At 38.5% G+C, this 53,489-nt stretch carries 78 protein-coding genes and 1 other annotated feature (1 of these 79 running past the window's edge); of the genes, 9 read left to right on the top strand and 69 right to left on the bottom strand.

Translation table 11 applies throughout. The annotated features are described in order from the left end of the window. Window positions 1-888 carry the 5' portion of a cardiolipin synthase gene (gene cls, locus AB1K80_RS09650; RefSeq protein ID WP_412856403.1) on the bottom strand. It extends 633 nt beyond the left edge of the window, so only the first 888 of its 1,521 coding nucleotides appear in the window; it begins with the start codon at window positions 886-888; the stop codon falls past the left edge of the window. A gap of 86 nt (window positions 889-974) precedes the next feature. After that, on the bottom strand, window positions 975-1,640 hold the full coding sequence (gene mecA / locus AB1K80_RS09645; RefSeq protein WP_412856402.1) for an adaptor protein MecA: 666 nt from the start codon (window positions 1,638-1,640) through the stop codon (window positions 975-977). A gap of 479 nt (window positions 1,641-2,119) precedes the next feature. On the opposite strand from mecA, the gene AB1K80_RS09640 reads away from it, so the two are divergent. Further along, window positions 2,120-2,314, top strand: a complete 195-nt coding sequence (locus AB1K80_RS09640; RefSeq protein WP_412856401.1) for a hypothetical protein — start codon at window positions 2,120-2,122, stop codon at window positions 2,312-2,314. Here the strand turns inward: AB1K80_RS09640 and AB1K80_RS09635 are convergent. The 3 genes from AB1K80_RS09635 to AB1K80_RS09625 all read right to left on the bottom strand — a co-directional run bounded on the left by AB1K80_RS09635 (window position 2,305) and on the right by AB1K80_RS09625 (window position 3,540). Next, window positions 2,305-2,538, bottom strand: a complete 234-nt coding sequence (locus AB1K80_RS09635) for a helix-turn-helix domain-containing protein (RefSeq protein ID WP_412856400.1) — start codon at window positions 2,536-2,538, stop codon at window positions 2,305-2,307. The genes AB1K80_RS09640 and AB1K80_RS09635 overlap by 10 nt on opposite strands. A 248-nt stretch (window positions 2,539-2,786) precedes the next feature. After that, entirely contained in the window at window positions 2,787-2,930 is a 144-nt protein-coding gene (locus AB1K80_RS09630) for a hypothetical protein (RefSeq protein ID WP_412856399.1), read from the bottom strand. 109 nt (window positions 2,931-3,039) lie between these two features. After that, the gene (locus tag AB1K80_RS09625; RefSeq protein WP_412856398.1) at window positions 3,040-3,540 is read right to left on the bottom strand and encodes a hypothetical protein; all 501 of its coding nucleotides are present in this window, start codon (window positions 3,538-3,540) and stop codon (window positions 3,040-3,042) included. An 84-nt stretch (window positions 3,541-3,624) separates the two neighbouring features. On the opposite strand from AB1K80_RS09625, the gene AB1K80_RS09620 reads away from it, so the two are divergent. Further along, window positions 3,625-3,837, top strand: a complete 213-nt coding sequence (locus tag AB1K80_RS09620; protein WP_412856397.1) for a hypothetical protein — start codon at window positions 3,625-3,627, stop codon at window positions 3,835-3,837. Between the two features lie 12 nt (window positions 3,838-3,849). On the opposite strand, the gene AB1K80_RS09615 is transcribed toward AB1K80_RS09620, so the two are convergent. From AB1K80_RS09615 to AB1K80_RS09340, 56 genes are all read right to left on the bottom strand, one after another. Further along, entirely contained in the window at window positions 3,850-4,659 is an 810-nt protein-coding gene (locus AB1K80_RS09615) for an N-acetylmuramoyl-L-alanine amidase (protein WP_412856396.1), read from the bottom strand. 53 nt (window positions 4,660-4,712) lie between these two features. Then, on the bottom strand, window positions 4,713-4,976 hold the full coding sequence (locus AB1K80_RS09610; RefSeq protein WP_412856395.1) for a phage holin: 264 nt from the start codon (window positions 4,974-4,976) through the stop codon (window positions 4,713-4,715). Window positions 4,977-4,994: 18 nt separating this feature from the next. Further along, on the bottom strand, window positions 4,995-5,207 hold the full coding sequence (locus AB1K80_RS09605) for a BhlA/UviB family holin-like peptide (RefSeq protein ID WP_135010326.1): 213 nt from the start codon (window positions 5,205-5,207) through the stop codon (window positions 4,995-4,997). Window positions 5,208-5,264: 57 nt separating this feature from the next. Next, the gene (locus AB1K80_RS09600) at window positions 5,265-5,465 is read right to left on the bottom strand and encodes a hypothetical protein (protein WP_412856394.1); all 201 of its coding nucleotides are present in this window, start codon (window positions 5,463-5,465) and stop codon (window positions 5,265-5,267) included. 1 nt (window position 5,466) lies between these two features. Beyond that, window positions 5,467-8,994, bottom strand: coding sequence for a phage tail spike protein (locus tag AB1K80_RS09595; protein ID WP_412856393.1), 3,528 nt, complete (start codon window positions 8,992-8,994; stop codon window positions 5,467-5,469). 14 nt (window positions 8,995-9,008) lie between these two features. Then, window positions 9,009-9,776, bottom strand: coding sequence for a distal tail protein Dit (locus tag AB1K80_RS09590; protein ID WP_412856392.1), 768 nt, complete (start codon window positions 9,774-9,776; stop codon window positions 9,009-9,011). Beyond that, window positions 9,773-14,443, bottom strand: a complete 4,671-nt coding sequence (locus AB1K80_RS09585; RefSeq protein ID WP_412856391.1) for a hypothetical protein — start codon at window positions 14,441-14,443, stop codon at window positions 9,773-9,775. Before AB1K80_RS09585 ends, AB1K80_RS09590 begins: the two co-directional genes overlap by 4 nt. Window positions 14,444-14,447: 4 nt before the next feature. Next, a complete protein-coding gene (locus AB1K80_RS09580; RefSeq protein ID WP_412856390.1) occupies window positions 14,448-14,756 on the bottom strand; it encodes a hypothetical protein in 309 nt (102 codons plus the stop codon). A gap of 17 nt (window positions 14,757-14,773) precedes the next feature. Further along, complete coding sequence (locus AB1K80_RS09575) at window positions 14,774-15,283, bottom strand: tail assembly chaperone (protein ID WP_412856389.1); 510 nt, start codon at window positions 15,281-15,283, stop codon at window positions 14,774-14,776. A 68-nt stretch (window positions 15,284-15,351) separates the two neighbouring features. Then, complete coding sequence (locus AB1K80_RS09570) at window positions 15,352-15,636, bottom strand: fibronectin type III domain-containing protein (RefSeq protein WP_412856446.1); 285 nt, start codon at window positions 15,634-15,636, stop codon at window positions 15,352-15,354. Then, window positions 15,614-16,138: a phage major tail protein, TP901-1 family gene (locus AB1K80_RS09565; protein WP_412856388.1), complete on the bottom strand. Its 525-nt coding sequence runs from the start codon at window positions 16,136-16,138 to the stop codon at window positions 15,614-15,616. Before AB1K80_RS09565 ends, AB1K80_RS09570 begins: the two co-directional genes overlap by 23 nt. Before the next feature lie 13 nt (window positions 16,139-16,151). After that, window positions 16,152-16,550 carry a DUF3168 domain-containing protein gene (locus AB1K80_RS09560; protein WP_412856387.1) on the bottom strand — a complete coding sequence of 133 codons (399 nt, stop codon included), beginning with the start codon at window positions 16,548-16,550 and terminating at the stop codon, window positions 16,152-16,154. A gap of 15 nt (window positions 16,551-16,565) precedes the next feature. Further along, on the bottom strand, window positions 16,566-16,985 hold the full coding sequence (locus AB1K80_RS09555) for an HK97-gp10 family putative phage morphogenesis protein (RefSeq protein WP_412856386.1): 420 nt from the start codon (window positions 16,983-16,985) through the stop codon (window positions 16,566-16,568). Beyond that, a complete protein-coding gene (locus tag AB1K80_RS09550) occupies window positions 16,978-17,319 on the bottom strand; it encodes a phage head closure protein (RefSeq protein WP_412856385.1) in 342 nt (113 codons plus the stop codon). The genes AB1K80_RS09555 and AB1K80_RS09550 overlap by 8 nt, the downstream gene beginning before the upstream one ends. Beyond that, window positions 17,313-17,609, bottom strand: coding sequence for a phage head-tail connector protein (locus tag AB1K80_RS09545; RefSeq protein ID WP_412856384.1), 297 nt, complete (start codon window positions 17,607-17,609; stop codon window positions 17,313-17,315). The genes AB1K80_RS09550 and AB1K80_RS09545 overlap by 7 nt, the downstream gene beginning before the upstream one ends. Before the next feature lie 4 nt (window positions 17,610-17,613). After that, window positions 17,614-17,805 (bottom strand): hypothetical protein, encoded by a 192-nt coding sequence (locus AB1K80_RS09540; protein WP_412856383.1) that lies wholly within the window; start codon window positions 17,803-17,805, stop codon window positions 17,614-17,616. Continuing rightward, window positions 17,806-18,108 carry a fibronectin type III domain-containing protein gene (locus AB1K80_RS09535; RefSeq protein WP_144498851.1) on the bottom strand — a complete coding sequence of 101 codons (303 nt, stop codon included), beginning with the start codon at window positions 18,106-18,108 and terminating at the stop codon, window positions 17,806-17,808. It lies immediately after the preceding gene. Beyond that, window positions 18,068-19,054 (bottom strand): coat protein, encoded by a 987-nt coding sequence (locus tag AB1K80_RS09530; RefSeq protein ID WP_412856382.1) that lies wholly within the window; start codon window positions 19,052-19,054, stop codon window positions 18,068-18,070. The genes AB1K80_RS09535 and AB1K80_RS09530 overlap by 41 nt, the downstream gene beginning before the upstream one ends. A gap of 12 nt (window positions 19,055-19,066) precedes the next feature. Further along, window positions 19,067-19,732 (bottom strand): phage scaffolding protein, encoded by a 666-nt coding sequence (locus tag AB1K80_RS09525; RefSeq protein WP_412856381.1) that lies wholly within the window; start codon window positions 19,730-19,732, stop codon window positions 19,067-19,069. A 156-nt stretch (window positions 19,733-19,888) separates the two neighbouring features. Beyond that, on the bottom strand, window positions 19,889-20,155 hold the full coding sequence (locus tag AB1K80_RS09520; RefSeq protein WP_412856380.1) for a hypothetical protein: 267 nt from the start codon (window positions 20,153-20,155) through the stop codon (window positions 19,889-19,891). A gap of 3 nt (window positions 20,156-20,158) precedes the next feature. Beyond that, the gene (locus tag AB1K80_RS09515) at window positions 20,159-20,320 is read right to left on the bottom strand and encodes a hypothetical protein (RefSeq protein ID WP_412856379.1); all 162 of its coding nucleotides are present in this window, start codon (window positions 20,318-20,320) and stop codon (window positions 20,159-20,161) included. A gap of 1 nt (window position 20,321) precedes the next feature. Further along, window positions 20,322-21,239 carry a phage minor head protein gene (locus AB1K80_RS09510; RefSeq protein WP_412856378.1) on the bottom strand — a complete coding sequence of 306 codons (918 nt, stop codon included), beginning with the start codon at window positions 21,237-21,239 and terminating at the stop codon, window positions 20,322-20,324. After that, complete coding sequence (locus AB1K80_RS09505) at window positions 21,226-22,680, bottom strand: phage portal protein (RefSeq protein ID WP_412856377.1); 1,455 nt, start codon at window positions 22,678-22,680, stop codon at window positions 21,226-21,228. The genes AB1K80_RS09510 and AB1K80_RS09505 overlap by 14 nt, the downstream gene beginning before the upstream one ends. A gap of 19 nt (window positions 22,681-22,699) precedes the next feature. Further along, window positions 22,700-24,004, bottom strand: a complete 1,305-nt coding sequence (locus AB1K80_RS09500; RefSeq protein WP_412856376.1) for a PBSX family phage terminase large subunit — start codon at window positions 24,002-24,004, stop codon at window positions 22,700-22,702. Beyond that, complete coding sequence (gene terS, locus AB1K80_RS09495) at window positions 23,991-24,719, bottom strand: phage terminase small subunit (RefSeq protein ID WP_412856375.1); 729 nt, start codon at window positions 24,717-24,719, stop codon at window positions 23,991-23,993. The genes AB1K80_RS09500 and terS overlap by 14 nt, the downstream gene beginning before the upstream one ends. Window positions 24,720-24,897: 178 nt before the next feature. Further along, a complete protein-coding gene (locus tag AB1K80_RS09490; protein ID WP_412856374.1) occupies window positions 24,898-25,353 on the bottom strand; it encodes a hypothetical protein in 456 nt (151 codons plus the stop codon). Next, window positions 25,346-25,822: a hypothetical protein gene (locus AB1K80_RS09485; protein WP_412856373.1), complete on the bottom strand. Its 477-nt coding sequence runs from the start codon at window positions 25,820-25,822 to the stop codon at window positions 25,346-25,348. Before AB1K80_RS09485 ends, AB1K80_RS09490 begins: the two co-directional genes overlap by 8 nt. Before the next feature lie 155 nt (window positions 25,823-25,977). Beyond that, complete coding sequence (locus AB1K80_RS09480) at window positions 25,978-26,442, bottom strand: hypothetical protein (protein ID WP_412856372.1); 465 nt, start codon at window positions 26,440-26,442, stop codon at window positions 25,978-25,980. A gap of 15 nt (window positions 26,443-26,457) precedes the next feature. Then, window positions 26,458-26,580 (bottom strand): hypothetical protein, encoded by a 123-nt coding sequence (locus AB1K80_RS09475; protein ID WP_412856371.1) that lies wholly within the window; start codon window positions 26,578-26,580, stop codon window positions 26,458-26,460. A 221-nt stretch (window positions 26,581-26,801) separates the two neighbouring features. Next, window positions 26,802-26,984 (bottom strand): hypothetical protein, encoded by a 183-nt coding sequence (locus AB1K80_RS09470; protein WP_217609040.1) that lies wholly within the window; start codon window positions 26,982-26,984, stop codon window positions 26,802-26,804. After that, on the bottom strand, window positions 26,981-27,133 hold the full coding sequence (locus tag AB1K80_RS09465) for a hypothetical protein (protein ID WP_412856370.1): 153 nt from the start codon (window positions 27,131-27,133) through the stop codon (window positions 26,981-26,983). Before AB1K80_RS09465 ends, AB1K80_RS09470 begins: the two co-directional genes overlap by 4 nt. A gap of 58 nt (window positions 27,134-27,191) precedes the next feature. Next, entirely contained in the window at window positions 27,192-27,464 is a 273-nt protein-coding gene (locus tag AB1K80_RS09460) for a hypothetical protein (protein WP_412856369.1), read from the bottom strand. Continuing rightward, window positions 27,461-28,054, bottom strand: a complete 594-nt coding sequence (locus AB1K80_RS09455) for a hypothetical protein (RefSeq protein ID WP_412856368.1) — start codon at window positions 28,052-28,054, stop codon at window positions 27,461-27,463. Before AB1K80_RS09455 ends, AB1K80_RS09460 begins: the two co-directional genes overlap by 4 nt. Then, window positions 28,047-28,508 carry a hypothetical protein gene (locus tag AB1K80_RS09450; protein WP_412856367.1) on the bottom strand — a complete coding sequence of 154 codons (462 nt, stop codon included), beginning with the start codon at window positions 28,506-28,508 and terminating at the stop codon, window positions 28,047-28,049. Before AB1K80_RS09450 ends, AB1K80_RS09455 begins: the two co-directional genes overlap by 8 nt. Further along, window positions 28,508-28,882, bottom strand: a complete 375-nt coding sequence (locus AB1K80_RS09445) for a hypothetical protein (protein ID WP_412856366.1) — start codon at window positions 28,880-28,882, stop codon at window positions 28,508-28,510. Before AB1K80_RS09445 ends, AB1K80_RS09450 begins: the two co-directional genes overlap by 1 nt. Continuing rightward, entirely contained in the window at window positions 28,882-29,577 is a 696-nt protein-coding gene (locus tag AB1K80_RS09440; RefSeq protein WP_412856365.1) for a dUTP diphosphatase, read from the bottom strand. The genes AB1K80_RS09445 and AB1K80_RS09440 overlap by 1 nt, the downstream gene beginning before the upstream one ends. A gap of 21 nt (window positions 29,578-29,598) precedes the next feature. Then, complete coding sequence (locus tag AB1K80_RS09435; RefSeq protein WP_412856364.1) at window positions 29,599-30,057, bottom strand: hypothetical protein; 459 nt, start codon at window positions 30,055-30,057, stop codon at window positions 29,599-29,601. Window positions 30,058-30,076: 19 nt separating this feature from the next. Continuing rightward, window positions 30,077-30,934 carry a DNA cytosine methyltransferase gene (locus AB1K80_RS09430; protein ID WP_412856363.1) on the bottom strand — a complete coding sequence of 286 codons (858 nt, stop codon included), beginning with the start codon at window positions 30,932-30,934 and terminating at the stop codon, window positions 30,077-30,079. Next, window positions 30,931-31,182: a hypothetical protein gene (locus AB1K80_RS09425; protein WP_412856362.1), complete on the bottom strand. Its 252-nt coding sequence runs from the start codon at window positions 31,180-31,182 to the stop codon at window positions 30,931-30,933. The genes AB1K80_RS09430 and AB1K80_RS09425 overlap by 4 nt, the downstream gene beginning before the upstream one ends. Then, the gene (locus tag AB1K80_RS09420; protein ID WP_412856361.1) at window positions 31,179-31,565 is read right to left on the bottom strand and encodes a hypothetical protein; all 387 of its coding nucleotides are present in this window, start codon (window positions 31,563-31,565) and stop codon (window positions 31,179-31,181) included. The genes AB1K80_RS09425 and AB1K80_RS09420 overlap by 4 nt, the downstream gene beginning before the upstream one ends. Before the next feature lie 17 nt (window positions 31,566-31,582). Next, the gene (locus tag AB1K80_RS09415) at window positions 31,583-31,786 is read right to left on the bottom strand and encodes an XtrA/YqaO family protein (RefSeq protein WP_052320734.1); all 204 of its coding nucleotides are present in this window, start codon (window positions 31,784-31,786) and stop codon (window positions 31,583-31,585) included. 73 nt (window positions 31,787-31,859) lie between these two features. Next, window positions 31,860-32,015: a hypothetical protein gene (locus AB1K80_RS09410; protein ID WP_412856360.1), complete on the bottom strand. Its 156-nt coding sequence runs from the start codon at window positions 32,013-32,015 to the stop codon at window positions 31,860-31,862. 113 nt (window positions 32,016-32,128) lie between these two features. Further along, complete coding sequence (locus AB1K80_RS09405) at window positions 32,129-32,584, bottom strand: DUF1064 domain-containing protein (protein ID WP_412856359.1); 456 nt, start codon at window positions 32,582-32,584, stop codon at window positions 32,129-32,131. 118 nt (window positions 32,585-32,702) lie between these two features. Continuing rightward, window positions 32,703-33,077, bottom strand: a complete 375-nt coding sequence (locus AB1K80_RS09400) for a YopX family protein (RefSeq protein ID WP_412856358.1) — start codon at window positions 33,075-33,077, stop codon at window positions 32,703-32,705. Between the two features lie 93 nt (window positions 33,078-33,170). Next, window positions 33,171-33,353, bottom strand: a complete 183-nt coding sequence (locus AB1K80_RS09395; protein ID WP_412856357.1) for a hypothetical protein — start codon at window positions 33,351-33,353, stop codon at window positions 33,171-33,173. A 1-nt stretch (window position 33,354) separates the two neighbouring features. Next, the gene (locus AB1K80_RS09390) at window positions 33,355-34,284 is read right to left on the bottom strand and encodes a DnaA ATPase domain-containing protein (protein WP_412856356.1); all 930 of its coding nucleotides are present in this window, start codon (window positions 34,282-34,284) and stop codon (window positions 33,355-33,357) included. After that, on the bottom strand, window positions 34,187-34,846 hold the full coding sequence (locus AB1K80_RS09385) for a DnaD domain protein (protein WP_412856355.1): 660 nt from the start codon (window positions 34,844-34,846) through the stop codon (window positions 34,187-34,189). The genes AB1K80_RS09390 and AB1K80_RS09385 overlap by 98 nt, the downstream gene beginning before the upstream one ends. 188 nt (window positions 34,847-35,034) lie before the next feature. After that, on the bottom strand, window positions 35,035-35,832 hold the full coding sequence (locus tag AB1K80_RS09380) for a PD-(D/E)XK nuclease-like domain-containing protein (protein ID WP_412856354.1): 798 nt from the start codon (window positions 35,830-35,832) through the stop codon (window positions 35,035-35,037). After that, window positions 35,804-36,697, bottom strand: a complete 894-nt coding sequence (locus AB1K80_RS09375) for a hypothetical protein (protein WP_412856353.1) — start codon at window positions 36,695-36,697, stop codon at window positions 35,804-35,806. Before AB1K80_RS09375 ends, AB1K80_RS09380 begins: the two co-directional genes overlap by 29 nt. Beyond that, complete coding sequence (locus tag AB1K80_RS09370; protein WP_412856352.1) at window positions 36,697-36,876, bottom strand: hypothetical protein; 180 nt, start codon at window positions 36,874-36,876, stop codon at window positions 36,697-36,699. The genes AB1K80_RS09375 and AB1K80_RS09370 overlap by 1 nt, the downstream gene beginning before the upstream one ends. Then, window positions 36,869-37,084 (bottom strand): hypothetical protein, encoded by a 216-nt coding sequence (locus tag AB1K80_RS09365; protein ID WP_412856351.1) that lies wholly within the window; start codon window positions 37,082-37,084, stop codon window positions 36,869-36,871. The genes AB1K80_RS09370 and AB1K80_RS09365 overlap by 8 nt, the downstream gene beginning before the upstream one ends. A 206-nt stretch (window positions 37,085-37,290) precedes the next feature. Next, complete coding sequence (locus AB1K80_RS09360; RefSeq protein WP_412856350.1) at window positions 37,291-37,569, bottom strand: YqaH family protein; 279 nt, start codon at window positions 37,567-37,569, stop codon at window positions 37,291-37,293. After that, window positions 37,566-38,135, bottom strand: a complete 570-nt coding sequence (locus AB1K80_RS09355; RefSeq protein WP_412856349.1) for a helix-turn-helix domain-containing protein — start codon at window positions 38,133-38,135, stop codon at window positions 37,566-37,568. The genes AB1K80_RS09360 and AB1K80_RS09355 overlap by 4 nt, the downstream gene beginning before the upstream one ends. A gap of 63 nt (window positions 38,136-38,198) precedes the next feature. After that, the gene (locus tag AB1K80_RS09350; RefSeq protein WP_412856348.1) at window positions 38,199-38,891 is read right to left on the bottom strand and encodes a BRO family protein; all 693 of its coding nucleotides are present in this window, start codon (window positions 38,889-38,891) and stop codon (window positions 38,199-38,201) included. Further along, window positions 38,888-39,202, bottom strand: a complete 315-nt coding sequence (locus AB1K80_RS09345) for a hypothetical protein (RefSeq protein WP_412856347.1) — start codon at window positions 39,200-39,202, stop codon at window positions 38,888-38,890. The genes AB1K80_RS09350 and AB1K80_RS09345 overlap by 4 nt, the downstream gene beginning before the upstream one ends. A gap of 11 nt (window positions 39,203-39,213) precedes the next feature. After that, window positions 39,214-39,453 carry a helix-turn-helix domain-containing protein gene (locus AB1K80_RS09340; protein WP_412856346.1) on the bottom strand — a complete coding sequence of 80 codons (240 nt, stop codon included), beginning with the start codon at window positions 39,451-39,453 and terminating at the stop codon, window positions 39,214-39,216. 167 nt (window positions 39,454-39,620) lie between these two features. On the opposite strand from AB1K80_RS09340, the gene AB1K80_RS09335 reads away from it, so the two are divergent. From AB1K80_RS09335 to AB1K80_RS09315, 5 genes are all read left to right on the top strand, one after another. Continuing rightward, window positions 39,621-39,992 (top strand): helix-turn-helix domain-containing protein, encoded by a 372-nt coding sequence (locus AB1K80_RS09335; protein WP_412856345.1) that lies wholly within the window; start codon window positions 39,621-39,623, stop codon window positions 39,990-39,992. A 318-nt stretch (window positions 39,993-40,310) separates the two neighbouring features. Further along, window positions 40,311-40,841, top strand: coding sequence for a hypothetical protein (locus AB1K80_RS09330; protein WP_412856344.1), 531 nt, complete (start codon window positions 40,311-40,313; stop codon window positions 40,839-40,841). A 507-nt stretch (window positions 40,842-41,348) separates the two neighbouring features. Then, window positions 41,349-41,822, top strand: a complete 474-nt coding sequence (locus AB1K80_RS09325; protein WP_412856343.1) for an ImmA/IrrE family metallo-endopeptidase — start codon at window positions 41,349-41,351, stop codon at window positions 41,820-41,822. Between the two features lie 4 nt (window positions 41,823-41,826). Beyond that, a complete protein-coding gene (locus AB1K80_RS09320) occupies window positions 41,827-43,023 on the top strand; it encodes a tyrosine-type recombinase/integrase (protein WP_412856342.1) in 1,197 nt (398 codons plus the stop codon). A gap of 230 nt (window positions 43,024-43,253) precedes the next feature. Further along, on the top strand, window positions 43,254-43,919 hold the full coding sequence (locus AB1K80_RS09315) for a TerC family protein (RefSeq protein ID WP_412856341.1): 666 nt from the start codon (window positions 43,254-43,256) through the stop codon (window positions 43,917-43,919). 38 nt (window positions 43,920-43,957) lie between these two features. Here the strand turns inward: AB1K80_RS09315 and spxA are convergent, their stop codons facing one another. The 8 genes from spxA to AB1K80_RS09275 all read right to left on the bottom strand — a co-directional run bounded on the left by spxA (window position 43,958) and on the right by AB1K80_RS09275 (window position 51,368). Further along, on the bottom strand, window positions 43,958-44,353 hold the full coding sequence (gene spxA / locus AB1K80_RS09310) for a transcriptional regulator SpxA (RefSeq protein WP_412856340.1): 396 nt from the start codon (window positions 44,351-44,353) through the stop codon (window positions 43,958-43,960). A 191-nt stretch (window positions 44,354-44,544) separates the two neighbouring features. Further along, a complete protein-coding gene (locus tag AB1K80_RS09305; protein WP_412856339.1) occupies window positions 44,545-45,123 on the bottom strand; it encodes a GNAT family N-acetyltransferase in 579 nt (192 codons plus the stop codon). A gap of 136 nt (window positions 45,124-45,259) precedes the next feature. Further along, entirely contained in the window at window positions 45,260-45,547 is a 288-nt protein-coding gene (locus tag AB1K80_RS09300) for a hypothetical protein (RefSeq protein WP_412856338.1), read from the bottom strand. 100 nt (window positions 45,548-45,647) lie between these two features. Further along, the gene (locus tag AB1K80_RS09295) at window positions 45,648-46,577 is read right to left on the bottom strand and encodes an ABC transporter ATP-binding protein (RefSeq protein WP_412856337.1); all 930 of its coding nucleotides are present in this window, start codon (window positions 46,575-46,577) and stop codon (window positions 45,648-45,650) included. Further along, complete coding sequence (locus AB1K80_RS09290; protein WP_412856336.1) at window positions 46,567-47,628, bottom strand: ABC transporter ATP-binding protein; 1,062 nt, start codon at window positions 47,626-47,628, stop codon at window positions 46,567-46,569. The genes AB1K80_RS09295 and AB1K80_RS09290 overlap by 11 nt, the downstream gene beginning before the upstream one ends. A gap of 18 nt (window positions 47,629-47,646) precedes the next feature. Then, on the bottom strand, window positions 47,647-48,675 hold the full coding sequence (gene opp3C, locus AB1K80_RS09285) for an oligopeptide ABC transporter permease (protein WP_412856335.1): 1,029 nt from the start codon (window positions 48,673-48,675) through the stop codon (window positions 47,647-47,649). Continuing rightward, window positions 48,675-49,604, bottom strand: a complete 930-nt coding sequence (opp3b, locus tag AB1K80_RS09280) for an oligopeptide ABC transporter permease (protein WP_412856334.1) — start codon at window positions 49,602-49,604, stop codon at window positions 48,675-48,677. Before opp3b ends, opp3C begins: the two co-directional genes overlap by 1 nt. Window positions 49,605-49,712: 108 nt before the next feature. Continuing rightward, on the bottom strand, window positions 49,713-51,368 hold the full coding sequence (locus AB1K80_RS09275) for a peptide ABC transporter substrate-binding protein (protein ID WP_412856333.1): 1,656 nt from the start codon (window positions 51,366-51,368) through the stop codon (window positions 49,713-49,715). A gap of 459 nt (window positions 51,369-51,827) precedes the next feature. On the opposite strand from AB1K80_RS09275, the gene AB1K80_RS09270 reads away from it, so the two are divergent. Continuing rightward, the gene (locus tag AB1K80_RS09270) at window positions 51,828-52,082 is read left to right on the top strand and encodes a DUF3899 domain-containing protein (protein ID WP_412856332.1); all 255 of its coding nucleotides are present in this window, start codon (window positions 51,828-51,830) and stop codon (window positions 52,080-52,082) included. A gap of 44 nt (window positions 52,083-52,126) precedes the next feature. Beyond that, window positions 52,127-52,346: a binding site (T-box leader), on the top strand. 53 nt (window positions 52,347-52,399) lie between these two features. After that, on the top strand, window positions 52,400-53,395 hold the full coding sequence (gene trpS, locus AB1K80_RS09265; RefSeq protein WP_412856331.1) for a tryptophan--tRNA ligase: 996 nt from the start codon (window positions 52,400-52,402) through the stop codon (window positions 53,393-53,395). Window positions 53,396-53,489: the final 94 nt, after the last annotated feature.

Genomic DNA, 53,489 nt, shown 5'->3' with positions numbered 1-53,489 from the left:
AATTTGTTGCAAGTCGCAAACCGCTTCTCCTTTGATCATCAAGTGCGTATCGCGCCAAAAGCCATATTGTCTGCTTCTGCCCATATATTCGTCCCCAATGTTAAGACCACCAACAAAGCCAACCTCTCCATCAATCACAACGATTTTTCTATGATTTCGGAAATTAATTTTATTATTTAACAAAGGTAGTCTCACCGGTAAGAACGGGACGATTTGTACACCGGCATTTTCTAAGTCAGCAATATATTGACGAGACAGCTTTAAACTTCCAACATCGTCATATAAAAAACGGACGATCACACCGCTCTTCGCTTTGTCGATTAAGAGGTCTTTTAATTCTTGACCTAGTTCATCATGTCGGACGATATAATACTCCAAGTGAATGTGATGTGTCGCTTTTTTAATTTCTTCAAATATATGAGAGAACGTTTCTTTTCCATTGGTAAGAACTTTAGAAGACGTACGATACGTAATAGGGGTATGTCCAAGTCTATGGGCCAGCTTAAATAGAAGCTGCTGATGGTCACCCATATGTGTCATTTTTTCAATTGTTTCTCTTTGTATATGTTCATCTTCTTTGACTAACTGTTCGTCTAGGATTGCCTTCTTTTCAAACAACCGACGCTTTTTAATATTACGTCCAAAGAAAATATAGAACATAAAGCCGAATAACGGGAAACTGCCGAGAAGGACAAGCCACGTAATCGTTTGAGATGGATTTCGGTTCTCTAAGAAGATGACAAATCCGATGAATATAATGGATAAGGTGAATAGAACACTAATGGAACTGAGCACACTTACCGCTAGATCACCGGCAAAAATTTGAACAATAAAATAAGCACCTATTGTAATCATAAGAAAGAATAGCACTTTAACTAAATTTCTCATTTCATTTTCTCCTTGCCGATCTCTTTGTGTAGATATGAATTCAGATAAAAAAGCCGATTCCTCTATAGAAATCGACTTTTTATTTTTTACGAGAAGTGCTGTTGAATCGTTTCAAGGGCATTCCCTTCAACAATCAGCTGACCGTATTCTTGCAGTCTGTGAATGCTGACTACTGATTCATGTGCATATTCAAGCAGTATGCTCAGCTGATTCTCCACTTGCACATCTGACAAATCCTCGTGGAAGTCAACATATAGATAATAACGGTTTTCAAACGAATATAAACTTGTGGTAAAATCCTGCATATTTAATTGAGAAAGTGCAATTACATCTTCAAAATCATCCATTTTCAACACGAATTGAAGTTGAAGCTTTTTGTCCTTCTCATTCACTTCATCTTGGTCCTGCTCTTCTTTATGAAAATCATCAAGCAGTGCATCCAGACTTTCTTCGTCTGTGTGATCTTTTTTATCTTCTGGAATTGGCAATTCGAGCTTTTGTCCATCTTTAGAAAGTTGGGCTTTTGTGACGACGATTTCAAGACCTTTATCAAGTGCCTGCACTTGAATCCAAAGTGGTCCCTCAACTGCAAACTCTTCTTCTTCGTGCACTTCGTCCATTACTTCCCAGAACAGCTCTTCACTGCGCTCCCGATTATACCAAATCTCTTCTCGGTCAAAGCCGCGATCTTCAATATCACCATAGGAAATATAAAATTTCACTGTATGTTCGTTTATTCTTTCGATTTCCATTTTGCCAACCTTCCCTTCTATATAAGATGTTGAAGGGACATACAAGCTCCCAATTAACAGTACTTTACTACACTTTACCCGTTCCGTCTATATATTAACCTTTTATAGAATGACGTATTGCTGTGTACTGTCTATTTTATGATATATATTGTTTTCGTGCAATTTTAAGACCTTTCTTTTCCGTAAGAAAACAACTAATTAAATCATCTTTTGAAATCAAATAAGATCATACATTTTCGCATTTGAATGCAACTTTTGTTATTTTCGTGTTATCTTTTCAGAAAAGATAACAAAATAACAAAAAAATAACTGTCTTTCACAAGACAGTCAAAATTGTGAGTAATAATAAGAAGAAGTTAATCATTGAAATATACGAATTTTTTAAATCCCGTTTCCGCGGGCAAACCGTATATTCTAATTATACACCACATTTAGACACCGAACAAACATTCTGATAAAATGTTTTTGGTGGTGATTAAATGACTGATCTCGAAAGAAAAATTTATCGAATCATTTATAATATGAGCCGGTTCCGAAAAAACCCAACAATAGAAGAGCTTAAAATAAAAACAGGCAAAGATGAAACATCTATACGGAAAGCAGTTAAAAATCTAATATCTCGAAAAGAGCTTGAATGGGATAAAGAAAAAAAGGAATGGAGATTTTATGTCTGATCATAAGGGCGGTATTTTTTCCGCCCTTCTTCTAATTCTTTTTTGAGAGCTTGTACATTTTGTAACAAAAACAGTGCAACGGTACCAACCCTTTTTACAGGTTTGAGCTTTCCAGAATTCACAAGAGCACTTAATCGTTGGCGAGTTACACCGAGTATTTCCCCGACTTCTGCTGTCGTTAGAACTTCCTTTTGAATAAACTCAATTTTTTCATTTTCGTTCATGTCGCTTTTCTCTCCACATCATAATTAATCCTTTTAACAAGGTGAAAACAACAGCTACTAATAATACAGTATTCGCTATCTTTCCAGACATACTCTGATTTGTTGAATCAATTACAACAATACCAGTAATTAAAATCATCATAACCGCAAAATCTGCTGTGTCGTAGTGTTTAAAGTAGTTTTTCATACTATGGTGGACGTGATATAATATAAGGAGCAAGGGGATTTCTCCCCTTGTCTTGATTGTATTAGCGCTTTCTGCTTGGTCGGCGGGAGCGCTTTTTCTTTTTCTTGCTACGCTTTTCGTTTTCCTTCGTCCATATGTCGTAAATATGTTTTATGATGGTAACGATACCTGCGGTAGCAAGAATCCAGTTTCTTACCTCGTCCACTTCTGCACCTCCTTTCTATACTTTAATTATAACATATCTGTTTACAATAGTAAATAGGTTTATCAAAAAAAAGCCCCTCAACTGTAAGGGCTTTTCATTATTTGTATTTTTAAAACAAGAAAAAGTTAATTGCATAATAAACACCGTCAGCAATAACTTGCGCTGACCCACCGCCAATTTTCGGCTCTAATGCAGCATACAATTTTTTCTTGATCATGTTTGAAGTTACATCAGGTATGTTTGCAATCTCTTCAATCTTTTTGGCTATGAAATTAGAATTCTTTGTAAAATCCTTCGCAGCTTTTCCATCTGCATTTTTTAAAATAAGACTAACCGCTTTCCCACCATACCTTATACCATCAGCTACCACTTCAGCAGCTATTTTTACTAAGTATCCTCTAAAGCCTTTAGTCTGAATTATAGAATCTTCTATTTCAGATTCATCCGATAAATCCTTTAAAGACTTTATTTTCACTTGAATCTGCTGTGATGCAATAGTCTCATGCTCTTTGTTAGGTGTTGCGGCTCTTGATGCAGTTGGCAACAAGGTTGATACTAATAGTAAAGTTGCTAAAGAAACAATAAGTAATTTAGATATAAACTTATTCATTTTACCACCACCCTTCCCACATGGTATTATATAACAAATTAGACATTATTTGTATAAATAAATTATTAAAAAGGGATGATTATAATGAGAAAAATCTATAATTATATGAATGAAGATCAAAAAAAACATGCAATTAAGTTGCTGCATGAAGATCTAAAGGAATTGAAAAAGGAACAATCACAAGAAGAAGAAAAAGGATATCCTAGGGTAATTAAAGCAGCTATTGAAGAAACAATTGAAAGATACAAAAAAGATATAGAGTTTCTTGAAAATGATTTAAAAAACGAGCAGGCATAATGCCTGCCTTATTTATTTCAACGCTTTTTCTAATTTTGCTTTTGTCTTTGGACCATAAATACCATCAGCCACAAGCCCATGCATCAACTGGAACCGCTTGACCGCATTCGCTGTTTTCGGTCCATAATAACCATCTATGCCATTGTTTTTTGCCCCTTTATCAGGATAATAATACACTGCTGATAGAGCTTCTTGTAAGGCTTTTACGCCTGATCCTTTCGTTAATGGCTTAGTCACTTTGATGATGCCAGATGGTAAACTATATGCTTTTTTAGAGCTACTTGTTTTTGGCGTAGTCGTGCTCTTTACAGGTGTTGCTTTCACAGATTTTGCTGCTGTCTTCTTTACAGTACCAGATAAAACAGCTTTATAATCAAAGACAGGACATGCTTTCCATGAATAGTTCGGGAACTCATTATGACCCCTTGTTCGTTTATAATTAGGCATGTCTTTTTTTAATGCTGTTACTAAATCGCGGAAACTCGTCTCCTGTTCTGCTGTTGGTTTTTCGCTTCTGAAATCACCTACAAGACAAATGCCTATTGCAAAACGGTTGGAATCTCCTACATGATAAGATTTGATACCCAGATCATGATTCCATTCAATAGTTCCATCTTTCAGTATTACAAAATGATAAGCAACACCCGGCCAGCCGTTTGTTCCTACATGATAGTTTGCAAAAGCAGCACTGTTTCCCGATTTTGTTAGACTGTGATGTACCGCAATATCCGTTTTTGCATTTACTCCTACATTTGAATAAATCCCCTTACTCTTCGTTTTTCCCCGAAGATCAACAAGCTTGCTTAATTTTTTAAAGTTCATTTGCGTTCTCTCCATTCGTTTAATGGAATACAAAAAGCCACCCGAAGGCAGCTCTATTTTGTTAATCCTTTTTGTTTCAAGACTTCTTTTTGCTTCTGCCCTTTAGATGTCACATAGTTGTTTTTGAACCATGTAATTAACGTCATAACAGTTGTAAAAAGTGTTGATCCAGCAACATATAATACGTCTGCTAGGTTGTTTACTGAATCTTCATCTAATGGTAATGGTGTCTTTCCAAACATCACTAAAAACTGATTAATCAAAGCAACTAAAAGAAGCACCGTGCGTATAACAGTGCCTTTGTCGAAGTTTTTCATATAAATACCCCATTTCGTTTATTTTTGGTTTCTTTCAATTCGATCTAACTTTTCAATAACAACGTCATACTTCTCACTGAATTTTGCTAACACTTCATTCTGTGCGTCAATTTGCTCGTTTAGCTTGTTCTCACGCTCTTTGGTTGTATTGAGTACATAAAACAACACCCAACAAAAAAGAACCGCAAACGGTCCTTGTGTCATCAAATATTGAGCTATATCCATTTCCACCATACTCACCTACTCCTCACTTTGTCCACCCCCTTAAAGAAGGCAAAATAAAAACGCCTATTCAGCGTCTGTGTTTGTCTCATTTTGTTTTAATTTAAGTAATTCCTCTTTAAGCTTTTTGTTCTGATTATCACTTAGAGTGAATTGTGCTCTAGCTTCTGCAAGTTCCAAATGCGCTTTTGTTAATTGTTCTGATAAAGCCATATGTTTGTATAGAAGCAACTCTTCTTTTTCTGTCAGCTGTTGTTTTTGCTCCAATTTAATGCCCCATTCCTTTTATTTGATTTTCTAAAACATTCACCTTATCTTTCAATTCTTTAACTATCGGAATTAATAAGGCGTACAAACGGTCATACATAACGCCTTCGATTTGTCTTTCTCCGTTCTCGTCTGGATCACTCCAGAAAAGATATTCCTTCAATCCCGCTTCATAAAGATCCTCGGCTATTAGACCCGGCACTCTTTCAAGAAATGGCCTATCTTCATCATCTTCACTACCAGATTCCAATATTTCTGCATACGATTCAGCAACTTGTTTATCAAACCATGTTTTCGGTTTCAATTTCAAAATATTTTCTGCCTTATCGTCAGGATATTCTTCGATGTTTATTTTGTATTTTTCCGATGAAACAACACGGCCCAATGTTCCATATTGAGTAATATAAACATTGGCAGGCTGTGTGTATAACCTCCAGTATATATCTTCTGACCAGACACGCTTTCCCGTGTTATCTTTTCCAAGAAATAATGATCCGTTCCATGCCCCTCCATCCAAAGAAATCCCACCATCTTTTTCAGCTTTTCCTTCTATGGCAACGCGACCATTCGAAGCAGATATATTGATTCCATTTCTACCAAATATATCAGTTCTTATTCGACCATTCACCGTAAGGTATTCCTCTGCAAAAAAACTTATATCCTCTTTTGATGAAAATGAAGAAGATTTTTGTGTTGTAACACTATAAGATCTTAAAGAAGCCACATGTCCCGTTTTCAACCCATTAAATGAAAAATTTGGTTCTCCACGATTTAAATCAACACTAACCTTCAAGACCATTTCATCGTTTTGAGAGAAGATCATATGAGTACCACTACTACCAACGCCTAAATCATTAGGAACCCCTGGATTAGTCTCTATCCTTAACTTATGTGAAATGTTTTCGTTTCTAGGGTTTGCTTCTGCAAATAAATTGATTCCGCCTCTTTTTATATCAACGGTACTAATCGGTTCTTGTGTTTCATTCTCACCAATTCTATTACCATATTCTTGAGAAATTAAGCCGGATTTGATCGTAAGTTTTTCATATCTTTTTACAGTGAAATCATATATAACTTTTCTATATTGATAAATTTGATCTGCTTCAATAAACGATTCATATGCAGTTGATCCCGAAATAGGTTCAATCCTAGCTCCTCTAATAAGCGAACCCTCTATCGTGATACCTTTAATCGTGCCAGCTGTGATTTTGTCCGCAGATAGATTGGCTATTTTGGCATTTGTAATGGCTCCATCTGTAATGTGAGCAGTATCAATAATCGCTGTTCCTAGATGTGCTTTCTGGATTGCTGCGTTTTGAATGGCAGCTGTTCCAATTGCTGCATCATTCACATGGAGTGCTGTCACAGATTTTTCAGTGAGCATTACATCATATGGGCTTGGTGACCATTCTTTTATGGTTTCACCCATTCTGATCTGACATTTCCTAACGACAAATGAACCGGCATCCGTAGCGTTTTCTGTAGAAGCCCCGAAAAGCACAAAATAATTGTTTGCCGTATCGCCTGTATAAGTAAATGTGCAGTCTAATCGCACAAACTCATCTGATGGCAAATTTGAAATATCACTAAATGGCGTATTAACAATATGGCTTTTGTGATTAGTAGGTGTGTTGTAATAACGGAAATTCAAATAATTGAAATTCTTCAAATCTCCTCGTTTAACTTCTATTGAAAAAGTATACGTTTCTCCGTTAACAAGCTTCAATGATTTACGGTAATCCGTCACAACTCCAAAAAGTTTGTTATTCGTTCTTGTCTTTGTGATCGTAACCTCATTGTACTCTTGTTCATTTACTGCTAATGAAGATGAGTTTAGTCCAGCTATATCACTAGACCTAAACAATGAACCTGGTAAGATATTTGAGTTAGCCAAATCCGTATACAGTTTGTCTGCCGTCACTGATAATGAAGCAAGTTTATCAGCTGTTACTGCACCGAACATAATATCATCTGTAAGAATTCTCACGGTTTTCGCTTCATACTCATCTGACCAATCACTGGCCGTTCCATGTGTATTAATGGCTCTCAATCGGTAATACCAAACTTGATCAGCCTCCACGCCGTCTTGATGATGCCATCCACCTGTTTTTCCGCGAAAAATGAGCTGTGCGGCTGTAGGTGTAAATCCCTTATTTTGTGAAGCATATACTTCATATGCGGCTATAAAGGATCTAGTGTCGTAATCCCATGTAAGTGAGATAGTCTTGTACAAACCTTCCGCTTTGATATTTGCTGGCGTTGGTGGCTTCGTATTCAAGAAACTGCTGTCAGTTACGTTGCCCGCTTCTGGTTTCCGCTCCCATGTGCCACGGTTATTATCAATAACTTTTTGCAACTGTTTTACTCGGTCATCGCCCTGTAAAGCTGACAAGAACTGTCCTATCTCAACAACACATGTATTTTCAGGATCGGTAATGTCATATTCCATCGAGATAATACGTTGTGATGTTTCAATAGGTATAGCAAAATTACGGTCTATAGCGATGGTTGTATCTCCTAGATCAACATGCTCGTGCTCATAGCCTTTTATACCCTCAAGAAGCTTTACCGACAACTCATAATTGACTTCTGTTTTTGATGCTACTGCAATTAAATGATTATAAGTAGCTTTCAACAGTTCTTCAGGATCTTCAATGTCTTCATTACTGAAAATATCTTCTCTATGAATTAATACACCATCTTTTAGACGGCCGTATTTTTCCAATAACGTTGGATCGCCTACCCATTCTTGACCCTTTGGTTTGTCTACTGGATCACCAGTTTCTTTTTTCCATTCGACTTCCGAAAAATCAATGAAACGAGAATAGCCACCTGTTTCTTCTCCATCATCATTGGTAGTCTGTAATGATGCTCCATAACCATACAAAGCCGTTTTGGGATAGCTAATCACAGTACGTCTAATACTTTCGGTGTCTTTGTCAATTTCAAACCGCTTGCCACTGTCTTTTCCTCTGCGCGGTAATACTTTGATTGTGCGTTTTGTGATGGTATTACCGTCAAACTCTACAACGTCTTTAAACTCACCGCCCCATTTTTCAAGAACATCACTTAGACATTCAAGTGCATTCATTTTATAAAAGGATGTAGAATTCAAGCCTAGCTCGGCGGTCACTTCTGCGGTCCATCGTGTTCTTTCAAAAACTTGATCAAGAACATATTGCGCTGTTCTATCTTTTGGCCGCTTTTCTTTTATGAACGTTTCTGCAAGTTCCATCATTGCAGCTTCACAGGTTACGAGTGTATTAATCTCGTCACCATCGTCTGAATCATCAAGCTCTTTTATAACAAACGCACGCAATTCACCGTCCTTATCACGAAACACCGCTTGATTCTCTTCGAAAAGATACTTTGCATCTGGATGTGAAGCATCCGCAATAAAAGAAAAAGAAGAACCCAAATTGAGTTCTTCTTTGTATTTAGCATCCCAGAAATTGCATGAGTCCTGTCCGTCACTGGACAGAACAGCCAAAAGTTCATCTTCTGGCGATAAAATGAAAATTTCAGCCATGACGGACCTCCTTTCTATAGATAAGCTTCATTAAATTTGATACTACTTTTATGGCTAAACCTTAATTTAACTGGAATTTTAGGAGGAAAATCATAAAATTCTGATTGTATTTGCAAACCATTCATGATTGCTTTTCCGTTATTCATTATCTTCCGTTTAGCAATGTCAATCACTAAAGTGTCACCTTCAATAAAGTTGTAAACAACTTTAATAGTTTTATTGACACTCTTATCAGAATGTAAAAGAGCCACCTCATATGAAGTGGCTGCTGACGTAAAAATGCATTCGATTTGTGGTTCAATCGCTACCAAACTTGGATTTGTAAAAGTTCTCAATCCGCTTTCAAATTCATAAATCGCCGCTAATCCGTATTTTTTTGGATCAGAACAAAGAAAAGTAAGTGTGGCATGTTGTAAACCTCCCTTTGTTTCACCCTCTGTCAAACTCTCAAATATTGCATTATATGTTCGGTCTGGCTCATCGAAAAAAACAAGGGGCTTTTCATCATCTGTGTGGAGAATATAGTTCAATTCCTCTTGTTTCTTCTTCAATTCTCTTTCACTACTGAATGCAAATAACACTTCTAGGGTTATCACTCTTACAGGTAATCTAGTACCACGAAGAAAACCGCCTGGGCGGTTCCCTATCGTATCTATTTTTACTTCCCGACCTACAACACCCCTTCCGCTTGGTGTCTCTTTAAGGTAGAAATATTGTGATATGTCGGTTCCGTTAAAAGTGATCTTCCATTCATTGGGGACAAGTTGTTGATAATTAATCATGTGATCCTCGTCCTCCTTGCGTTAGCTCTCTTCTGCTCATTTTCAACAGGTTTCGCGACACCTTGACCAACCTTTTTGCTATCCATTTCAATAACAATCACTTGCTCAGGCAGTTCTATGTTTTGAAGCTCTGCACTTAAATCATGTTTAACAGCTCCAACATTACTGCTTGAGAAAGAAGTATCGTAAGCGATGTTTAAATCTTCTTGCTTGATGTACATTGCGTCTGTAACGGCATTCATCGCTTTACTTACAGTGCCAACGCCTTGCTGAATCCCCACAGCAATACCAGCTGGCACCATGACACCCACTTGATCACGCATTAAACGTGATGGAGAGTGAATTTTGAGCTTCTTCTTAATTGTTTTTTCAATGGTGGCTGCAATAGTATTGGCTTCTTTCGCAAGCTCACCTTTCATGCTCTTCATACCTGAAATAATTCCTGCCATCGTGTTATAACCAATTGCATTTCCGCTCTTTTTCAGTGAACCCAACTGCTTAACATTTACAGCTAATTCTGCGATTTTATTCATGTAATCATTTTTCAATTTGTTCAATTCAGAATTTGCGGCGGTTCTCAATTCTGCAATCTTCTTAGTTGTTTCGTTTTTGAGTCCGGCAAGCTCTTTTGTCGCTTGTTCACTTGCCATACTATGCTTTTGTTTCCATAGAGAGATGTATTTATCTAACTCTGGAGCTGACATTGAAGCAATAGCCTTGATCTGATCTGCTGATCCAATACCCATTCCCTTCAACTCATCAACAAATTCTTGCGGTGCATTACCTGAAAGTTTAGATAGATCGGATTGAAAACCTTTCATCTTATCAATTTGCGCTTGAAGGTTATCTAACAGCTTGGACCCGCTGACTTTTTCTGTTGTGACACTATCAAACAATCCCATAGCGTTGTAAATGGAATCAGTACGATCTTTAAGTGCATTCTTATACTCTTCATTTGCCTTCTTGATGTCATCGGTCAATTTATCATTAATACTCTTAAATTTAGATAGATAAGAGTTATTGGCCGATAGAATATCTTTGTTCAGCTTTTCAGCTGCTTTTTTCTCATTTTCTTTCTTTTTTAATGCTTCTCTAGTCAGGTTGTTCTGCGTTGCATAGATTTCCCGTTGAATCTTATTACGCTGATCAGCAGTTAGTTTCTCTTTTTTCTTAATGTTTTCAAGCTGCTTAATGTAAGTCTGACCGCTTATTTTCTTAGTATCGTATTTAACTTCAGCATTTGCGATCTTTTGTGACACTTTCTTTTGATAAGCAAGCTGCGCTTTCGCTTTTTTTCGCTGTGCTTCAAGAGCACTTTTCTTCTGTTGTGATTGCGACTTTTTTTGAGCATTGTAAATTTCCCGCTGAATCTTTGCATTTTGGGTAGATGTTAACTTGTTTTGCTTTTTGATCGCATTCAATTGCTTAATATAGGCTTTTGAACTAATCTTACCTGTATCAAATTTGGTTTCTACAGCTCTGATTTTGTTGTCAACGCCTGTTTTCCTTTTCGCATCCGCTTTGCGTGCAGCAGCAGCTTGAGCACTTAATTTTTTAGCTGCCGTTTTTCTTGCCGCGCTAATTCGTTTATCACCTTTTTTCAATTCTTCCTGCGCTGATTTTTGTGCTGTTTTAGCTGAATTTACAGATGCAGCTTTAACTACATTCATAGATTTATTAATCCCGACAGCCATACCAGTACCCACATGGTATCCGACCTGATCACGCATTACTCTGGACGGTGAGTGAATTCCTAAAACTTTCTTCATCCAACCTGGTAAAGCTTTAGCCATTTCCATTGCTTTGTTTTTAATAGCTCCAGCCATACCGCCAATACCTCGGATTAAACCATTAATGATGTCTTTTCCTATGCTGAAAAGGTTTATTCCTTTGAAGAACCCCATAACCCCATTCCAGATATTGCTGATTGTTGTTTTAACAGCTCGCATCGCATTGCCAATAGCGTTTTTCATGTTGTTAAAAATAGATTTAACAGTGTTGAAAATGCCGCTAACAAGATTTTTCACAGTGTTTTTTATACCATTCCAGATGCTAGACATAAAGCTCTTTATGCCATTAAAAACTGTTGATGTAACCTTTTTAATGTTGTTCCAATTGTTTACAAAGAAGGATTTAATGCCGGATAAAACTCCACTGAAAAATGATTTAATTCCATTCCAGATTGATGATGCTATATTTTTAATGCCATTCCAAACCCCAGAAACAACGGATTTAATCGCGTTCCAGACTGTTGTAAATATTTTTTTATGGGTGTTTAGCATATTTACAAAGAATGATTTAATTCCGTTCCAAACAGTAGTTGCAACCTTTTTAATAGCATTCCAAACTCCAGTAATAAACCCTTTAATGGCTCCCCAAACTGTTTTTATAACCTTTTGATGAGCTGCAAATGTAGTTTTAAAGAAATTCGCAATGCCCGTCCATACTGAAGAAGCTACTTTCTTAATTCCCTCCCATAGACCTTGTAGGAAGCTCATTATTCCATTCCAAGCGTTATTCGTGAAGTTAGAGACTTTGTTCCATAGATCAATGAAAAACTTTGAAATTGGCTCCCAGTATTTAATAACAAGGAATACAGCTGTTCCAATTGCGGCAATTGCCAACAAAATAGGATTCGCCATAAAAACCTTTGAAACAATACCGAACACAGTTCCAATCATTTTAATAGCTGAACCAACTCTAGTGGCAATGGATACTATATCTTGCCATTTCAAAAACAGTGTAGAAAAAGAGACAATTAAAGGAGTTAAAGCGCGAACTACTCCAATAGTTGAAAGGAAACCGGCTATTAACTGACCGATGATTGGATTTGCCTGCATAGCTGTGTTGGTAAATTTCAAAAAACCATTAACCGATTCTAAAATCGTTTTTCCTAATGGGGCCATACCGATCAGTAAATTGATGATAGTCTTGGAGATTTCACCAAGTGTACTCCAAACAGTAGGACCTGTTTCTTTGATATATGCAATGAAGTTTTTAAATCCCTCGGTGTGTTGAACTGTTCCCGCCCATTCTCTGAATCTAGCTGTCATATCAACTAATGAAGTAAGCATGTCTGCTGACATTGGAGCAAATGCCGCAAATAGACGGCGTAAAGCACCTGAAAAATTTGTGATAACCTGTAAAATTTTCGGTCCGTTTTCTCGTGTATAAGCAATAAAGTCTTGGAACTTTTGGGATGAACTTAATCCGGCTGCCCACTTAGCCCATGAAGCTGTTGCTTTTTCCATACTAGCTGCCATGTCATTTCCTAACGGACCAAAAGCAACAATCAGATTCATGACTGTTCTCATGACATTTCCTGCGATATTTCCAAACGTCACAAATGCTTGACCAGCATTATTGTTCATCCATGTAATGAAGTTCTGTAGATCAGGAGCCTTGAATGCATTATCCATGTTTTTAGATAATGTAACCGCTCCATTTGCTACACTCAAGAACATAGGTCTTAAACTATTCAGTACAGTTTTAAACGTAGTCAGTGAATTGGTAAAGGTTTTAAGAATAGGCTTTTGTGTAATACTCGCGATCTCTTGCCAGTTGTCTTTAAAATCTTCTAGGGTAGCAAGAGCTTTCTTCTCTTCTTTTCCAAGCGACTGCTGCAAAACATTTATCTGTTCCATGATTTTGGCGCGTTCTTTAGCATTTGTAGCATCATCAAGTTTTGCTTGTAATTTGTCTAGGTCTTGGCCTGTTTTGATCACACTTCCAATGGATGTTACAGCCAATGCACCAAATGCTACAGCGCCAGTACCAGCAGTAGAAAACGCACTAACAAGCCCCATAAGACCGCCTGTAGCAGATCCAATCATTGGACCAAGAGATCCAAGAACAGCTACAGCACCAGCCAATGCTGGAGCTATGGCAGGTAATAAAGCTAGTAAACCACCACGCAAAGCATTCCCCATAACTGTGGAAATAGAGTTAGTGATTTTTGCCAGTCTATTCATTGCATTTTCAAATTTATCTAATCGTTTTTCAAATCCTCCCCAAATATCCACTATTCTTACAAAAACAGTTTGTGGAAGACTCGCTAATGCTGCTCTTGCCATTGTTACTGAACGTATCAAAGAAGTTGAGCTTGCATTAATGATGGTTGTAACCCTGTTAGGAATACTCGCTAATGCTACTTGAGCAACAGCAACAGATGAATTCAGGCTACTAACATTTCCCCCAATCATTGTTGTCACTCTGGTATTAATTGAAGATAACGCAGCACGGGCAACAGCAACAGCACGTCCTAAAGAAGTAGGATTTCCGGCTATAACCGTTGTTACTCTTTGAGCAATTGACGATAGCCCCGCTTTAGCACGAGCTATTGAACTTGAGAGTGAATTACTATTACCATAAAAAAAGGTATTAATGCGTTGTGGAATCTCTCTCAATTTTTGACGCGCCATACGAACCGATCTAGTTAAAGGATCTGCATCGGCATCTAGGTCAACCCGGTTGCGTTCGTGACGGCGCAAGAAACTATCCACCTGCTGCTCTGCCTCACGTACACGCCTTTGAAAATCAGCGATTTCAGCATCTACTTCGACAGTGTGATGGTCACGCATACGGCGCATCATATCGTTTACTTTGTCCATTTGCTGTTTGAATTTACGTGTTTGCGCCTCGACTACCGCTGTTAATTTTTCGATCAAACCCTCACCCCTCTTCTTTTGGTTTTTTAAGTATGTTCCTTAATTCGATGTTAAGGTCGTTCAGCTTTTTGGCATTCACTTGATTTTTGAACCCATTTCCAGTGACATCACGTTCAAGATCAGCTCTAGCTTTTTGCGCGTCAAACATTTGTGACGGCTTAACTTTTTTGGCATTATTTGCATACCGATGAAACATAGCATTTATTGTCATTCGCTCTATGTCATCAATCTCACGCAGTTTGGCCGCCTTGAGCTTGCGTTTATACTCGTTTGGAGTCCATGACATAATGAGATCGTTGTCATAGACACCCATCCAACGAGCAGCATCTTCTATGACTTGGAGATAGTCGATCCCGTCCGCTCTTTGCGGGCTTGCTTCAGCATTTCCATGTATTCCTTCCCGTTCTCTTCGTCCTCGATCCGCTTCGCTGCCATTTCTGGTGTTTCGTTCGGTGCCGCTTTCTTCGGTTTCGCCATTTTCTCCATCATGGTCCATTGCTGACGGATCTTGCCTTTGAAAAAACCTGCATTCTCAAGCGTCTGGAATGCTTCTTTAATCAAGTGATCCACCGCATCACCTTTTGTATCTTCATCAACGATTTTCATGATCGCTTCTTCAATTTGCTCTGCTGTTGGTTTACCACTTTTTAAATGAGAGAGTGCACAATCCCAGAATGCTGAAAGCATTAAAGCATCTTCATTCAGCAGGCCCATGTAAATGTTCATTGTGCCGCCTGCTTTTTCTTCCTCTTTAGTTGTGTATTTTTCATTAGCAGTACGATCAAACGCAAAATCGCATCTTGCTGTATATTCCTTATTTTCAATTGTTAAAGTAGCCATTTATAAAAACCCCCGATTTGTTTTTTGTAATAGAAAAGAGCCTCCAAATATAAGAGGCCCTTCAAGTGTTATTCTCCTGTTGAAGCCGGTTCTGTCTGTGTAACGATTTCACTCATTGGAGACTCGCCCGCTTCGTTAACTGCTGTCACATTAATGGTCAGTTTCGTATCAGGGTTCATCCCTGTTGCGACATAACTTGTGTCAGTGACGTTTTTATCAAGGCGCTTATCTGCACCTCTATAGACGTTGTATGAAGTCGCCCCTTCTACCGCATCCCACGTTACTGAAATACTGTCAGACGTGGCGGTAAACGATAGATTACGGGGCTGCTTAGGGTGTCTCAACTTTCTTATTAAGCTCGCCGAACTGCTTAAAGCTATCAGCACCAGCAGCAGATCTGATCTGTGCAATAAAAGCTGGATCTAAAGCGTCCAATTCGTCTTTATGTGTTTTCCCTAAGATTGGTAGAGATGTAGATACTTCAATAAAACCATCTTGTGGAGCACTTTTTTCAAGACTCTCAATGATTGCATGACCATATTCAGAATCATGTTTTCCGTTTTTATTTAAGTTGAGATTCACTTTCCATACCTGTACTGCCTCTTCGTTGTCAAAAGCTGCTTCAATTGCTTTTTGACCTGGGTCATCGTCTGCCGCAAAGAAAGTTAGTTCAATAGTTTCGTTTTTTGTTCCATAACCAACGATACGTCCTGACTTTGTGCTCTCGTCCAGCGTGTCCTGCTCTTTTGTGTGAGAACCTTCCGTCTGGAAAGCAACAAATAAGCCTTCTTCTTCTGTTGCATTCATGGGTTGAACAAAATAGATTTCATCCTTACCATTCAATAGGTTTGCCATTCAAACCACCCTCTCAATTGTTAATCGTGTATCTCATTCGCAAGATACCGTGTCTTGTATATCCGTCTATGTCTGTGATGATCTGCATACCTCGCAACTCTTCACGGCATAAAGAAAAGCCCTCTATTTCTAGGGGCCTTTTTGTCAATGCTTGAAGCATAAGGTCAATGACCTGTTGTGCTTCTTTTTTTCCGTTGTAATCTGACCAGCAGTGTAAAACCACATTCACAACTTCGCCGGCAGATGTTTTAGTCTCAAATAAGGCTACATCATCATCACCCATTGAGACATAAGGCTTTTTAACATCCTTGGAAACAGCATCAAAAACGCCTGTTACTCGTTCATTTAACCGCTTATCCATTGATAGCCTTTCGAATATGGCAGCCTGTAATGGCCACAATGTTGAGCGCATTTAAGCAGCTCCTTTCTATTGCAATTCACGGGCAAAATGTCTCATTCCCTCTTCAACTGCCGGATTCCAGAACGGCTGCGCCCTCATACCTCTTGTCATCACCCATCGGCCTAGTTTTTCATCATAATAGACCCATGGTGTTTGACGGCCGCCGCCTTCCTCTGCATAAATACCGGTTCCGTATTCAACATAGATCGCGTAATCGGCTCCAACGGTGATGATGGCTTTTAACCCTTCGTCTCTATAGTCAATTTCAATAGAGTTTTTAAGATTTCCACCATCAATCATTGCTGTTGGTGAGTTAATCACAGCGTGACTGTAAATCAGCTCTGCGGTTTCTGTGACAACTCGCTTTGCTCGATCTATGACTCTGCGCTCAAACTTCTCAATGGTTTTAGTCATTTTTTTCGCCCATCTGCCACTAACTTCAGCCATTGAGCACCTCTGACACTTGGCATTTGAGACACATGATTTCATTTTCTCCGCCTTGATCAATAGGATCTGATTTCAGCGTGAGTATTTTATTTTGGTATTTAATTCTCATGGTCTTTTTGATGACTTCCCTGTATTCAAAATACACGTTGTGATCAACTGGGTTTTGCAGCTGTTGAGCTTGATAAAACTCTCCTGATGAAACACTTGTCACTCTTGCGGATATTGTAAGGTGATCCACGTACTTTTCAGTGTAGCCACCTCCACCGTCCGGCACTTTTTCAAGCACTTGAAAAGTGATTTCATGTGGGAATTCTTCAAATACATAACTCACCAATAAGCCCTCCTATACGGGTACAGGTACTTAGTGACCGTTTCAGGAAAATCAGTGTCATAAGAGTACGACACATCACCCATGCTTCTTCCTGCTAGACCAGCTGGCTTCATGTTAAATTCAACAGCTTTCGCAACAAAGATTTTTACACCCGCTGGCAGGTCATCTGCATCAAACTTGTTCTTGCAAAAGTCAGATGCCCATTCAACAAAAATAGGAACAACCTCAGACAAGTAATCATCGTGCTTATCTGTGGTCATTCCTATCATTCTTTTAATCTGTTGGATGTCCATTGGATCACCCTTTCAATTTTTCAAGCAGTGTTTCACGCTTCATGTTGTAATACCCAGCTATTCCTTTATCTTTCGCTTCCTGCTTTAGCTGCTCAACAGTCATTTCTTCATAAGACAGTTCGTCTTGAACATCCTTTTCAATGTTTGCACGCCTTTTCAATTCTTGTTCCAAGAGCCAAAAGGTTGTTGCCCCCATTTATTCAGTGCCCCCTTCTGCTTCTGTTTTAGTTGCGATTTCTGACATTGCAGATTCGCCGCTTTCATTAACAGAAGTGACATTGATTGTTAACTTAGTATCAGGTGTCAGACCGTCTGTGCTGTATTCAGGCTTGGTTACATTCTTATCAAGACGTTTGTCTGCTCCCCGATAAACATTGTATGAATCCGCCCCAGCTACGGCATCCCAATTGACAGTCACAGATTTACTTGTGCTTGTAAACCGTAGGTTTTGGGGCGCATTAGGGCGTAGGAATAGGCTCTTCCACTGGAAGTGAATCATCAACAATAATAGATTTTTGAAGGTATGTTCCGAAACCTACATCAGCTCTGTTGTTAGGAATGAACTCAATCAAGTTTTGTTTCTGTAAATTTGTATGCGTTACTGAATGCATTGCAATTGAAGTGAATTTCCCTTTAGCATCCCCAAGTAATTGAGCTGCATCAAGAATCACTTCTCCGCTTAATTTAGACTTAGCTGCTGCATCTGGTCCTTCATTGGAAATAATCTTCACAATTCGGACTTTCTTTTTGTCATAAACACGTTCGTAGTTCTTTGCGCTTGCCAATTCTTTGAACGTAGGCATTTCTTTAGCAACATCAGCTTCAGTCCATTTGAAACCACGTGGATGCATAATAAACTTCTTACGATTGATCAGAATGTCCTCACCTTTTAGTGAGTTTCGATCTGTTTCCGTTGGTGTTTTAGGCATTCCTGGAGCATAACCAACAGCACCGCCAGCAAATAGGTAAGTTGTGTACTTTTTCCCGTCACCGCTCGAAATATCTAATACTAGATCACCTTCGTTATTAGTGATGTTGCTACCAAAGACACCATCCAACATAAGGAAGATCATTCTTTGAAACTGTCTATCCCAATAGTAGTTCACACGATCCCCAATTGCTCTCATTGGATCTGATCCTGCAAGCTCTCCTGCTAAATCTTCCGCACTCCAAGCCTTTCCATACTCAAATACCCGGGCGACGTCTTTACCTGATTTGATTTTCTCTGGAGTTAAAGCAAAGTCTGATTGAATAGCTTCTGGATCTCCTTCAAGGTCATTCCAGAAAGGCATATTCACTGTATCTCCGCCATTCGGAACAATTAGGCCCGGTACAGGCTGAATAATTCCACTTCGATATACTGCTGTTTGTTCAACAGTGTTGTTCATTGTGTACTGATTAAAAATTTCCGGGATGATAACATCCTGAACTCTAGTTACTGCCATTTAAATTCTCCTTTATAATCCATAGATTGCAGGATTCCCGCCTGCTTGGATGATTAATTTTTTAGCTTGCTCTGGATCACTGCTTAAAATTTGACCCTGCTCAGTTAGGTTTAAATGGTCCTGACTGAATGGGTTTTTAGCTGTTGGCAAATTAGCCGCTGAATTCCCTGTTCCATGAGGCTGTCTTCCAGCTAAACCTGGGGAATTGTCATTCTCTGTAACAAATAGATAGCTGTCGCTCTCTTTCAGAGCGTTTAACTGCTCATCAAGACCAATGACCTTATCATCAGATAATTTAAGCCCATCAACGTTTAAATTAGCTTTTACAGCCTTGATGTTTTTCGCCTTTGCATCACGCAAAGCACTTTCAAGAGCAAAGTCAAAAGCTTGTTTGTCCAGTTTTTGTTGATATTCCTCAGACGCCTTTTTATTTTCTTCTTGCAGCTGTTCTATTGCGTTTTGAAGCTCTTCATTTCCTTTTGCTTGCTTTTGCAGTGTGCTCAACTGTTGATCTCGCTCGTCAAGCTGGCTTTTCAATTCCTTCTTCTCGTTGTTAACTGCATCGAATCGCTCTTTCGGGAACCATTGACCGTTGCTGACAATATCAATCTTTTGATCTCCAGCTTTTTCAATGACTTGAGAAAACAGGTCATCACCAAGTAATTCTTTTAAACTCATTTCAACCTCTCCTTTGATGTTTTTTTGCGTGTCCACCTCACGCGCAGGATTTTCGCTTAGTTTGGCTCCAAGCCTTTAGAATGAGAAAAAGAGCCTTTTTATGTCATGCTCAGGACAAAATAAAAAAGCTGTCACATATGTAATCAGCTTTAAAGTTCACCTATTTTTTATTGCCGAAAATGTGTTTGATAGTTTAGCAGCAATATTTCCCCATTCATTAAATTGACTAGAATGATTGTCTTTTGCTCTGTACTCTTCTTGTAATGCAACCATTTTTTCAGCAGTCTCCGTATCAAACACTTTATGGGTAAATAGCGATTGCTTCAACTCGCTGACAATCTCGTCATAAGTACCATGATCACCGTATTGAATTACGCTATTTAGCATATCTAAAAGGTATTTAACACGTTCATTCTCTTTCATGAATTATTTCCCCTTTTCGTTATCAAAAATGTTTGGAAGTTTGGCCTCACGAATTTTTGCATCATGTAAATGACCTGAAATACGGATTGTTTGGAGATATGTTGATAGTTTCCCTGTTGCATCAATTGCTTTTTCTCGCCAATTGATTCCATCATCTTTCATCATATTAATCACCCTTTTTTATTGTTTTGTACCACTCTTCATAGGTTTGGTATGGAATAACCTCCCCCGCTCCAGAACCGCCTTTTCTCGCTCTTCTCGTGTCTGGCATTTTGCCATTTACCTTAAAAGCGATAGTGCAACGGCAATTTATATCGTCTTTGGCATTGTTCATGTGACCAGGTGCAGGACCAACACCACCATAAATAGACTTGAACAATCCATTTTTAGCAGTCTTACCGTCTAGCTTTCTATGACCTGCCCGTGTTTTTAGATCAAGCGTTGAATTCCACACCTTTTCTAAATTGGCATGTTTAGAAGCCTTTTCAGCGCTTTCCATTCTTGCTGATACCTGTACCCTATGAACTTCGGTTCTCGCCACGTCACGGGCTTTCTTTCGTGCAAATTCTGTGTTTCTTTCAATACGCTTTGCAATTCTTGCATAATCTTCACCAGCTTGAATGCCTTGAGCAATGGATATTTGAATTTGACGGACATAATCATCACGATGCCGCTTGTAAATAGCCGAAAGGGTTAATTCAGCTATCGGATTTAGAATAGCTTGCTGAATCATTGCCGCTGTAGGTAACGTATATCCCATGTTTACAGCTGCTTCGATCTCATATAGATAAGCTGACCTCATATAGCTTTCTAGAAACTGTTTAGCTGCCAACGCTTCTACAAGGATAATAATCGTTTTGAATGCTTTACCAGATTCCTCTGTGATGCGCTCCATTTCTTTTGAGAAACGATTGTATTTATTTAAATCAGCCATCGAAAGAGTGCCATCTTTGCTGTACTTTGCAAAAAGAGTGGCTATTTGTTGATTAATTTCTTTCAAACGCTTTGCAAAAACGACATCTATTTTCTTGGCATCCACAGTGATCATGTCATCAAGCAGCTTATCAATCTCATTCTGGTTCATCTTCTTCACCGCCCGATTCTGTTTCAATATCAGTTAACGGCGGCATGCTGTTTCTGTAGTCTGCTTCCTCTGCTTCAATACGTTTCAATTCTGCTTCAACATCATCAACCCACGGATGATTTGCAAGACGTGTTTCTCGGCTTAAATCGGTGCTTTGATTAGACATTTGAACCTGTTCAAGCTCGTTTGTCATTCGAGATCGGTTAAACGTCATCTGCAAAAGCGTGTGATCGTATTCTTTTTGACCTGTCATCTTTAAGTATTCAGTGAAAAACCAAAAAAAGACGCTTAAAGCTGGTCGGAATTTCCGTTCTGCTTCATTCGCCTTTAAATCCAATAATGAATATAAATTTTTGATCGCAACGTTAGTAGGTGAATTCCCCACTTTATCAGGATTGTTGTTGACTCCCTGTCCGAAACGGTAGATGTTCTCTTCTAGCCTGTCCAGATGTGAATTTGCGCTATCCATTGGAATTTCAGCGCTCTTCATTTCTAAACCGCCTTCACCAGACACTTCCACAGCTTTATAGTGACGTAGATTCGTTGTAAATTCGCTCAAGTCTTGCCCTGCGAAGTTTTTCAAGACATAGATCAAGTCTTGCATTTCATCAAACGTATTAGCATTATTTGAAATGTTGTTATTGTATTGGTCGATCAAGTCTTTATAGAAGATAAGGTCACTGACACCCTCTTCATTGTTCTTAAACTCGATCATTGGAACCTTACCCCAGCCATACCCTTTCCCTCGTTTGTCGTAGAAATGACTTTCGGGGTTGTTTTCATAATCGAAGTCTAAAACTAAAGATCCGTTGTCTTCAACGTAGTAGTAAATCTGTTCATCTGTGTACAATTCCACTTTGCGGGTGATCTTATCATCAATGGTTTTAACATCATAATAACGAATAGCATAAAGCAGGCTGCGTTTTTTGGTTGAATCGTAAACCGGTATGACTTCTTCTGCCGGAATCCGAAGATAATCAAAGTTACCTTCTTCATCAACGAATGGATGAAGCCACTCCTTACCCTTATTACTGGCGTTCTTGAGCAATTCTTGCATGCAATCGTCAAAATCTTCGTCTATAAATTCGTTCACAACAGAAAGAAACGTCTCGTCCTCTGCATTAAAGGTGATCGGCTTACCAAGAAGATACTGGACCTTTTGTTGTACAAGCAGCTTATGCCAGTTGTGAGATATGCGGTTGTTTGGCTTCTCTGTATCAATTTTTTTGATACCTTGTTCATAGAAATATCTATTGCGCTTTTTGATGTCTGCTTGATTCATATAATACGCGACACCTTCAAGCATTTGGTCACGCTCTCCGGCATGTTTATCAATCATCTTTTGAAGTATGGTTGTATCAGGCAGTTTTTCAGATGTTTCTGCGCTGTCTTCGATGACTTTTATCAACTCTTCTGTGTGTGTTGGTGATGTTGGGTACATGGTCATTCCCCCTTTCTAATCAAGTAAGCACCCTTACGCCAGATTGTTTCATGTCATGCTCAAATGCGTATCGAGTCGCATCAATAGAGTGATTTTCTTTATCCTCAAGGCGTGGTTTAGGGTTGCCGTCTTTATCTGTTTGATAATCAATGTTCTCAAATTCACGGGCTAGATTTGGTGTTCTCAATGGATCAATGACTATTTCATCTAAATCACCAAGCCATTCCTCACCATATTGAACCGAGTCAGGCCCCTTTTTTGCTCCTGAAACCCTTCTAATGCCGTGTTCCATTCTCAACTCGTCAATGCTCTTAGGCTCGGCACTATCAGCTGTTATCTCATTGCTTTCATAGCCTTTTGTTTTAATCCACTTCGCCAATTCTCTATTTGAAATCTTGTGATCATATAATTCATCAATTGCATAAGCCTTGTTTCTTTTCTTGTCATAATGCCATCTGACAAAAGCAAGTGGATCTGGACCATAACCGAAGTCAACACCTTGTCGAATATTATCAAAAGCCATCACCATATCTTGAGTGATGCAGCCTTTCTTGATATGAAGATTATCAAATGGTACAACTCCAGTTCCGATTGCTTCACCAAGATATTCCCATCTATACTTTTTTTCATTTTTGGCTTTAGTGTTCTCTGCCTCCGTGATAAATGCTTTTGATAGATGAGGGTTGTCTAGGTATGTTGAATGATGAATATACGTGTTATCAGCAAGGAATGATGTTTCATACTTCTTGTTAACCCAATTTTGTTTTCTTTTCGGCGGGTTGTAAGTGTAATAGAACGTATAATCGAATTTCCCTGATCTTTTGCGCGGATTATCCGGCTTTATTTTGTGTGTTAGCTCTTCACGTAGAACCGAGTTCATAATGGTGCTTATTTCTTCATCTGACTTAAATTCTGCAAGCTCTTCTATCCACATGACACCTATTGGGAAGTCAGCATCTTTGATTGATTTGAGTTTGTCAGGATCATCAGCACCAGCAAAGTAAATCTTGTTCCCTCTCGGCTTGTATGTGATCTCCAATCGAGAAGGAACAAACTTAAACAAGTGTGAAACGCCTAGAGTAACCGTGGCTTGCTTTATCTGTGCGAAAACAGATTTAACAAGTGTATTCTGTACTTTTCGAAGCACTAGAGCAGAAACAGGGTATTCGATGATGTCCGTTACCACACCAAGACCCACACTGTACGATTTACCAGAAGCACGCCCACCCTTTAGAACATAATGAAGTTGCTCTTTTGCTCTCCTATATCTCCAAAACTCATGAAATGCTGGTGCCAATACTTCCGATATTCTAACCATTGCCATCACCTATATCATCAACAATGTGAACTAGATCAACATCACCCAATTCCAGTTTCTCGACTTCGGCTTTTGTTTTATCAATATTCAAACGCATCTGCTCCAGTTTAAGACGCCTTTCGTCTGTCTCATGGGCTATGTTGTCAAACTGTTTTATCAAGCTTCTTAGCTCTCCCATCGCTCTTGATTGAGCATTTAGAAAAGTAGCATGACGATCCCATGCAAACTGAAATTCGTATTCCTCTTCCTCGACTTCTTTTTCATCAAGGTCACCTTCGAGATAAAGGTACTTTGCTTTTTTCAACTCTTTGATCATTTCGTCTTTGCTTTCAACAAACATGATCTTTTGTGCTCTTACGATTGCTGTAAATTGAATTTGTATTTGTTCCCAAAGTAGATCAGCGGGTGAAAACTCCTGAATGTCTTGCATGATCTCAAACGCTTCAGCTGGCATGTGCTTTGAGTAAAAGCCATGTGTCTTTGCGTTTTGGTTTCTTGCAGGAGCACCGCCGCTATTCCCTACAGCGTTTTTGTTCCCAGGTTGCCCACCTTTTTTTGTGTGCACACTTTTTTCTTTGGGTGCACCCTTTTTCCTTTCCCAACCATGCCGCTTTTTCCATGATTTTATGGTGTTGATCGACACCCCGTATTTCTCGGCAAGGTCCTTGTATTTCATGCCTTTGACGTAATCTTTCTCCGCCTGAATGTGCTTGGATTCCATCTACATTCACCTGCCGCCTCCTTATGATTCGTGTTGTTTTGGGATTTTTATTTCCTCTAAACTGCCGCCGCACTCTAACTTTAAGCCGATACTTTTTATAGAGATTCTTCACCGGAAGCAGTTTACAGGGAACAAAAAAAGCACCCGTAAGGATGCTAAGCTAGTGAATTTTCTTTATTTATACTAGAGTGTTCACCATACTGTATATTGTTGAACCAACATTATAAAGCGTTTTAACCGTTTCAGTATCTCCGTTAAAGTTACTGATCTTATTCATTATCTTTCTATATTTACTTAAAGCTTCTTCTTGGTTGGTACTTTTTAATACTTCTAGCATTTCTACAAGAAGAGCAAAAGTCTCTTCCTGCTTACTGTTATTTTCCCTTACAAGGAATGAAATTTCTTTTAATATTGCTGTATTTTTTTCAATTCCAGCGAGCAGAAGTAGCATTTGTTCCCTATACTCTTTCTCATCTCTCTCTTGTTGTTTTTCTTTTTCTTCCCTCTGTTGATTTTGTAAAACTAGTTGATCCCTAACCTTTTCCATGTGACTTAAATCAGGTTTAGGAAGATCTAAAGCAAATTTGTTTTTCGGAAAAATTGACTGTCCAAATAATTTATTAAAATCACTCACTGATATTCTCCTCTAATTTCTCTTTTCTCGCCTTTACTTGCTCAAATGTTTTTAACATGTAACCTGTAATAATTCTATTCTTCCTGTCTTTATTTAATTGCATTAATACAACTAGAACCGATATGGTAACAAACAAAAAGCCTAACCATTTAATTACATTAACATTTATTACAGCCGTAAGATATGCAACGAATAAAGGAATCACTGCCATTAAATTTCTTCTAACAGGATCTAAACTATTATCCATATGTGTAAATCTAGCAATTGCAAAATCTATGGAATCCATATCTAGACTGCGAAGTAAAGACAAGTTCTTTTGATAATGCTCTTTCTTATTACCATATATGAATATCTTTTTAAAATAAGAAATTAAGTCTTTCTCTTGATATGTGTAGATCACATCTTCTAATTCTTTTAATTGTTCGTTCTTTTGCTTATTATTAGTAGTGGTTTTCTTCTTTTTACTCAATTTCATTCACTCCTCGACATTAATATCGGAAATGAATGATAATGTTGAGGTAAATGCAAAATTTGTCGAACGAATCCCAAGCTCGTAAGAGCAAGAGAAAATATATTAATTTGTGGTGACGCGGGAAATTATGCCTCCCCGTCCTGCCTTCAAGTTTACACTGCGGTTTTAAGTGATTTCAAATGTTGAAGAAAATTGACTTTCTTGACTTCTTTGACGATGTTGCCGATTATTTCAGTTTTGATTTTTCTAATTGTGTCTCTTGAGCATTCAAGATGATCAGATATAGCGGTGTAACTCATACCAGTCATCATGCAGTCATACACGATAAGATGTCTTTCTTCTTGCATATTGTCCCAAGCACTATTAAGGAAAATAACAATAGTTTGGTATTTGAGTAGTCGCTTTTCTCTGCGGTCAAGATGTCTTAGTTCAGCTTGGCTTATTCCTGCTGATCCTTTAGGCATTGCAGCTTCATCACCGTATGTTGCCGTTAGTTTTTGTCCTCCAGTAAATTCAACGCGATTCAGGAGTCTTGTGAGCCTGTCGATCTCTCGTAGCATAAATTCATAGTCTCTAATCCATTCTTCTACCTGCCAAGCAATCATTTGATCTGTCATCTATATTCCCTCCCATTATTTACGCTTGTATGCCCCGCCTTTGGCTCTTTTCAGCCTTTGCATGTTTTGCCCCATGAGTTCACGTATCTCTCTTTCTGTAAGCTCCTGCGGTCGTTTTTTCGGTTTATCTTTTTTCATGGTGCTTCTCCTTTCCGACAAATAAAAAACGGACACCAACCAGCACCCATAAAAGGTGTTGATCAGTGTCCGCAGGCTCTCCGTCTTGGACTTATTTAATTGGCTCTAAAAAAATGTGTTCAAAATCATCGTCATCCTCGTCATAGTTACATTGGATGAAAAAGATACAATCCAGTTTAGAAGATTTTAACAGTGTTTCATCCGTTCTGTTGTCATACACTCTATACTGATTCATTACATATCTTCACCCATTCTTTGAGTTTTTCATAATCGGCTGGGCTGATATTAACATCAGCAACCCCACAATATGCACAATGGACCTCACCCGGATGCTCTAATGTTTCAAGATATGTCCACTCTTCGCAATCCTCGCAATAGTAGCTGTGCAAGTCTTCTGCTGTCATTCCGCTACCTCCGCTTGTGGATACATAGCAGCTTCAACCTTTGCTAAGATCCCTTTTTCGATTTCATTTAGATCGTGCCCGTTCATTTCTGTAAAGAGAATGTTGTCCTTGATGGCCGCTAGTTCTGATCTATCAAATTTGATTTTCATTCCACATTTACCTCCTTGAGATAAGCCGCAAAAATAGTTAGTGTGATTAGTAGTTTTTTCATTTGTCATCCCTCATTTCGCTCATTTCATATATCTCTATTTCTGCACTGTGCGGACTTCTTAGGTCATCATCTGCATGCTCCAACACCTTTAACCCTTCAATCTTTTCAAGAGCATATGACACATCTAGTCCACTCGATGCTGTCTTTTCAACCTCATCAAGAACATCATCTAAGACATCTTTCGGAAAATCTTCTGGAACCTCAATGATCATGCTGCGGTGGTATTTTATTATCTCTTCTATTTCTAGTTTGATTTTTTTAGTTTTCATTGTGCTTCCTCCTTATCTAGCTCATCTTCCCATTTTCGTCCGAAGCGCTTACGGAGTTTATCTTGTAGTTCTATCAGTTCTTGACGAGCTATATCCTTTTGTCTTTTGATATTTTTCATTTTTCGTTCAGCCTCCATAAGCTGCATAGGACTATTACCTCTATACAGCTTGTCAGCATCTCTAGCACCTGCACGCATGAACGCCTCTTTTAGAACATCATCATCTACTGTAAGCTCTTGGCGTTTTGCTCTTTTTACACAATTAGAACCGATGTAAACGCCAATATGATTAGGGATTTCGCCTTTTACCTTTTCGTAAAGCTCCTTTGTGATCACATAATAGTTGTAATGACCGACAAAGCTTTTTTTGGCACTGGATCGAAAATCTGAAAGAGACACTTTGATCTCGAATGCTCTCCATATGCCCTTTGTATCGTAGGTAAGGTAATCAATTCGCTCATAACCTGGTCTGCCATCATTAAAACCAATAGTCACCTCGAACAAACCGAACTCGCTTTTCATGCCCCCGTTTTTATAAGTTTTCAAGTGGATTTGATCTTCGAGTTCTAATGTTAGATCGGTTTTAGCCATTAGCTGCTTCCTCCTTTAGAAGATCAGTATTTTGATAGATATTTCCGATGCGTTGATAGTAATCAAGCTCAATCATTGAGTTTTGAACAAGATAGTCAGGTACAACTTCAAATCCGTCTTCATCAGTGGCTTTTGGGTTTACCGCTTCCGCATAAAAACCTACACATTTTGAAGGTTCGTACTCATTGCCGCTTCCATCCTGTTCATACTTTCCGAATTTCACAACCGCTACATAGTCACCAAGAAAATGGGAAACTTTGATTAAATCACCTACAAAGACATCTTTCTCTTCATCTGCACACAGATCACGAGAGATCAATTCGTATTGTGTTTCATCGAAGCATGGCGACAGCTTTTGTACTGACCGTTCTTCTATTTGGCTGATTGAATATATTTTGATTTCAATGTTTCCAGTTGCACGGTGCTTAAAAACGTATCTGATGACAATATCCATTAGGCCTGTTCCTTCCAGTGAGGGTAATCTTCAAACTCCCCTATATGCTCATCATGTGATGCTGCATACTCCTGCCTTGTCGCGTCCCAGCATCCTTTACACATGCTTGAGATGTCACCCATAAAAGGTGATGGACGTACTTTGTTTGCTGATTCTCCGCAGTAATGGCACAAGCCACCGTTTATATACTCAAGTCCAATCTTTATAAGTTGTTCGTCGGTTAAATTAACTGAACCGATTAAATTTTGATAAAATGCATCATTTGATTCAAAGTATTCCGGCTTGCCTGTATAACCTTTAATCAACCCATCTTTATCTGTTTCTCTTAAATCAATTACAAGTCTGTCGTCAATCAAAAATAATAAGTATGTCATCAGTAACCCTCCTGCTGCCGCTTATGATTGACGGCGTTCTTGTCCATGTATGCTTGTTCTATTTGTTCAGCTGTGAAGCCGAAACCAACGATTCCAATTGCCAAGAACAAACCCCAAGCTACACGGAAGTGTTCTTTTTTCTTTTCTTCCTCCTTGAACATTCGAGAATTCAATAAGCTCCATTGCATTTCCAAGTACAATCCCGAAAGTCCACCTTCAAACCCTTCTTCTTTGAACTCCTCAATCGCCGCTTCTGATACACTTAACTCTTCTTTCCATCCCTTTTTAATCGCAATTGATAAGAAGAAGTGAATGCAGTCCGAGTATTCTTCTAGCAAAGGCTCAACTTCACGATAAGCTGTCACGCCTCCAGCTTTGCAAATAGGGCACTCATCATAATCAGGCTCAAACAAATTTTCAAAGTCTTCTCTGTTCGAATATTCACCGCAATCATCACTTTCGCATCTAAAGTGAATAGCATTTTCCAGTGTTACACCAGCAGTGGTTAATAATCTTTTGGGTTCTTTCTTATTACTCCAATGCTTGAACCAGCGTCCTTCATTCGCAAATTCACCTAGTTCGGTGACGAGTGCTACATATGTGTTAGGCAGCAGGTCTTGACCTTCCAGTCCTTTTTCTCGGATGATTCGATCATCTAACTCCGCTTGCATTTCGAACATTTTTTCAAGATTCATTTTAGTTGGCCCCTTTTCAATTTAATTTAATGAGAATGATGGAACTGCTTCAAATCCAATTTCTTTACGTTGTCTTGACCAGCCGTTTATAAATGGTTTTGAATTTCTGTAAAGGATCTCCCATTTTTCCTTGCAAATATCTCTATGAAACTTCCATACCATTACATCCTCATTGAGTGATCCTTCAATATCGTCACGTTCCCACAAGCCCCAATTGTCCCAAGCATCACTTTCTAGCCAATGTTCTATATCATAATCTGATCCAAAAACGAAGAAAGGACCGTCATCAATCGAATACAATAAAAACAATTCATCGTTCCAGTTATCTTCCTCCATAGATTCTAATACTCTACCAGGATTAATTTTCAATGAGATTTCTCTTGCTTCTGTTCTTTCAGCATCAGTTTTTTTCAGTTCGTCTTTTATAAATTCAACCGCTTCCCTAAGCGTTTCAAATTCCTTTAACACATGTTCACTCATACCGTTTCCTCCTAAGCCGCTAGGCTCTATTTGATATATCCACAATCGCTTTAAAGATTGGGTAAATTTGTTGTGGTACAACGGCGTTTCCTAATCCTTTAATTCTGTCCACCCGATTGGGAACCCCATGAGCCACTCTACCCACGTTGGGTTCAGCTGCCCACCTACTCTCATCCCCTCTAGGCTTGACACTGCATTTCCAATCCTCGCGAACTGTTTCTTCTCTCTTCTTTCCTCCGCCGTCATGTTGTTCCATTTGGTTGCATCGCTCGCTAGTGGTGTCAACCACAGTTTCACCGCAGTTACCAAAGAGATCTGATGGTTTCCTGATTCTGCTCTTTCTTTCGTTAGAGGTCCTCTTTTCCCATCCCAGGCGTTCGGAGTGGGCCACAACGAAGGTCCGCATTCTTTCGTGCGGGGCATCGACGGCGACAGCCGGTACAAGTAACGTTTCGACTTTGTAACCTTCACTTTCCAAGTCAAGTAACGTGCGTTCGAGTTCCATATTTGCGAAGTTAGCAACGTTTTCACCAACAACCCAAGTGGGTCTAAGTTCTTTGATGATCCTAAACATTTCTGGCCAGAGGTCGCGGTCATCTTCCGTGCCTCTTTTCTTCCCGGCAATACTGTAAGGCTGGCAAGGGAATCCTCCTGAAATAATGTCAATTGTTCCATTAGGTTCAATCACTCCTTCATCTTCTAAAAGTTGTCTATTCAAGGTACATACATCATCAAAGACAGGAACATCAGGAAAATTTTGATTCAATAGCTTTTGACAATAAGGTTCTCTCTCACAGAAAGCGACAGTCTCAATGCCCGCCCATTCTGCAGCAAGCGCAATTCCTCCGATTCCTGCAAATAGCTCTATACTTCTCATTGCATCAACCCAGCAACAATAAATATCCCAATGAACACGACTATGATAAAGATTTCAGGCCAGTGTGGCGCACGCTTTGCCATGACCACGTTACCCTCGATCACAAGATCATTGCTTTCCCGTACCAGCATTGGCACATCGTTTTCCGGCACTTCAAGATATACAGCAATGTCCTCAATTGTAATCGCTTGATGTTTGCAAGCTTTAACGGCCTGTGACAGTTCAACGTGTTTTGGTATACTCATCATTTGCCCGCCTCCATTAGCAATGATCGCTGTAAATTTTTCAATTCAATGGTGACATCGGCCAGTTGTTCAGTTGCTCTGTTCGCCTGTGTTTCAGCCTTTTTCCACTCGTTTAAATACTGTTCGTTCTTTTTGTTTGAGATTCTCAATTCTTGCTTTAAGCGCTGAATCTCGTTGTATAGGCCCATTTCTGTTTCAATGGCTGGCACGTCCACTTTTTGAAGAAATTCAGCGGCGAAGTGTCCTGAAAAACCTTCTAGAAAAACAGCAGGTGCGCTTGGATTAAATTCATCATCTGCACATTTCCACACTCTACCTTCGCTCAATATCGCTTCAATGCATGTATGCATAACGACCATGTCGCCTTTTTTGAGTTTCTGATTCATAATCTTTCAACCTCCGATTATTTGATCTTGTATCCTATTTCATGGTCAACTCTTGCAAAGTGACCTTTAGCAGTTTGAATGATTGTTTTTCCATGTTCAGGTGCGTCAGTAATATGGGCGGTTCCTTCGTTGCCGTCAATTACAATTATGCGGACCTTCCCAGGTTCTAAATTCTGATCAATAGTTGTAGCAAAATCTTTTATTTCTGTTGGTTGGTTCATCCGCTCCGCCCCCATGTGATATAATTAAAGTGTCAGATTTAATTAGCACTGGAGCTACGGCTTCGGTGTTTTTTTATGCCCATTTATCCAATTGGTATGATGGTGACGGTTTTAGTTCTTCTCTATACACAATCGGGTGCTTCGCTAGATATGCCTCTAGCTCTTCTTTTGTCATCTTCCACTCGATGACTGGCCCAGCTGTGTATGGATTGTTAGTCTTTCCACTCATGTCTTTTCCCTCCGATCTTCGGTATCTCTTCGCCGCCCATTCGTTTACAATCTGAACCAAAACGACTGGCACAATGCTTATACTTTCTACAACGTGTCATACAGGCCATAATCTTATCTTCCTCTTGCACCCACAACGGACGATCGTCTGCTATTAGCACGTTTAACAGTGGATTTCCCCGCCTTTCTTTTCAGTTTTTTGAGTTTGTCCAGCTCGATGAAACCTAGCGAACGATCAAAGGCGATAACCTTTAGGGGCGTATCAAATTTGTGTTCATACAGCTTACGTTTGATGGCAAATTCCTTTGTTTCCATGCCTTTGATATCAATTACTTCTTTTGATCCATCAAGGTTAGTGATCTCGAAATCTGCAATATATTCAATCTTCCGAAAAGTCTTGTCGTTCTTTTTGAATGCTTCTTGCAATACAAAGCGTGGTTGTAATGAAAAGTCTTTTATCTGCTTGGCTTTCTTGAGCCATTTAAGCTGCTCATAGTATTTGGCTTCGGCTTTACTGTCGAAGGTGATGCCATCTACTACCGTTTTACGTGCGCCGTATTTATTGGACATGGTTTGTTGATCCTCGCTTTCCGTTGCTGGAAGTGCTTTTTCAGTTCGGCAACGAGCTTTTCTTTTTCTGTTTCAGTTAGGTCAGTTCGTTTTAGTAATTTCGTGATGCTAGGATCCATTATTTTTCTGTTAATAGCTCCGGGTTTTCATAAATGTTGCCGATGACTTCGATTCTGTCTTTCCAATAACTTAATCCCGCATAGTTGCTACTTCTAATCTGTTTACCTTGCAATCCAGTATCATGCCAAACGACTAAGTAAATGATTTCAGGATCTCCTTGGTGATAAATATCTCCCTCATAAATCTCAACACCATTACGATCTTTCAATCCGGTGAATTGCCCCACAGAATCCCAATGTACTGGTACAACTCCGCTATAATCAGTGTTAATATACGCAAGTCGATCATCTTGATTTAAGTAGATGCCTCCCTCAAACCATTTAAGATCAGCGTAATCTTCAATAGGACTACCTCTAAACTTGATTTCTCGCATTCCCTTACCTCCCGTCATCCCGCAGCCATTGCAGGACCTTCTTTTCTCTGAATCTAGCAGTAACAGCGATAGTGATTAGTGCTGCTATTGCCTTCATGCTGTCTTCACTTCTAGTGCTTCAGCTTCGGCCAACTTCTCATTTACCAAGTCAATAAACCCTTGAAGACTTCGCTTGCCTGTATTGTTACATGTTGGACATGGGTGAAACCCCGCCATATATGTGTTTTCTCCGTATGTGTTGATGATGACTTTCTTGCCGTTACATGTGTTGCACATTTTAAACCGCTCCTTCTAGCCGATGATTCAGCTTTATATTCTTTTCAATAGTGACCGTGTAATCTTTTGCCATTTCATAGATTCTTGTTGCAAATGCTTCATCAATCTCCAAGAGCTGGTTTAAATCAAGTTCAGATGAAACCATGATCGGCTTGTAATTCAAATAACGGAAGTTGACGATCTCTTGTATCTGTGTGAACTGCCACGGTGTCACTTGAGGGGCACCAGCTTTGGGTTTGAATAGGTCATCAATGAACAAAACATCTACGTTTTTTAAAAGCTCCAACTTGGCTGCTAATTCATCAAAATCTTTTCGTAAATCGGTCATCCCCTCCAGATAAGGGAAATACATAACAGACAATTTAAATCGTTCTATGAATCCATTTGAAATGCTTGTGAGGAGATGTGTTTTCCCTACACCTGACTGACCAAGTAGGGCAATGCTGTTTTGTCTCGTGTCTCTGATCTCCTTAAATTTTTGAGCATATTCAAAGGCACAGTCATACAGTTCTTTAATCTCATCCGACTTATTTTCAAGTAAGAAGTTTTTAAAAGTTAGTTTCCTGAACCCATCTGAAATATTGCTGGCACTCATCAGCTTTATTTGCTTTTTTCGTGCTGCCCTTTCAGCAACACAAGGGCATTGGCGCGAAAAAGTCGTTTTCCATTGCTTTGCTTCTTGAGGAGAACACACACGACCAGCTAAAAAATCATCTTCACGAACCATTTCATGAGCTGCAAGATCAAAGCGTTTGCCTGCATCTTTCATTCGCTTTTCTGTGTCTTCGTGAATCCGATACACGATAATTCCCTTGTCCTTGCACTCATTGCATTCATGCTTTTCTTCTGTGACGGCCTGTACCGAAGATTGGCGTGACTTTAGATTTGCCTTCATTCTTTGAAACACTTCGTCCAGCGTTGCCTTTGGCATCCTGCTTGCCTCCTTTGTTGATTGGTCTGTACAATACCGCCGACACCCAATTGATTGATTTTCTATCCTTCTGAACGGCTTCTTTCATGATCTGCAAAACTTTTTCTTCCCCGTGGTCATCAATGAATTGACCGATTTTATCAGCATTGAAGGAGTTTAATGTTCCTCCAAAATGACTCTCGAAAAATTCAAATGGGTTCATTGGCTTGTCCTCCTGTCGTGTTGTTTTTTCCTTTTTTGGCTTTTCAGGTTCTTCATCAGGTACAGGGGCAATGCTTGATGTATTTTCTAAACTGATGATGCGATAACTGCCCGCTGCTGTACCTCTAGGCTTGTATTCGATACGACCATGTTCTATCAAGGTTTTCCGATGCTCGATCATAGTCTTTTCACTGACTCCTAACCGCGAATAAAGACGACTGTTTGGCACCGTGAACCAATCTTTCCATCCGCAGCCGTTGTTTAAATCCATCAGATGAAACCACATTGCTTGAGTGGCTGGCTTCAATGGTGATGTTTCAAGCCATCGCATGAAGCCGTTTATTTCTTTTAGGTAGTTCATCTATTCACGCCCTTTCAACTTACATAGGGCATACATACCGCTAATTTTGATATAAGTAAGCCCAGTTTCGTTTCTCTCTATGAAGCCTTTTACATATGACCTAAACAAACTGGCTTGATCTTTGCTTGATTCCGATAAAGACAAGTAAGCATAAGGAATAGGGACCTTTATGAAAAAATCCTTTTCCATCAACTAATCAACTCCGAAAAATGAATGATCCTGTTCAGTTGATTTGTGGAACGACAATACTTACATCTTTCACACCGATTTGGTGGCTCACCGCCATGTTTCACTTGAATGATTCGCTCCATATGCTTCTCAATATCTTCAAGCTCGACTTCCATTCTGGAATTGTCTATATTGATAACGGCTTTGTCTGGTGGATTTTCTTTTGAAATGGCAACGATAAGAGGCTCAAGCCATTCATTCCTTTTAGACATTTGCCTTTCTAACTCTGCATAAATTGCCATTTGTCCTATATATCCGTAAGCCTCTACAAATGAACAATATCCTAGTTCTTGATCCCAAACTTTTTCACGAAGGGAACGTGTTGTTTTAAGATCAGCAAAGCGTCCACCTGCGGGATTGTACACATCGAGTTTTCCTTTCCACGGAACACCGAACAATTCAGCAGTTACGATGACTTCCTTTTCTCCTTGAAGAACAAACATACACAGATCATCATTTTGAATTGATTCAATCATGAGATCAGCCAATTGATATTGCTTGTACAGCTGGCCCTTTTGAGTAAATAATGATGGTGTATTCATCTTGAAAGAATCGAATGCCTTTTCACCTTCTAACCATGCATGGACATATTGGCCGAAGAGAAGAGCCTCGGAGGACGGCGGCTGCCATTCTCCGTTAATCTTTGCAATTGTAGCCGCCTCACACTCTAAGAAACTTTTATATTGAGAATTAGACATGTAGACCTTATCAATCTCATTAGAGTAATAGTTATCTTGATTGATCACCGGAATCCCCATTTACAGGATCACCCGCCTTTTTATTGCTTTCTTTTTGTTCCTTTTGTTTTTGGAACTCTTCTTCTGCCTTTGACTTGGTGGCGCTGCTGACTTTGACATTGAAGTAATCTTCCTTTTTTGCCATACCATCGCGTAAAGATGTGTAAATTCTTCCGATTTTCAAAAAGTCTTGTTCAGTGAAAGCATCAACATTACTGCCGACATATTCCTCAATCATTTCTTTAGTGACACCAAACTCTTTTTTAAACAAAGAGAAAGCATTTCTGAGTCGATCTTCCAATGGCTCTATATGTCCACTAATCAACGTTTTTTGGCACATATCGACTGCGGCATCAACAATGTCTCCTGGTATAACACCGAGAATGCAAGCACGGACACGGCGGGCGCCCTGATTAGCCACAAGCTCATAAATATCTCTCGGATCATTAAGTTTATTTATTTTTCCATTTGCCTTTCGCTCATGCTTAACTGTGAAAATTTTTGTTTGACGAGTGTTTGTTTCAAGATCCCATGCATATGCCATCACTGACGATTCACCGGCTTTTTGTTCGAGTTCCATGATTCCGTAATCAATGTTCCCCCAGTTCTGTGCTAGTGCCTCCGCAAGACGAATGGAGGGGCCTGAAACCTTTGATCCGCCTCTTGGGTATTCGTAAACGGCACTCTCGGCCAACAGCTTTCTTTCACATGCTTTCTTAATTCTTTCAAACGCAGCATAGACGTCTCTTGGAAATTTTTTCGCTATCACCATCGCCGCTTGAACCTCTTGTGCCTGCCTGCTTACCATTGCTTCTGTTGTGACGGAAGGTGCTGTATTTGCTTGAGGCAAATAATTCGAGTAATCAATATTGGTTAAACCATTCATTACATTTCCACCTTTCTGCGATATGCTGCCTGTCCTAACTGGATGTATTTCTGTTTTGCTTGAGCACTCGGAAAACAGAACACCGCTAGCCCTTTTTTGTAGTCGATCCATCCGCCTGCCTGTTCCAAACGCTCCTGCGCTTCTCTTCTGTGGTCGAAGCTGATTTGATATTTACTCATTTGAATCACCTTCTTCATTTGATGAAGTAAGTGCTTTGACGATAGCATCGAATTCGGCGAAGCTGTTCCCATCCTTACTTTTAATAGATTCAGAAACTGTTATAATCCCTGCCACTCCAGCCATTACGGTGATTGTTTCTTCTTCGTTCAGTTCATCCGCCTCAAGGTTTATTTCTAGCTCATTTCGTTTAATTGATAATTTGATCATCATGTATACCTCCATTGTTTTTTTGTGAAATATTTGGTATACTGTCTGTAACCAATCAGAAGCAGTACACCTTAAAACTCGCTATGCCAAGCGGGTTTTTTTATTTGTCTTCATCGTCTTCCTCTTCATAACCATCGCGCTCCACTTCATCTTTCCAATGACTTTTCGGATAACCAAAGCTATTAATCTGCGTTACCATCGGATGCTCAATATTCAATGATTTCAGTCCTTTCAGTTCGTGTGACAACCTCAAGCCGTACACCATGTTTTTTCTGTATTGCCTCAGCTGCTTTAATTAAAAGACCCTTGTTATTCATTCGCACAAGATCCTCGCTGATATTTCTAATGCTTCCAGCCATGCTTGCCATTTCTTCATAATCGCCATCTTTAAGTGCTTGGTGTGTAAGGTATAAAAGCTCTCTTACGCTTTCAATTTTTGATTTGGCCAATGGAATATCTTCACTAAAGAATTGTTTTTCAATCATGCCAGAACTGTCTCCCTTTCCTGTCGTTTATGCATTGCTACCTCTGCAACAATAGCTTTTTTCGACCATTTTTCAGTCAGATCAGTTATTTTCAAACCAAACTCTCGCGCCATTGAATACATGAGTGTTTTGTTTGCTTGTGTCAGATCGTATATTTGTTTGATTGCCTGCATTGGAAGCTCTTCATGTTTTCCTGGGCGGGTGTTGTTCAGCCATTCAGCAAGATCATTGGTAGCCTTGTGTGCATCTTTCATTTCCTGAACTAGATTAATCAAAGCTTTGTGAGCACAATTATTCAGGGCGGGATCAATTGGTGCGGCTGCCATTGGGTGAAGCTTGAATATGAAATGTACAAGATCAATATGTTCATAGGCACCGCAAATCTCAAACCACCGGATACATATTTCAGGAGTAAGTGGCGCAATTCCGTTTTCAATGTTTGAAACATACTTCTGATCCCTCCCGCCAAGTAGTTGACCCATTGAGTATTGTGAAAGACCTATTTCCTTCCGCTTCATATGCATCCACTTACATAAATTGGCAACATTATAAGGGCTGTTCGCCATTTGTTCTCATCCTTTTTTATTCAGTTTTTGTTGTTAAAATATTAATGAAGGGACAGGCAGGATCTACGAAACCCTGCGCGGCACCCAGTTAACGATGTAATTCACAGCAACTTGCATGTCTTTGCGTTTTACATCTTTGTAACTTGAAACACCGAAGCGATCTTTAATCTCTCGATACAGCTCTTTGAAAAGTCGATTTCTCTCGTTTTTGTCATCCGTGAAACTGTAAATCCTTGTAGCGACAGCTTTTTGAACCCGTCTTTGTTCACCATGATCAAGTGTGATCTGCTCATCCACTTTGGTGTTCAATTCAAGGATTTTCTTTTCATGAGTGCTGATTTTTTTAGACATTTCATCCTGTCGTTGTGACGTTTCTAACAAGAGTTTAAGAGACTCTATTCTCTGCTCTCTTTCAGTTAAAGCTTTTGGTCCACCATATTGGCCGGTTTGCCTGATAGTTGGAATGACATCATGAGTGATCCAACGCTTGAACTGTTTCGCTTCTGGTTTACGGCTACTTAAAATGAGAGCGTATAGACCCGGCTCATTTACTGCTGCTAATTCTTGCGCTCCACCAAGGGTGTCGGTTAAAACTACTCCCTTTTCATCTTCATCAAGTCGGGAAAGGGCATCACGATTGTTTTTGATTTCCAAGACTTCGCACAAGTCTTTGGCAACAAACCAAGGTTGTCCATCTATTAAAACGGTTCGAATTTCATGATCTTGATAATTGAAAATCTGTTGTAAATCGTTCATGCTATGACTCCTTTCTTGAAATACTTGGTGTTGTCTTCAACCCATCTTGTGTTGTTCTCAATCCATTTAAATAACATGGCGGTAGGAATCTTTTTCCCAAACTCATGGTTCACAGGGAAATCAGGTCTAGCCATTAATTCAGCCATTTTAGTTGGGCCGCATCGTAAAACCTTCATTGCTTCCTCTCTTGTGAGGATCTTTGGAAGATCGTTGAGCGATGATAGTCTTTCAGTCAAAATTTCTGTTGCACGATCGGCAATCTTGTTGGCAACAGCATCAATGAATTTTTCGTCATACTGCATCGTGAACATTTTTTTACCTCCTATGCGGTGTTTGGTTTTTCATCAAAATTCTTCGAATCGTATATTTTATTCTCAAAAAAATTTTGAATTGGCTCGTCTAACACACCGGCAATATCTTTTAACAATTCAACATGAATCTTTCGTCTGCCAAGTTCATATGAGTTGTAGGTAGCAATAGGAACATTAAGTTCTTTCGCTACAAATTTTTGCGTGATTCCCTTTGATTTACGAATGTTGCGTAACTTTTCGTTTACTTTCATATAGATGCACCCCCTTGTATACGAATTGAAGAACTTGCTGTTAACCCTATATTAATTCTTCGAATCGTATATGTCAATAAAAAATATACTTTTCGTTTATTTTTTTTACTCATATCGAAGAATGTTGTACAATTTGTAGAAAGTATGAATATCTTGGAGGAATAAAAATGGCTCTGGGAGCACGAATAAGAGCTTTGAGAGAAGCTAGAAAACTTACACAAAAAGCGCTTGCTGATAAATTAAACATTCCACATCAGAATTTATCCAATTATGAACGTGGTTTTAGAAATCCTGATTATGAAACTTTAATAAAGATAGCAGAATTTTTTGAAGTAACAACTGATTATTTGCTTACAGGGAAAGAGCTGAACTCTTCTTTGGATCCTCACAAGGGTGACTTAATGGATCAAGCACTAAAGGTATTAGACAGTCCTGAGACATTCATTGCAGCTTCTGACGGAAAAATTACACCTGAGATGCAGGAGTATGTCTTGGAGTACATTCTTGAGGAATTAAAAAAGAATAAAGACAATAAATAATTACGTTTTGTTTATATTTTATTTAATATGTTTTGTTTAGTTTAATTAATGCTGAAGGTTCTGCTGTAAAAATTACAGTAAACCCTTCAGTTGAGAAACAAATGATTGTAGACTCTACTGTAATTTTTACAGTTGAATGACAGTTCAATTGAAGGCAATACTGTAATTTTTACAGTAACTATTATATTTTCATATGTAAATATGTTCAAAATATGTTGATTCCATCCATATAATAGACTATGATATTTTTTGTGTATGCTGATCTATAGATAGAGAGAAAGATCATTATATAAATTTTATTTTAAAGGGGAATTTGTTTTGAAAAAATTATTAGTACTGTTTTTGACATTGGGTTTAACACTTGCACTTGCAGCATGCGGATCAACAGAAGATGTATCAACTGGTGCTGAGAAAACAAAAGAATCATCTGATTCTAAAAAGAACAGCAATAAGAGCGATGGCTCTAAAAAAATTGATGCTAGCAATAAAAAAACTAAAGTTCTTGGTATGAAAGTTAACCTCGGCGATGTTAAAATTATGAAAGACAAAATAAACGTTGGTATCAATATTGAAAATACAACTAATAGCGTACTAAATTTTTACCCTGATCAAGGAAAAGCAGTTATTGGTGACATGCAAATAGAAGCTAACCTCTTTATGACAGATGGTTCTATTGGTGGAGAAGTAGAAGGTGGAGTTAAACAAGATGGTGTCATTCAGTTCCTAGCTCCAGATGGGAAAGAGATTGATGTTAAAGGTGTTAAAGAAATCAAACTGAAATTTGGCGATGTTACTACAGAAGACTACATGAAGAACAAAGACGTTTCATTCACTATCCCAGTTAAATAAAGCCCTTTTTTTACAGGGCTCTTTTTTAAAAAATAAAAAGAACATACATTCGCTATATTGATTTTATCCTGAAATTGAAATATCATTTAATATATACAAATAATGGCTTTGTTTAGATGATTATATACAGGACAGGAGTATGATGAAATGTTTGGTTTCTTCTTGCAGTTTTTCTTTTTGATTATTGGTGCTGTCTTTTGGATTTACCATCAATACCTTTACAGACCCGATATACGAGAAAGCATAGTCCTGTTGATCATCATAATAAGTTTCACAGCAATCTTCTTTTTTAAAGACATTGATTGGAAAAAAGCTGAATAAGGCCCTGAAACATCGGGCTATTTTTTAAAAACAAAAACAGAACAAACGTTCCCCACTTTATCAAAATCCGCAGCTTATTGAACAGTATTTCGAGATAGAATATGACAACATTCTCCTATAATTACATGAAAGACCATACTTTATTCAAAGCAAAACTATAGATATTTGGGAGGGGATCAAATCAACATGGGGTATGTCAAAAGTCATTTGGAGGAATGGATTGAAGATCTGTACAAAAGTATTAACATTGAACACTCATATCAAATTAATTTCGAACACATTGCCGTGTGTTTGGGAATAAACATTAGATTTAGCCCACAAAAAAGTTTTGGTTTTCGCGCTCTTAATAGGTATGTAATTGTTCTGGATAGCAGAAAAACAAGACATGATCAATGGTTAGACTTCGCTCATGAATTGTGTCACATATTCAGACATGAGAACGATTTGAGAATAATGCCAGATACCTGGAATGAGTACAATGAAAGACAAGCACGATATTTCGCATATCACTTTTGCGTACCCAGTTTCATGTTGAATCACTTAAGACTGCCGAATGACCAAGATAGAGCTTCTGAAATCATTGCCGATGCTTTTAAAGTCACTTGTGAATTTGCTAAACATAGACTTAAAATTTACTTTAACAAACTGTCTAGGGGGTAATACAATGCATTTTAAAGAGTTAGTTAAGGGTAAAAAATGGCTCGCTGTCGGGGATGGCCCACCTGATCCTGTTACCGGTAAACGTAAACAAATAACCAGACGAGGTAAAACTAAAAAAGAAGCAGAACAAAGAGTTCTGAAAGCTATAGCAGCACTAGAAGAAGACGGGATTGATGAATCTGTTGTAAAAAAGATGACTTTTGATAAACTTGCAAACGAGTGGTTAGAAGATTACATGAAAGTATCTGGAAATAAAGATAATACATTTAGAATCCGAAAAACTGAAGTTAAAATGCTTAACAGGAAATTTGCTAAATTAAATATTGCTAAATTGACAACTAGGCTTTATCAAAAAGGGTTAAACGAATTATCTGAGGAACTTTCTTTAAATACACTTAAAGGAGTACATGCCGCAGCTGGTATGATATTTGATTATGCTGTAAGAGTACAGTTCTTGAAAGATAACCCCGTAAAAAGAGCAACCATACAAAAGCAACGATTGACAGTGGAGGCCATAGAAAATAACAGTATAGATGAGAAGTACCTTGAAAATGCAGAACTAGAGGATTTTTTGGAAGCTGTAAAAAAGTATGGACTAGAATTGGATGTAGAGAGATTTTTTTTAATGGCATTCACAGGCATGAGGTCAGGAGAATTGTGTGCTTTAAAAGTCAATGATGTATTGTTTGAGACAAAGGAAATTAGGATCACGAAAACAATTTATTCAGATACAGGGAATAGAAAGAAATACATTCTTACTCCGCCAAAAACAGCAGGATCAGTACGCACTATCCCTTTAGACGATAAAATACTAGAGCTATTAAAAGCCTTAATTAAGAGGAAAAACAAACAAAGATTAGAATCGCCTATAGATTCATCAAAGTATCATGATGCTAATTTTCTTTTTTGTGATGAAAACGGATATCCCTATTTGCCACAGAACATTGGCACGAGAATGAATCGAATACTAACAATGACAAACATCACAAAAAAGGCTACACCTCATATATTTAGACATACACACATTAGTATGCTTACGGAAGCTGGCGTTGATATTCCAACTATAATGGAGAGAGTCGGACATAGTGAAATGAAAACTACAATGCAGGTATATACGCATGTGACAAAAAAAATGAAAGAGAACTCCATCAACAAAGTAAGCGAGACCTTCGGCAAACTTCTTGATTTAGGAATATCTTAATAAGAAATGTTATTTTTCTGTGATTTTTTTGCACTCTGAAAGCCATAAACCCCTATAAAATCAAGCATTATAAGCATATATCGAAAATGTTTGATCATCTATTTTATGATAAAACATGAATAAAAGAAATAAAAACGCATTTTTTGCAGAGAAAACTTACAGAAACATATATTTGCTTTGCCCTCATATAATCATTGTACGAGCTCTTTAGTGAATTGGGGTGAAAATGGGTGGAAACAGAGTGGTTGATATCCTTACTGATCATCATTGGCATCGACTTAGTTTTAGGCGGGGATAACGCTTTAATCATTGCGATGGCCAGTCGAAACTTATCACATGACAAACGAAATAAAGCCATTCGGATTGGCACACTTTTGGCCGTCATCATGCGGATCACAATGACCGGTGCTGCGGTCTATTTATTGACCATTCCCTATTTGCAAATGATCGGTGGACTCTTTCTCCTTTATATAGGATATCACTTGTTAATTGAACAAAAGAAAGAATCGATTCGTGTTCAAAGCAGTGGCTCCCTTTGGCGCGCTGTCAAAACAATTGTGATTGCCGATCTCTTTATGTCCCTTGATAATGTGATCGCTGTTGCAGGTGCAGCAAAAGGAAATATTGTGCTCACAGCGATTGGCTTAATGATATCAGTCCCTATTATTATTTGGGGGAGTAAGCTCATTCATGCAGCATTTACTAAATATCCATTTCTTTTGTACGGAGGAAGTGCCCTTTTAGCCTTTACTGGAGGAGAAATGATTGTCCGTGATATCACATTACATCCATTTATGACGCAGCATACAACACTTGAATTTCTTCTTCCATTCTTAACAGTCACTACTGTCATTTTAGCCAGCCTCTTTTATGAACAAACAGCTGATCATAAATAAAAAAAGCTGCCAATCGTTAGGCAGCTTTTGGTTTTCCATTAGTTTGCAAGTCGCTGAGCTTCTTTGAGTTGGAACGTACGAACCGTTCTTGGAAGGAAACGTCTAATTTCATCCTCATTGTAACCAACTTGTAGTCTTTTTTCGTCCAAAATAATTGGGCGTCTTAAAAGACCTGGGTGCTCGTTGATGAGTTTATACAATTGTTGAAGTGGCATTGTCTCAACATTTACATTTAGCTTTTGGAATACTTTTGAACGTGTTGAAATGATTTCATCTGTACCATCTTCAGTCATTCGAAGAATTTCTTTGATTTCATCGATTGTCAGTGGTTCAGAAAAAATGTTTCTTTCTTGATATGGAATATTGTGCTCTTCTAACCACGCTCTCGCTTTTCTACATGATGTACAGCTTGGTGATGTGTATAATGTTACCATAAATCTTCACTCCTCAATGTGTAGAATGAATATTGATCTGTATTCTTAAATTGAAATTGTTCTAAATAAGTAATCTTTATAGTGATTATACTATAAAAAAGTAAGTGTGAACAGGTTTTCTTGCAATTTTTGTGACAAAAACTAGACAATTTCAATCATTTTACCTTGTTTTTGATGTCTACGATTCTCATTTAGTCGAGATGATCGAAAATGTTTTTTTGTTTTTTATTTTCAATGACCTTTAACACGTCGTCTACATCTTCATACGATTGTCCATACCATTTTTCGTCTTTATACGTATGAATTCCTTCGTATGTTTTCTTCATGGCCTCCATCATCTCCTCTTCATCATCTGTCAGAGGTGACCAATACAGAATTTCCATTCGGTTCACTTCATTGGTAGCAAGTGATCTCCGTTTATACCCAATGGATTCCGCGTGCTTGAAGTGTTCTCTTTGGTAAAACTTTAGGCGTTTTGCAGTATCTGCATCATCTTCATCTACAGGCTCGACCTCAAGCAATATTGGTTTCTTTTTTTCTTTTAGCTGATGAATGAGCTTTGATCCAAGGCCTTGACCTCTTGCGTCTTTGGAAACGAATAAATAATCAATAAAGATAAACGTATCAAATTCAGCGTACATCATCACATGATGAGGGCCTTCTTCTTTATTGTAAATATCGCTTCTTTCCTTTAGCAATGCTTCCATATGCTCTTTTGATTTCATTTCTTCTATCGGGAAGTATTCACTGAGCTTTTCATACCAATTCATGGATCCGCTCCTTATGATATCGTTAAGAACCACTTCCTTATATATTCCCGTTTTCCTGCTATTTAAACGCCTGTACTAGTAAGACGCATCAATGTCTTCGGTGGTTTCACTTTTTTTCTAACAAAACAAAAAAGTTTTATAACGAACGATTCATCAATGTGAGAAAACTGAAAAACAAGATCACTGATACAACTCCTTGCAACATGATAAAAATGCCATACAACTTGCGCTTGGCATCTTCTTCATGATTTTTTGTGTACCGATAAAGCATATACTCAGCGGAAAAAGAAACTGTGCTCATAACCGCCCAAAACACTAGCATCCATTTCCACCCATCTGGTTTAGATAAAAAAGCTGTTGAAGACAGCAACATGGCGATAACAACATGTTGCAATGAATAACGAAAGACCTTTAATTTAGACATATGATTTCCTCCTGACCTTTACAATCCGTCTAAAAATTACCACGAAGTTGTTTTTTTGTAAAACAAAAAAAGAAGCACTCACGACAGTGCTTCTTCATTCTTATACATTTGCTTGCATCTCTTTGAATTCCTCATCTGTGCAACTCACAAAGTGACCTGGTTTCACTTCACGAAACTCCGTGTTCGTCCCTTTATGAACAGATGGATCATATTTCATTCGTTTGCGATTACGCTCATAATCTGGATCTGGAAGAGGAATCGCAGACAGTAATGATTTTGTATACGGGTGTAGCGGGTTTTCATACAATTCATTCGCTGGTGCTAACTCAACCAATTTCCCAAAATACATCACGCCAATTCGGTCACTGATGTATTTCACCATGGAAAGATCATGCGCGATGAATAAATACGTTAATCCTTTTTCCTCTTGCAGTTCTTTCAATAAGTTCACAACCTGCGCTTGGATAGACACGTCTAAAGCGGAGATTGGTTCATCCGCAATAATGAAGTCCGGCTCAACCGCAAGTGCACGGGCAATCCCAATCCGCTGTCTTTGACCACCTGAAAACTCATGTGGGTATCTGTTCGCATGCTCTTTGTTCAGACCAACGGTTTCAAGCAATTGGTACACTCGCTCCTGCCGTGCCTGCTTTGTTTTCGCAAGCCCATGAATGTCCATTCCCTCTGCGATGATGTCAATGACCTTCATTCTAGGGTTAAGAGAGGCATAGGGATCTTGAAAAATCATTTGCATTTTCCGATTAAATTCTTTCAGTTGAGCGGTTGATTTTTTATCATGAATATTCTGTCCATTAAAGATCACCTGACCACCTGTCGCATTATATAATCGAATAATTGATCTTCCAGTTGTTGATTTTCCGCAACCAGACTCTCCTACAAGCCCCAACGTTTCACCACGATAAATCTCGAAGCTAACGTCATCGACCGCTTTTACTTCATTTGGTTTACCGATATTAAAATATTGTTTTAGATTTTTCACTTCTAAAATAACATCTTTTTCACTCAACATTAGCCCCCCCTTTTTGCCCTTTAAATTGTTCCATCCTTTGTTGAATAGATTTAGGCGGCTCTACTTTAGGTGCATTTGGGTGTAATAACCATGTGGCTGCATAGTGAGTGTCTGACACTTGATAAAAAGGTGGCTGTTGTTCAAAATCAATTTTCATTGCATATTGATTTCGAGCAGCAAATGGATCCCCTTTTGGAGGATTGAGCAAATCTGGAGGCGTTCCAGGAATTGCATATAACTTTTCTTCATCTGTATCAAGACTTGGCATTGAGCTTAACAATCCCCAAGTGTACGGGTGTTTCGGATTATAGAAGATCTCATCCACTGTACCAATTTCCACAATTTGTCCACCATACATGACTGCAACACGATCTGCGACATTTGCCACAACTCCTAGATCATGCGTGATAAAAATGATCGATGTGTCAATCTTCTTTTGTAGATCTTTCATAAGTTCTAGGATCTGTGCTTGTATGGTAACATCTAATGCTGTTGTAGGCTCATCGGCAATTAAAATTTTCGGATTACACGCTAGCGCAATGGCGACGACTACCCTTTGTCTCATCCCTCCAGAAAACTGATGAGGGTATTGCTTGAACCTTTGTTCAGGCTTTGGAATTCCTACAAGTTCGAGAAGCTCAAGTGCCCGTTTCTTCGCCTCTTCTTTACTCTTATTTTGATGTTTTAAGATGGGTTCAATAATTTGCTTCCCAATCGTCATCGTCGGATTCAAAGATGTCATTGGATCTTGAAAGACCATTGCGATATCTTTGCCTCGTACTTTTTGCATCTGCTTATCGGAAAGTTTTGTCAAGTCTTGACCTTGAAACAAAATCTCTCCTTTTTTTACTTGTGAGTTCGATTTAGGGAGAAGACCCATGATGGACTTTGAAGTAACTGATTTACCTGATCCTGACTCTCCAACTATAGCTAGTGTCTCACCTTTTTTTAATTCAAAATTCACACCGCGTATCGCCTTCACTTCACCAGCGAACGTGTGAAATGATATATTCAAGTCATTTACTTTTAAAATGGTTTCTTGTTTATTCATCATTCTCACCACCCCATACTAATCTTTCATTTTCGGATCAAGTGCATCTCTCACACCGTCGGCAACAAGGTTGAAGACGATCATGATCACACTAATGACGATCGCTGGATACACCATCTGATATGGGAACGCGATCATAGATTTAAATCCATCATCTATTAATGTTCCTAGTGAAGCTTGAGGTTCTTGAAGACCTAGTCCAATGAAACTCAAGAAGGCTTCGAAAAAGATGGCACTAGGAATGGTGAACATTGTATTAATAATCATCACACCTGTTAAGTTAGGCAACATATGCTTGAAAATAATTTTAAAGTTGCTTAACCCCAAGGTTCTTGCAGCGAGTACGTATTCCTGTTCTTTCAGCTTCATGACTTGGGCTCGAACAACCCTCGCCATACTGATCCAACCGGTAATACTTAGGGCAATAATAATTGGAATAATCCCTGGCTTTAAAATGAGAATCATTAATATGACAACGATTAAGTTTGGAATTCCCATTAAAATCTCTAAAATACGTTGCATGACATTATCGATTTTCCCACCGAAATAACCAGAAATAGCACCATAAGCAACACCAATAATTAAATCAATTACAGCTGCAACAACAGCAATAAGTAGTGAAATTTGGGTGCCTTTCCAAACACGTGTAAACAGGTCACGCCCAAGGTTATCTGTTCCGAACCAGTAGTATTCATCAATCCCTTTTTGTTCATATGGATTGACAACAGTACCGTTTTTCAATGTTCTCTCACCGGTAAATGGTAAAAATCCAATGTTCTCTAATCCTTGAATTCTTGGTGGTAAATTCGCATCGGATGTTGTTTGAGTGCTAAAGTCTTTCCCACTAATGAGTGGTCCCACGATGGCCATTAATATAATCAAAACCAAAATGACCATACTCACAATGGCACCTTTATTCTTTTTAATTCGAAGCCATGCATCTTGCCAATAATTCAAGCTCGGTTTTTCAATTTTTTCAGAAGAGAATGAATCGACACCAGCGGGCTCAAATAGACTTTTATCAATATTTTCATCGTGCTGCTTCATTATTTGTTCCCTCCCGCTACACGAATTCTTGGGTCAATAATTCCATAGAGAATATCCACGATAAAGACAACGACAACAAATAGAACGGCAAATAAGATGGTCGTACCCATAATTACTGGATAGTCATTAACGGTAATTGCTTTTACAAACTGCTCTCCAATTCCAGGTATCGAAAAGATCTTTTCAATCACGAGGGAGCCCGTCATTAAACTAACAGTTAATGGACCAAGTACTGTGACAACAGGGATCAAGGCATTTCTCATCGCATGTTTAAATGCCATTTCAAAATAACCTGCTCCTTTTGCTTTCGCAAGCAAAATATAATCTGTCTCAAGCACTTCGACCATTTCTGTTCTCATAAAACGAGCACAAATGGATATTGGGAACATCGCTAAAGCAATCGTAGGTAAGATGGTATATTCAAATCCATTCCAAAATTGGGTTGGTAAAAGCCCCAGTTTTACAGCAATGTAGTACTGAAGTAATCCAGCAAATACAAAGCTCGGAATAGACTTCCCAATGACTGCTAAGAAAGTAGCTGAATAGTCCACCCACGTGTTCTGCCTTAAAGCACCAATTACTCCCAAGAAAATACCAACAATCGCTCCTAAAATAATCGCTTGGATTCCTAGGACAGCAGATGGTCCTACTCGATATGAGAGAAGTTCTGTTACGGAGGTATTGTTGAATTGGAATGAAACACCTAAGTCCCCAGTAAATGTATTCTTCATGTATTGAAAGTATTGAACTGGTATCGGCTGATCAAGCCCATATTTGGCATTAAGTACGGCTTGTTGCGCTTCTGATAACTTTTGTGCATTCACAAACGGAGAACCTGGAATAAGTTTCATTAAGAAAAATGTAATTGAAACAATAATAAAGAGGGTGATCACCATATAGCCAACCCGTCTAATTAAGTATTTCAGCATACTTGCACCTCCTGTTAAACTGTTTTTTCCGTATTTTTCGACACATTTCTTTCAGTGAAAAAGAGAGTATATTCAGAGAATACACTCTCTTTTCTATAAAATTGTTACTTATCCTTCAATTTTCAACCATTTATAGCTGAATTCTGGTCCAACTTTATGGATGACAAATCCTTTAAGGTTATCATTAATCAGATAGTTGGCCGCTCTTTGATAAATTGGTGAAAGTCCTGCATCTTCTTCAAGTAATACTTTCTCAGCTTCTTGTAACGTTTTCCAACGTTCTTCAGGCTGAGCTGCTAATTTACCAGATGCATCTTCTAACAACTGATCATACTTCTTGTTAGAGTAACCCATCTTGTTGTTTCCACCGTCCGTAATAAACAAGTCAGAGAATGTGATTGGATCTAGGTAGTCTGGTCCCCAACCAGCCATTTGCAGGTCGTAATCTTCTTTCTTATCTCGATCAATACGAGTAGCGAAAGGAACACTTTGCATGTTGATCTCTAAACCTGGCAATGATTTCTCAAGTTGATCTTTTACGAAAGAACCAATTGTCTTAGCTGTTTCAGAATCGTCTCCTAAATAGTTTAGCGTGATTTTAGAAGTACCTAATTCTTTTAAGCCTTTTTCAAAAAGTTTTTTCGCTTCTTTTTTGTTTGTTTCTAAGTACTTAGGCATACCTTCACGGAAATCTTTTCCGTTTTCATCTTGTACAAATTCTTTTGGAATTTGATAGTATGCAGCAATAGAACCGTTTTGCAATACATCATTTACAAACGCCTCTTTATCAATCGCTGTTGCAATTGCACGACGAATGTTTTCATTCTTTAAAGAAGGATTCCCTTGATTCATTTTTAACCAGAATACTGTCGGCTCTAGGATTCTTTTCATTCGCTTATCACCTTCATATTGAGAGATGATGGCAGGAGTCGATAGTTTCGGTGTAACATCCGCTTCTCCAGCTTCAAATGCGTTTGCAGCTGCTTGTGGATCTTTTGATACTTTAAACGTCAGTTTTTCCATTGCAACGTTTTGTTTATCCCAATAATTTTCATTCTTTTTGTATTCCCATGTTGTTGCTTGCGGGCCAGCCCAATCAGAAAGTTCAAATGGACCATTGTATACAAGGTTTTTTGCAGTTTTTGCATATTTTTTACCTTGTTCTTTTACAAACTTTTCATTTACTGGATAGAAAGTCGGGAATGAAAGAAGTGATTGGAAATATGGAAGTGGTTTTTCAAGTGTAATTTCCAATTCCTTATCACTAACCGCTTTAATTCCAAGCTCTTCTGGTTTTACTTCTTTATTATAAACCTTATCGGCATTTTTAATCTTACCTACCATCATATAAGGACCATATTCAGACTTTTGATCTGGATCTAAAGCACGTTGCCAAGCATAAACGAAATCCTGTGCTTTCACTTGATCCCCATTAGACCATTTAGCATCTTTCAGCTTAATGTTATAGACTGTTTTGTCTTCATTAGTCACTGGATCCCCATCAGCCATACCAGGTACTAATTCTTCTTTATCGTTAAAACGATACAAACCTTCAAACACGTTATTCATTGTTGTAAAACTAATGGTGTCACTTGCTTGGATTGTATCCATTGCAGGCATTTCCTGTGATTCTAAGATTGTCGCCTCTTGTTTGGCGTTTTTAGATGCAGTGCCTTTGTCACTATTTTGACCTGAACATGCAGATACGAAAACAGACAGCACGATTAAAAAAACTAAAAGCAGTGAAAATTTAGACTTTTTCATCTAGTTGTTAACCTCCCCTTCATAAATGAACTACAGGAACTATTATACTAGCAAATAAGTAATTGTGCATTCATTTTTTTAAGAAAATTTTCATATGGCCTTAATTCCCAATTGATTTTACATAAAATTTGAAATAACACGGTGAATATCAGTCATTTTGTAAGCTTAAATACCTAATCAAAAGGTGATCATGTCTATACAATTGGCAATTTTAATGATTCATTGTAAACTGTTATCGGGACATCTATTAAAAAAGTTGACTTTTTTAGCTGTTTAGCTTTTCTTATATAGTGAAATTCTCGAATTAAATGCATTTATTGCTATTTTAGTACAGTAAAGTTTTAATGCATAGGAGTGATTGAGATCAAATTTTTTATCCTTTTTCTTAGTTCTAATTGTCTTGTTTTCATTTTATCGTTCATTTTTTATAGACACATATCATTGTTAAGTATGATTAACATGACTTTTTATGTCGCTGCTGGCATTTTACTCGTTTGGCTATCGTTAATCACGATCAAAAGTGGTTTTTTTGACCGAATCACGTATAGCTTTCAAAAAGTATTCCAAACTTTAAATAAGCAGAGAGATTTGAATGATGAGGATGTCAATCAACAATGGTCATCGTCATTTCAGAACAATTTCTCAACCTTAAAATTGATAGGTTTATCTTTACTGATTGAAATGTTTATTTTACTTTTTGTTTATTATCTTTAGTTTTTGACATTTTAATTCCACTTCATTATAATGGGTTAAATCATATGATTGCGATGAAGAAGAAGAGTACATATCATCTCTATTTGTCAGAGAGCCTGCGGTTGGTGTGAGCAGGTAATGAGAGTTATGGAATGGGCTTTGGAGCAGCTAACCGAACACTTGATAGAGCAAGTAGGCTTAGACGGAGTAGTCTCCGATATCAACGTCTTGAGTGATTTCTTATTGAAATAACAAGGGTGGTACCACGGTTCATTCGTCCCTTTTCTGTTGAAAAGTGATGGGTGGGCCTTTTTATATTGAAGAAAAGAGGGTTTCATATGACAAAAAAGACAATTTTCTCAGGCATTCAGCCTAGTGGTTCTGTGACATTGGGGAACTATATTGGGGCAATGAAGCAATTTGTTGACCTGCAACATGATTATCATGGCTATTTCTGTGTCGTCGATCAGCATGCGATTACAGTGAGTCAAGACCGATTGGCGCTTCGCCAAAATATTAGAAGCTTAGCGGCTCTTTATTTGGCCGTAGGTCTTGATCCAGAGAAGGCGACATTGTTCATCCAATCAGAGGTACCTGCACACGCCCAAGCAGGATGGATGCTCCAATGTGTTGCTTACATTGGGGAATTAGAAAGAATGACTCAATTTAAGGACAAGTCTGCTGGGAAAGAAGCGGTCGTTTCGGGATTATTAACCTATCCCCCATTAATGGCGGGTGATATCTTATTATATGGCACCGATTTAGTGCCTGTCGGTGAGGATCAAAAGCAACATCTTGAGTTAACTAGAACACTCGCTGAGCGTTTTAACCGAAAGTATAACGACATCTTTACAGTGCCGGAAGTAAAAATTCCAAAAGAAGGCGCTCGGATTATGTCTTTAACTGATCCAACGAAAAAAATGAGTAAATCCGATCCAAACCAAAAATCTTTTATTACCTTATTAGATGAGCCGAAACAGCTTGAAAAGAAAATCAAAAGTGCTGTTACTGATTCTGAAGGAATCGTAAAATATGACAAAGAAAATAAACCTGGGATTGCCAATCTCCTAACCATCTATTCTGTATTAGGAAACATATCAATTGCAGAGCTTGAACGAAAGTATGAAGGCAAGGGGTACGGTGAGTTCAAAGGTGACCTTGCGAACGTAGTCATTGATGCATTGAAACCAATACAAGACCGCTACAATGAGCTCATTGAATCAGATGAACTAGACCGTATATTAGATGAAGGTGCTGAAAAAGCGAACCGCACAGCAAACAAAATGCTGAAAAAAATGGAGAATGCCATGGGTCTTGGCAGAAAACGCAAATAAAAAGCTTGCAGCTAAGAGGGACTGACCCCCGTTTTTGAGACAGGGATCAAAAACACCTTTATACAGCCAACTGCCGATAGTTTATCGGTGATTG

Origin of the sequence: Bacillus sp. 179-C3.3 HS (genome assembly GCF_047229225.1) — a bacterium.
GTDB lineage: Bacteria > Bacillota > Bacilli > Bacillales > Bacillaceae > Bacillus.
This window is presented reverse-complemented; position numbering and strand designations above follow the sequence as displayed.

Excerpts from the sequence above, each read along its gene's own strand:
- mecA (WP_412856402.1), bottom strand. The coding sequence starts at position 1,640 with ATGGAAATCGAAAGAATAAACGAACATACAGTGAAATTTTATATTTCC.
- AB1K80_RS09640 (WP_412856401.1), top strand. The coding sequence starts at position 2,120 with ATGACTGATCTCGAAAGAAAAATTTATCGAATCATTTATAATATGAGC.
- AB1K80_RS09635 (WP_412856400.1), bottom strand. The coding sequence starts at position 2,538 with ATGAACGAAAATGAAAAAATTGAGTTTATTCAAAAGGAAGTTCTAACG.
- AB1K80_RS09625 (WP_412856398.1), bottom strand. The coding sequence starts at position 3,540 with ATGAATAAGTTTATATCTAAATTACTTATTGTTTCTTTAGCAACTTTA.
- AB1K80_RS09620 (WP_412856397.1), top strand. The coding sequence starts at position 3,625 with ATGAGAAAAATCTATAATTATATGAATGAAGATCAAAAAAAACATGCA.
- AB1K80_RS09615 (WP_412856396.1), bottom strand. The coding sequence starts at position 4,659 with ATGAACTTTAAAAAATTAAGCAAGCTTGTTGATCTTCGGGGAAAAACG.
- AB1K80_RS09610 (WP_412856395.1), bottom strand. The coding sequence starts at position 4,976 with ATGAAAAACTTCGACAAAGGCACTGTTATACGCACGGTGCTTCTTTTA.
- AB1K80_RS09595 (WP_412856393.1), bottom strand. The coding sequence starts at position 8,994 with ATGGCTGAAATTTTCATTTTATCGCCAGAAGATGAACTTTTGGCTGTT.
- AB1K80_RS09590 (WP_412856392.1), bottom strand. The coding sequence starts at position 9,776 with ATGATTAATTATCAACAACTTGTCCCCAATGAATGGAAGATCACTTTT.
- AB1K80_RS09580 (WP_412856390.1), bottom strand. The coding sequence starts at position 14,756 with ATGGGTGTCTATGACAACGATCTCATTATGTCATGGACTCCAAACGAG.
- AB1K80_RS09575 (WP_412856389.1), bottom strand. The coding sequence starts at position 15,283 with ATGGCTACTTTAACAATTGAAAATAAGGAATATACAGCAAGATGCGAT.
- AB1K80_RS09565 (WP_412856388.1), bottom strand. The coding sequence starts at position 16,138 with ATGGCAAACCTATTGAATGGTAAGGATGAAATCTATTTTGTTCAACCC.
- AB1K80_RS09560 (WP_412856387.1), bottom strand. The coding sequence starts at position 16,550 with ATGCGCTCAACATTGTGGCCATTACAGGCTGCCATATTCGAAAGGCTA.
- AB1K80_RS09555 (WP_412856386.1), bottom strand. The coding sequence starts at position 16,985 with ATGGCTGAAGTTAGTGGCAGATGGGCGAAAAAAATGACTAAAACCATT.
- AB1K80_RS09545 (WP_412856384.1), bottom strand. The coding sequence starts at position 17,609 with ATGGACATCCAACAGATTAAAAGAATGATAGGAATGACCACAGATAAG.
- AB1K80_RS09540 (WP_412856383.1), bottom strand. The coding sequence starts at position 17,805 with ATGGGGGCAACAACCTTTTGGCTCTTGGAACAAGAATTGAAAAGGCGT.
- AB1K80_RS09535 (WP_144498851.1), bottom strand. The coding sequence starts at position 18,108 with ATGATTCACTTCCAGTGGAAGAGCCTATTCCTACGCCCTAATGCGCCC.
- AB1K80_RS09530 (WP_412856382.1), bottom strand. The coding sequence starts at position 19,054 with ATGGCAGTAACTAGAGTTCAGGATGTTATCATCCCGGAAATTTTTAAT.
- AB1K80_RS09525 (WP_412856381.1), bottom strand. The coding sequence starts at position 19,732 with ATGAGTTTAAAAGAATTACTTGGTGATGACCTGTTTTCTCAAGTCATT.
- AB1K80_RS09520 (WP_412856380.1), bottom strand. The coding sequence starts at position 20,155 with ATGAAAGAGAATGAACGTGTTAAATACCTTTTAGATATGCTAAATAGC.
- AB1K80_RS09515 (WP_412856379.1), bottom strand. The coding sequence starts at position 20,320 with ATGATGAAAGATGATGGAATCAATTGGCGAGAAAAAGCAATTGATGCA.
- AB1K80_RS09510 (WP_412856378.1), bottom strand. The coding sequence starts at position 21,239 with ATGAACCAGAATGAGATTGATAAGCTGCTTGATGACATGATCACTGTG.
- AB1K80_RS09505 (WP_412856377.1), bottom strand. The coding sequence starts at position 22,680 with ATGTACCCAACATCACCAACACACACAGAAGAGTTGATAAAAGTCATC.
- AB1K80_RS09500 (WP_412856376.1), bottom strand. The coding sequence starts at position 24,004 with ATGGCAATGGTTAGAATATCGGAAGTATTGGCACCAGCATTTCATGAG.
- terS (WP_412856375.1), bottom strand. The coding sequence starts at position 24,719 with ATGGAATCCAAGCACATTCAGGCGGAGAAAGATTACGTCAAAGGCATG.
- AB1K80_RS09480 (WP_412856372.1), bottom strand. The coding sequence starts at position 26,442 with ATGACAGATCAAATGATTGCTTGGCAGGTAGAAGAATGGATTAGAGAC.
- AB1K80_RS09475 (WP_412856371.1), bottom strand. The coding sequence starts at position 26,580 with ATGAAAAAAGATAAACCGAAAAAACGACCGCAGGAGCTTACAGAAAGA.
- AB1K80_RS09470 (WP_217609040.1), bottom strand. The coding sequence starts at position 26,984 with ATGACAGCAGAAGACTTGCACAGCTACTATTGCGAGGATTGCGAAGAG.
- AB1K80_RS09465 (WP_412856370.1), bottom strand. The coding sequence starts at position 27,133 with ATGAAAATCAAATTTGATAGATCAGAACTAGCGGCCATCAAGGACAAC.
- AB1K80_RS09460 (WP_412856369.1), bottom strand. The coding sequence starts at position 27,464 with ATGAAAACTAAAAAAATCAAACTAGAAATAGAAGAGATAATAAAATAC.
- AB1K80_RS09455 (WP_412856368.1), bottom strand. The coding sequence starts at position 28,054 with ATGGCTAAAACCGATCTAACATTAGAACTCGAAGATCAAATCCACTTG.
- AB1K80_RS09450 (WP_412856367.1), bottom strand. The coding sequence starts at position 28,508 with ATGGATATTGTCATCAGATACGTTTTTAAGCACCGTGCAACTGGAAAC.
- AB1K80_RS09445 (WP_412856366.1), bottom strand. The coding sequence starts at position 28,882 with ATGACATACTTATTATTTTTGATTGACGACAGACTTGTAATTGATTTA.
- AB1K80_RS09440 (WP_412856365.1), bottom strand. The coding sequence starts at position 29,577 with ATGAATCTTGAAAAAATGTTCGAAATGCAAGCGGAGTTAGATGATCGA.
- AB1K80_RS09435 (WP_412856364.1), bottom strand. The coding sequence starts at position 30,057 with ATGAGTGAACATGTGTTAAAGGAATTTGAAACGCTTAGGGAAGCGGTT.
- AB1K80_RS09430 (WP_412856363.1), bottom strand. The coding sequence starts at position 30,934 with ATGAGAAGTATAGAGCTATTTGCAGGAATCGGAGGAATTGCGCTTGCT.
- AB1K80_RS09425 (WP_412856362.1), bottom strand. The coding sequence starts at position 31,182 with ATGATGAGTATACCAAAACACGTTGAACTGTCACAGGCCGTTAAAGCT.
- AB1K80_RS09420 (WP_412856361.1), bottom strand. The coding sequence starts at position 31,565 with ATGAATCAGAAACTCAAAAAAGGCGACATGGTCGTTATGCATACATGC.
- AB1K80_RS09415 (WP_052320734.1), bottom strand. The coding sequence starts at position 31,786 with ATGAACCAACCAACAGAAATAAAAGATTTTGCTACAACTATTGATCAG.
- AB1K80_RS09410 (WP_412856360.1), bottom strand. The coding sequence starts at position 32,015 with ATGAGTGGAAAGACTAACAATCCATACACAGCTGGGCCAGTCATCGAG.
- AB1K80_RS09405 (WP_412856359.1), bottom strand. The coding sequence starts at position 32,584 with ATGTCCAATAAATACGGCGCACGTAAAACGGTAGTAGATGGCATCACC.
- AB1K80_RS09400 (WP_412856358.1), bottom strand. The coding sequence starts at position 33,077 with ATGCGAGAAATCAAGTTTAGAGGTAGTCCTATTGAAGATTACGCTGAT.
- AB1K80_RS09395 (WP_412856357.1), bottom strand. The coding sequence starts at position 33,353 with ATGTGCAACACATGTAACGGCAAGAAAGTCATCATCAACACATACGGA.
- AB1K80_RS09390 (WP_412856356.1), bottom strand. The coding sequence starts at position 34,284 with ATGCCAAAGGCAACGCTGGACGAAGTGTTTCAAAGAATGAAGGCAAAT.
- AB1K80_RS09385 (WP_412856355.1), bottom strand. The coding sequence starts at position 34,846 with ATGAACTACCTAAAAGAAATAAACGGCTTCATGCGATGGCTTGAAACA.
- AB1K80_RS09380 (WP_412856354.1), bottom strand. The coding sequence starts at position 35,832 with ATGGGGATTCCGGTGATCAATCAAGATAACTATTACTCTAATGAGATT.
- AB1K80_RS09375 (WP_412856353.1), bottom strand. The coding sequence starts at position 36,697 with ATGAATGGTTTAACCAATATTGATTACTCGAATTATTTGCCTCAAGCA.
- AB1K80_RS09370 (WP_412856352.1), bottom strand. The coding sequence starts at position 36,876 with ATGAGTAAATATCAAATCAGCTTCGACCACAGAAGAGAAGCGCAGGAG.
- AB1K80_RS09365 (WP_412856351.1), bottom strand. The coding sequence starts at position 37,084 with ATGATCAAATTATCAATTAAACGAAATGAGCTAGAAATAAACCTTGAG.
- AB1K80_RS09360 (WP_412856350.1), bottom strand. The coding sequence starts at position 37,569 with ATGATTGAAAAACAATTCTTTAGTGAAGATATTCCATTGGCCAAATCA.
- AB1K80_RS09355 (WP_412856349.1), bottom strand. The coding sequence starts at position 38,135 with ATGGCGAACAGCCCTTATAATGTTGCCAATTTATGTAAGTGGATGCAT.
- AB1K80_RS09350 (WP_412856348.1), bottom strand. The coding sequence starts at position 38,891 with ATGAACGATTTACAACAGATTTTCAATTATCAAGATCATGAAATTCGA.
- AB1K80_RS09345 (WP_412856347.1), bottom strand. The coding sequence starts at position 39,202 with ATGTTCACGATGCAGTATGACGAAAAATTCATTGATGCTGTTGCCAAC.
- AB1K80_RS09340 (WP_412856346.1), bottom strand. The coding sequence starts at position 39,453 with ATGAAAGTAAACGAAAAGTTACGCAACATTCGTAAATCAAAGGGAATC.
- AB1K80_RS09335 (WP_412856345.1), top strand. The coding sequence starts at position 39,621 with ATGGCTCTGGGAGCACGAATAAGAGCTTTGAGAGAAGCTAGAAAACTT.
- AB1K80_RS09325 (WP_412856343.1), top strand. The coding sequence starts at position 41,349 with ATGGGGTATGTCAAAAGTCATTTGGAGGAATGGATTGAAGATCTGTAC.
- AB1K80_RS09320 (WP_412856342.1), top strand. The coding sequence starts at position 41,827 with ATGCATTTTAAAGAGTTAGTTAAGGGTAAAAAATGGCTCGCTGTCGGG.
- spxA (WP_412856340.1), bottom strand. The coding sequence starts at position 44,353 with ATGGTAACATTATACACATCACCAAGCTGTACATCATGTAGAAAAGCG.
- AB1K80_RS09305 (WP_412856339.1), bottom strand. The coding sequence starts at position 45,123 with ATGAATTGGTATGAAAAGCTCAGTGAATACTTCCCGATAGAAGAAATG.
- AB1K80_RS09300 (WP_412856338.1), bottom strand. The coding sequence starts at position 45,547 with ATGTCTAAATTAAAGGTCTTTCGTTATTCATTGCAACATGTTGTTATC.
- AB1K80_RS09295 (WP_412856337.1), bottom strand. The coding sequence starts at position 46,577 with ATGTTGAGTGAAAAAGATGTTATTTTAGAAGTGAAAAATCTAAAACAA.
- AB1K80_RS09290 (WP_412856336.1), bottom strand. The coding sequence starts at position 47,628 with ATGAATAAACAAGAAACCATTTTAAAAGTAAATGACTTGAATATATCA.
- opp3C (WP_412856335.1), bottom strand. The coding sequence starts at position 48,675 with ATGAAGCAGCACGATGAAAATATTGATAAAAGTCTATTTGAGCCCGCT.
- opp3b (WP_412856334.1), bottom strand. The coding sequence starts at position 49,604 with ATGCTGAAATACTTAATTAGACGGGTTGGCTATATGGTGATCACCCTC.
- AB1K80_RS09275 (WP_412856333.1), bottom strand. The coding sequence starts at position 51,368 with ATGAAAAAGTCTAAATTTTCACTGCTTTTAGTTTTTTTAATCGTGCTG.
- AB1K80_RS09270 (WP_412856332.1), top strand. The coding sequence starts at position 51,828 with ATGACTTTTTATGTCGCTGCTGGCATTTTACTCGTTTGGCTATCGTTA.
- trpS (WP_412856331.1), top strand. The coding sequence starts at position 52,400 with ATGACAAAAAAGACAATTTTCTCAGGCATTCAGCCTAGTGGTTCTGTG.